General features: G+C 70.5%; 57 protein-coding genes (2 of these 57 only partly in view). 17 read left to right on the forward strand and 40 right to left on the reverse strand.

All coding sequences use genetic code 11. From position 1 onward, the window contains the following. Positions 1-231, reverse strand: partial view of an aldo/keto reductase gene (locus tag ACFRMN_RS21450; protein WP_383021866.1) — the beginning only. The gene continues 762 nt to the left of window position 1, outside the view; 231 of the gene's 993 nt are visible here — the first part of the coding sequence; it begins with the start codon at positions 229-231; its stop codon lies off the left edge, out of view. 55 nt (positions 232-286) lie between these two features. Between ACFRMN_RS21450 and ACFRMN_RS21455 the strand changes: the two genes are divergently transcribed. Together ACFRMN_RS21455 and ACFRMN_RS21460 are read left to right on the forward strand one after the other, a co-directional pair. Continuing rightward, positions 287-985, forward strand: coding sequence for a TetR/AcrR family transcriptional regulator (locus tag ACFRMN_RS21455; protein WP_383022109.1), 699 nt, complete (start codon positions 287-289; stop codon positions 983-985). Between the two features lie 132 nt (positions 986-1,117). Continuing rightward, complete coding sequence (locus ACFRMN_RS21460) at positions 1,118-2,683, forward strand: MDR family MFS transporter (protein WP_383022111.1); 1,566 nt, start codon at positions 1,118-1,120, stop codon at positions 2,681-2,683. 80 nt (positions 2,684-2,763) lie between these two features. Here ACFRMN_RS21460 and ACFRMN_RS21465 read toward each other — a convergent pair whose 3' ends face one another. Then, on the reverse strand, positions 2,764-3,066 hold the full coding sequence (locus tag ACFRMN_RS21465; RefSeq protein ID WP_383021869.1) for a hypothetical protein: 303 nt from the start codon (positions 3,064-3,066) through the stop codon (positions 2,764-2,766). 209 nt (positions 3,067-3,275) lie between these two features. On the opposite strand from ACFRMN_RS21465, the gene rpmF reads away from it, so the two are divergent. From rpmF to ACFRMN_RS21480, 3 genes are all read left to right on the forward strand, one after another. Next, entirely contained in the window at positions 3,276-3,446 is a 171-nt protein-coding gene (gene rpmF, locus ACFRMN_RS21470) for a 50S ribosomal protein L32 (RefSeq protein ID WP_383021872.1), read from the forward strand. 3 nt (positions 3,447-3,449) lie between these two features. Beyond that, on the forward strand, positions 3,450-4,403 hold the full coding sequence (locus tag ACFRMN_RS21475) for an ATP-binding protein (protein WP_383021875.1): 954 nt from the start codon (positions 3,450-3,452) through the stop codon (positions 4,401-4,403). 74 nt (positions 4,404-4,477) lie between these two features. Further along, a complete protein-coding gene (locus tag ACFRMN_RS21480) occupies positions 4,478-4,870 on the forward strand; it encodes an SCO5389 family protein (RefSeq protein ID WP_383021878.1) in 393 nt (130 codons plus the stop codon). A gap of 80 nt (positions 4,871-4,950) precedes the next feature. Here the strand turns inward: ACFRMN_RS21480 and ACFRMN_RS21485 are convergent, their stop codons facing one another. From ACFRMN_RS21485 to ACFRMN_RS21550, 14 genes are all read right to left on the reverse strand, one after another. Beyond that, positions 4,951-5,562: a DUF1772 domain-containing protein gene (locus ACFRMN_RS21485; protein ID WP_383021880.1), complete on the reverse strand. Its 612-nt coding sequence runs from the start codon at positions 5,560-5,562 to the stop codon at positions 4,951-4,953. 221 nt (positions 5,563-5,783) lie between these two features. Next, positions 5,784-6,728: a methylenetetrahydrofolate reductase [NAD(P)H] gene (metF, locus tag ACFRMN_RS21490; protein ID WP_383021883.1), complete on the reverse strand. Its 945-nt coding sequence runs from the start codon at positions 6,726-6,728 to the stop codon at positions 5,784-5,786. A 158-nt stretch (positions 6,729-6,886) separates the two neighbouring features. After that, the gene (locus ACFRMN_RS21495) at positions 6,887-7,804 is read right to left on the reverse strand and encodes an alpha/beta hydrolase (RefSeq protein ID WP_383021885.1); all 918 of its coding nucleotides are present in this window, start codon (positions 7,802-7,804) and stop codon (positions 6,887-6,889) included. Positions 7,805-7,850: 46 nt separating this feature from the next. Further along, positions 7,851-8,561, reverse strand: a complete 711-nt coding sequence (locus tag ACFRMN_RS21500; protein ID WP_383021888.1) for an indole-3-glycerol-phosphate synthase — start codon at positions 8,559-8,561, stop codon at positions 7,851-7,853. Then, entirely contained in the window at positions 8,558-9,304 is a 747-nt protein-coding gene (locus ACFRMN_RS21505) for an N-(5'-phosphoribosyl)anthranilate isomerase (protein WP_383021890.1), read from the reverse strand. Before ACFRMN_RS21505 ends, ACFRMN_RS21500 begins: the two co-directional genes overlap by 4 nt. Further along, on the reverse strand, positions 9,301-10,446 hold the full coding sequence (locus ACFRMN_RS21510; protein WP_383021893.1) for an acyl-CoA dehydrogenase family protein: 1,146 nt from the start codon (positions 10,444-10,446) through the stop codon (positions 9,301-9,303). Before ACFRMN_RS21510 ends, ACFRMN_RS21505 begins: the two co-directional genes overlap by 4 nt. A 57-nt stretch (positions 10,447-10,503) precedes the next feature. After that, positions 10,504-10,878 (reverse strand): ectoine synthase, encoded by a 375-nt coding sequence (locus ACFRMN_RS21515; protein ID WP_383021896.1) that lies wholly within the window; start codon positions 10,876-10,878, stop codon positions 10,504-10,506. Between the two features lie 2 nt (positions 10,879-10,880). Continuing rightward, positions 10,881-11,720 carry a tryptophan synthase subunit alpha gene (trpA, locus tag ACFRMN_RS21520; RefSeq protein ID WP_383021899.1) on the reverse strand — a complete coding sequence of 280 codons (840 nt, stop codon included), beginning with the start codon at positions 11,718-11,720 and terminating at the stop codon, positions 10,881-10,883. After that, positions 11,713-12,768 (reverse strand): anthranilate phosphoribosyltransferase, encoded by a 1,056-nt coding sequence (locus tag ACFRMN_RS21525; RefSeq protein WP_383021902.1) that lies wholly within the window; start codon positions 12,766-12,768, stop codon positions 11,713-11,715. The genes trpA and ACFRMN_RS21525 overlap by 8 nt, the downstream gene beginning before the upstream one ends. A 2-nt stretch (positions 12,769-12,770) precedes the next feature. Continuing rightward, on the reverse strand, positions 12,771-13,034 hold the full coding sequence (locus tag ACFRMN_RS21530; RefSeq protein ID WP_383021905.1) for an acyl carrier protein: 264 nt from the start codon (positions 13,032-13,034) through the stop codon (positions 12,771-12,773). Beyond that, positions 13,031-14,563, reverse strand: a complete 1,533-nt coding sequence (locus ACFRMN_RS21535; RefSeq protein WP_383021907.1) for an AMP-binding protein — start codon at positions 14,561-14,563, stop codon at positions 13,031-13,033. Before ACFRMN_RS21535 ends, ACFRMN_RS21530 begins: the two co-directional genes overlap by 4 nt. After that, positions 14,553-15,464, reverse strand: a complete 912-nt coding sequence (locus ACFRMN_RS21540) for a MaoC/PaaZ C-terminal domain-containing protein (RefSeq protein WP_383021909.1) — start codon at positions 15,462-15,464, stop codon at positions 14,553-14,555. The genes ACFRMN_RS21535 and ACFRMN_RS21540 overlap by 11 nt, the downstream gene beginning before the upstream one ends. Continuing rightward, positions 15,461-16,711 carry a beta-ketoacyl-[acyl-carrier-protein] synthase family protein gene (locus ACFRMN_RS21545; protein WP_383021912.1) on the reverse strand — a complete coding sequence of 417 codons (1,251 nt, stop codon included), beginning with the start codon at positions 16,709-16,711 and terminating at the stop codon, positions 15,461-15,463. The genes ACFRMN_RS21540 and ACFRMN_RS21545 overlap by 4 nt, the downstream gene beginning before the upstream one ends. 62 nt (positions 16,712-16,773) lie before the next feature. Next, positions 16,774-17,991 carry an aminotransferase class I/II-fold pyridoxal phosphate-dependent enzyme gene (locus ACFRMN_RS21550; RefSeq protein ID WP_383021914.1) on the reverse strand — a complete coding sequence of 406 codons (1,218 nt, stop codon included), beginning with the start codon at positions 17,989-17,991 and terminating at the stop codon, positions 16,774-16,776. Positions 17,992-18,383: 392 nt separating this feature from the next. On the opposite strand from ACFRMN_RS21550, the gene ACFRMN_RS21555 reads away from it, so the two are divergent. Continuing rightward, positions 18,384-19,310, forward strand: a complete 927-nt coding sequence (locus tag ACFRMN_RS21555; protein WP_383021917.1) for a BTAD domain-containing putative transcriptional regulator — start codon at positions 18,384-18,386, stop codon at positions 19,308-19,310. Between the two features lie 193 nt (positions 19,311-19,503). On the opposite strand, the gene ACFRMN_RS21560 is transcribed toward ACFRMN_RS21555, so the two are convergent. Genes ACFRMN_RS21560 through ACFRMN_RS21570 form a run of 3 tightly spaced genes read right to left on the reverse strand, consistent with a single transcriptional unit; the run spans position 19,504 to position 21,514 of the window. After that, positions 19,504-20,259, reverse strand: a complete 756-nt coding sequence (locus ACFRMN_RS21560) for an SDR family NAD(P)-dependent oxidoreductase (protein ID WP_383021920.1) — start codon at positions 20,257-20,259, stop codon at positions 19,504-19,506. Further along, positions 20,256-21,242 carry a 3-oxoacyl-ACP synthase III family protein gene (locus ACFRMN_RS21565; RefSeq protein ID WP_129766292.1) on the reverse strand — a complete coding sequence of 329 codons (987 nt, stop codon included), beginning with the start codon at positions 21,240-21,242 and terminating at the stop codon, positions 20,256-20,258. Before ACFRMN_RS21565 ends, ACFRMN_RS21560 begins: the two co-directional genes overlap by 4 nt. Positions 21,243-21,253: 11 nt before the next feature. After that, complete coding sequence (locus ACFRMN_RS21570) at positions 21,254-21,514, reverse strand: hypothetical protein (protein ID WP_129766293.1); 261 nt, start codon at positions 21,512-21,514, stop codon at positions 21,254-21,256. A 189-nt stretch (positions 21,515-21,703) separates the two neighbouring features. Between ACFRMN_RS21570 and ACFRMN_RS21575 the strand changes: the two genes are divergently transcribed. The 6 genes from ACFRMN_RS21575 (at position 21,704) to ACFRMN_RS21600 (ending at position 27,783) form a co-directional block, all read left to right on the forward strand. After that, positions 21,704-22,588, forward strand: a complete 885-nt coding sequence (locus tag ACFRMN_RS21575; protein WP_383021924.1) for a class I SAM-dependent methyltransferase — start codon at positions 21,704-21,706, stop codon at positions 22,586-22,588. Positions 22,589-22,598: 10 nt separating this feature from the next. After that, positions 22,599-24,167 (forward strand): flavin-containing monooxygenase, encoded by a 1,569-nt coding sequence (locus tag ACFRMN_RS21580; protein ID WP_383021927.1) that lies wholly within the window; start codon positions 22,599-22,601, stop codon positions 24,165-24,167. A gap of 20 nt (positions 24,168-24,187) precedes the next feature. Further along, entirely contained in the window at positions 24,188-25,693 is a 1,506-nt protein-coding gene (locus ACFRMN_RS21585; protein WP_383021930.1) for an FAD-binding protein, read from the forward strand. Between the two features lie 85 nt (positions 25,694-25,778). Then, positions 25,779-26,267: an SRPBCC domain-containing protein gene (locus tag ACFRMN_RS21590; protein WP_383021932.1), complete on the forward strand. Its 489-nt coding sequence runs from the start codon at positions 25,779-25,781 to the stop codon at positions 26,265-26,267. Beyond that, entirely contained in the window at positions 26,264-27,115 is an 852-nt protein-coding gene (locus tag ACFRMN_RS21595; protein WP_383021935.1) for an alpha/beta fold hydrolase, read from the forward strand. The genes ACFRMN_RS21590 and ACFRMN_RS21595 overlap by 4 nt, the downstream gene beginning before the upstream one ends. Continuing rightward, complete coding sequence (locus ACFRMN_RS21600; RefSeq protein WP_383021937.1) at positions 27,112-27,783, forward strand: 4'-phosphopantetheinyl transferase; 672 nt, start codon at positions 27,112-27,114, stop codon at positions 27,781-27,783. The genes ACFRMN_RS21595 and ACFRMN_RS21600 overlap by 4 nt, the downstream gene beginning before the upstream one ends. A 119-nt stretch (positions 27,784-27,902) precedes the next feature. Here ACFRMN_RS21600 and ACFRMN_RS21605 read toward each other — a convergent pair whose 3' ends face one another. From ACFRMN_RS21605 to ACFRMN_RS21650, 10 genes are all read right to left on the reverse strand, one after another. Then, positions 27,903-28,895 carry an AraC family transcriptional regulator gene (locus ACFRMN_RS21605; protein ID WP_383021939.1) on the reverse strand — a complete coding sequence of 331 codons (993 nt, stop codon included), beginning with the start codon at positions 28,893-28,895 and terminating at the stop codon, positions 27,903-27,905. Positions 28,896-29,036: 141 nt separating this feature from the next. After that, positions 29,037-29,558, reverse strand: coding sequence for a DUF1772 domain-containing protein (locus tag ACFRMN_RS21610; protein ID WP_383021941.1), 522 nt, complete (start codon positions 29,556-29,558; stop codon positions 29,037-29,039). Between the two features lie 72 nt (positions 29,559-29,630). Then, complete coding sequence (locus ACFRMN_RS21615) at positions 29,631-30,284, reverse strand: hemerythrin domain-containing protein (protein WP_383021944.1); 654 nt, start codon at positions 30,282-30,284, stop codon at positions 29,631-29,633. Positions 30,285-30,325: 41 nt separating this feature from the next. After that, positions 30,326-31,165, reverse strand: coding sequence for an NAD(P)H-binding protein (locus ACFRMN_RS21620; protein WP_383021946.1), 840 nt, complete (start codon positions 31,163-31,165; stop codon positions 30,326-30,328). A 91-nt stretch (positions 31,166-31,256) separates the two neighbouring features. Further along, a complete protein-coding gene (locus ACFRMN_RS21625) occupies positions 31,257-32,042 on the reverse strand; it encodes an SDR family NAD(P)-dependent oxidoreductase (RefSeq protein WP_383021949.1) in 786 nt (261 codons plus the stop codon). A gap of 425 nt (positions 32,043-32,467) precedes the next feature. Next, positions 32,468-33,121, reverse strand: a complete 654-nt coding sequence (locus tag ACFRMN_RS21630) for a ScbR family autoregulator-binding transcription factor (protein WP_383021952.1) — start codon at positions 33,119-33,121, stop codon at positions 32,468-32,470. A 44-nt stretch (positions 33,122-33,165) separates the two neighbouring features. After that, on the reverse strand, positions 33,166-34,248 hold the full coding sequence (locus tag ACFRMN_RS21635) for a PrsW family intramembrane metalloprotease (RefSeq protein ID WP_383021954.1): 1,083 nt from the start codon (positions 34,246-34,248) through the stop codon (positions 33,166-33,168). Beyond that, a complete protein-coding gene (locus ACFRMN_RS21640; RefSeq protein WP_383021956.1) occupies positions 34,245-34,847 on the reverse strand; it encodes a hypothetical protein in 603 nt (200 codons plus the stop codon). The genes ACFRMN_RS21635 and ACFRMN_RS21640 overlap by 4 nt, the downstream gene beginning before the upstream one ends. Before the next feature lie 37 nt (positions 34,848-34,884). Then, entirely contained in the window at positions 34,885-35,472 is a 588-nt protein-coding gene (locus ACFRMN_RS21645; RefSeq protein WP_383021959.1) for a cupin domain-containing protein, read from the reverse strand. Positions 35,473-35,587: 115 nt separating this feature from the next. Further along, positions 35,588-36,730, reverse strand: a complete 1,143-nt coding sequence (locus ACFRMN_RS21650; RefSeq protein ID WP_383021961.1) for a type III polyketide synthase — start codon at positions 36,728-36,730, stop codon at positions 35,588-35,590. An 809-nt stretch (positions 36,731-37,539) separates the two neighbouring features. On the opposite strand from ACFRMN_RS21650, the gene ACFRMN_RS21655 reads away from it, so the two are divergent. After that, positions 37,540-38,811: a cytochrome P450 gene (locus tag ACFRMN_RS21655; protein WP_383021963.1), complete on the forward strand. Its 1,272-nt coding sequence runs from the start codon at positions 37,540-37,542 to the stop codon at positions 38,809-38,811. Positions 38,812-38,982: 171 nt separating this feature from the next. Beyond that, positions 38,983-39,360, forward strand: coding sequence for a nuclear transport factor 2 family protein (locus ACFRMN_RS21660; RefSeq protein WP_383021965.1), 378 nt, complete (start codon positions 38,983-38,985; stop codon positions 39,358-39,360). A gap of 245 nt (positions 39,361-39,605) precedes the next feature. On the opposite strand, the gene ACFRMN_RS21665 is transcribed toward ACFRMN_RS21660, so the two are convergent. The 5 genes from ACFRMN_RS21665 to ACFRMN_RS21685 all read right to left on the reverse strand — a co-directional run bounded on the left by ACFRMN_RS21665 (position 39,606) and on the right by ACFRMN_RS21685 (position 46,971). After that, a complete protein-coding gene (locus ACFRMN_RS21665; RefSeq protein ID WP_383021968.1) occupies positions 39,606-40,574 on the reverse strand; it encodes an aldo/keto reductase in 969 nt (322 codons plus the stop codon). Beyond that, positions 40,571-40,984: a MerR family transcriptional regulator gene (locus ACFRMN_RS21670; RefSeq protein ID WP_051746248.1), complete on the reverse strand. Its 414-nt coding sequence runs from the start codon at positions 40,982-40,984 to the stop codon at positions 40,571-40,573. The genes ACFRMN_RS21665 and ACFRMN_RS21670 overlap by 4 nt, the downstream gene beginning before the upstream one ends. Positions 40,985-41,075: 91 nt before the next feature. Continuing rightward, entirely contained in the window at positions 41,076-41,243 is a 168-nt protein-coding gene (locus ACFRMN_RS21675; RefSeq protein ID WP_383021971.1) for a hypothetical protein, read from the reverse strand. A 209-nt stretch (positions 41,244-41,452) separates the two neighbouring features. Further along, positions 41,453-44,980: a phosphodiester glycosidase family protein gene (locus ACFRMN_RS21680; RefSeq protein WP_383021973.1), complete on the reverse strand. Its 3,528-nt coding sequence runs from the start codon at positions 44,978-44,980 to the stop codon at positions 41,453-41,455. 314 nt (positions 44,981-45,294) lie between these two features. After that, positions 45,295-46,971, reverse strand: coding sequence for a SpoIIE family protein phosphatase (locus ACFRMN_RS21685; protein WP_383021975.1), 1,677 nt, complete (start codon positions 46,969-46,971; stop codon positions 45,295-45,297). A gap of 163 nt (positions 46,972-47,134) precedes the next feature. Here ACFRMN_RS21685 and ACFRMN_RS21690 point away from each other — a divergent pair, with 163 nt between their 5' ends. Further along, positions 47,135-48,922: an ABC transporter ATP-binding protein gene (locus tag ACFRMN_RS21690; RefSeq protein WP_383021977.1), complete on the forward strand. Its 1,788-nt coding sequence runs from the start codon at positions 47,135-47,137 to the stop codon at positions 48,920-48,922. A 9-nt stretch (positions 48,923-48,931) separates the two neighbouring features. Here the strand turns inward: ACFRMN_RS21690 and ACFRMN_RS21695 are convergent, their stop codons facing one another. Then, positions 48,932-49,426 carry an Lrp/AsnC family transcriptional regulator gene (locus tag ACFRMN_RS21695; RefSeq protein WP_383021979.1) on the reverse strand — a complete coding sequence of 165 codons (495 nt, stop codon included), beginning with the start codon at positions 49,424-49,426 and terminating at the stop codon, positions 48,932-48,934. A 95-nt stretch (positions 49,427-49,521) separates the two neighbouring features. Here ACFRMN_RS21695 and ACFRMN_RS21700 point away from each other — a divergent pair, with 95 nt between their 5' ends. Together ACFRMN_RS21700 and ACFRMN_RS21705 are read left to right on the forward strand one after the other, a co-directional pair. Beyond that, on the forward strand, positions 49,522-50,022 hold the full coding sequence (locus tag ACFRMN_RS21700) for a DUF2000 domain-containing protein (RefSeq protein WP_383021981.1): 501 nt from the start codon (positions 49,522-49,524) through the stop codon (positions 50,020-50,022). A 129-nt stretch (positions 50,023-50,151) separates the two neighbouring features. Then, positions 50,152-50,445, forward strand: a complete 294-nt coding sequence (locus tag ACFRMN_RS21705; RefSeq protein ID WP_383021983.1) for a chaplin — start codon at positions 50,152-50,154, stop codon at positions 50,443-50,445. Between the two features lie 96 nt (positions 50,446-50,541). Here the strand turns inward: ACFRMN_RS21705 and ACFRMN_RS21710 are convergent, their stop codons facing one another. From ACFRMN_RS21710 to ACFRMN_RS21730, 5 genes are all read right to left on the reverse strand, one after another. Beyond that, complete coding sequence (locus ACFRMN_RS21710; protein WP_383021985.1) at positions 50,542-51,405, reverse strand: tyrosinase family protein; 864 nt, start codon at positions 51,403-51,405, stop codon at positions 50,542-50,544. Positions 51,406-51,456: 51 nt separating this feature from the next. Then, the gene (locus tag ACFRMN_RS21715; protein WP_383021987.1) at positions 51,457-52,083 is read right to left on the reverse strand and encodes a tyrosinase family oxidase copper chaperone; all 627 of its coding nucleotides are present in this window, start codon (positions 52,081-52,083) and stop codon (positions 51,457-51,459) included. Positions 52,084-52,299: 216 nt separating this feature from the next. Further along, on the reverse strand, positions 52,300-53,358 hold the full coding sequence (locus ACFRMN_RS21720; protein WP_383021990.1) for a glycoside hydrolase family 19 protein: 1,059 nt from the start codon (positions 53,356-53,358) through the stop codon (positions 52,300-52,302). 147 nt (positions 53,359-53,505) lie between these two features. Beyond that, positions 53,506-54,531, reverse strand: coding sequence for a LacI family DNA-binding transcriptional regulator (locus ACFRMN_RS21725; protein ID WP_383021992.1), 1,026 nt, complete (start codon positions 54,529-54,531; stop codon positions 53,506-53,508). Further along, on the reverse strand, positions 54,531-55,272 hold the 3' portion of the coding sequence (locus ACFRMN_RS21730; protein WP_383021995.1) for an arabinose isomerase. 683 nt of this gene lie beyond the right edge of the window; only the last 742 of its 1,425 coding nucleotides appear in the window; its start codon lies off the right edge, out of view; its stop codon occupies positions 54,531-54,533. The genes ACFRMN_RS21725 and ACFRMN_RS21730 overlap by 1 nt, the downstream gene beginning before the upstream one ends.

Consider the following 55,272-nt stretch of genomic DNA (forward strand, 5'->3'; position numbering starts at 1 on the left):
GTCCGGACGGCCTTTCAGATACCGGCCGATGAGCTGCTCGCTGCGCCCGTCGCCGTACACATCCGCCGTGTCGAAGAAGGTGACGCCCGATTCCACGGCCGCGTCCAGGACGGCGAAGGCGTCCGATTCGGCCACTTCGCCCCAGTCGGCGCCCAGCTGCCAGGTCCCCAGCCCTACAACAGATACGTTCTGTCCAGTTTTGCCCAGTACACGTTGCTCCATGCGGATCATGCTACGACGCCGACGGCGAAGAATTAATTTTGCGGATCGTGCACTTTTGCATACCCTGCAAGATGTGAGAAGTGAGGGTGCGGCGCTCGGGCTCCGCGAGCGCAAGAAGCAGGCCACGCGCGCGGCGCTGGCGGAGGCGGCGGTGCGGCTTGCCGTCGAGCACGGCGCCGAGAATGTCACCGTCGAGGCGATCAGTGAGGCCGCGGGGGTCTCTCCGCGTACGTTCTTCAACTACTTCGAGAGCCACGACGACGCGTTCGTCATGATCGACCGGGGCATCGGCGAGCGGGTACGGCGCGCGGTGCGCGAGGCACCGGCCTCGGTGCCCGCGCTCGACGCGGTCCGCGAGGCGCTCGCCACCGAACTGGCCGATGTGGAGGAGCGGCAGGAGATCTGGGAGCTGCGGGCCACGGTGCTGCAACGCTCCCCGCATCTGCTCGTCCGCGGCATGGGCGCGCATATGGTCGAAGAACTCGAACTGGCCGAAGCCATCGCGGAACGGCTCGGCGCGCCGGCGTTCCGTACGGCCGAGGGTGAGCGGGGATCCCGTCGGCCGGGACCCTGCGCGCATGTCCCGGACACCTCGGCGCTCGGGCTCTATCCGCGGCTGCTCGCCGCCGTCAGCACGACGGCCGTACGGGTCGCCGTCGAGCACTGGTGCGCCCAGGGCCCGGAGGCCACCTTCCCGGAGATCTTCCGGCGCGCCTTCGCCCATCTGGCCGCCGGTCTGCCCGAACCGCCGGCCGACGGCTGACGGCTCACGGCTCACGGCTCACGGCCGGGCCGCCCTTTCACCGCTTCCACCGCTTCCACCCAGGCATCAACCATGGACTTGAAGAAGGACACCTTGAGTGCAATAGAGGCGCCCGAGCAGGCGCCGACCTCCATGACCAACCGCCAGATACTCCAGGCCATGTCGGGGCTGATGGCGGGCATGTTCGTCGCCATCCTGGCCGGCACGGTAGTGGCCAACGCCCTGCCCCGGATCATCGCCGACCTCGGCGGCAGTCAGTCGTCGTACACCTGGGTCGTCACCTCCGAACTGCTCGCCATGACGGCGACCGTGCCCCTCTGGGGCAAGCTGTCGGACCTCTACAACAAGAAGCTGCTGCTGCAGCTGTCCCTCGCCATGTTCGTGGTCGGGTCCCTGCTGGCCGGCTTCTCGCAGGGTGTCGGTCTGCTCATCTTCAGCCGTGTCGTCCAGGGCATCGGCGCCGGCGGTCTGACCGCGCTCGCGCAGATCGTCATGGCCGCGGTCATCCCGCCCCGGCGGCTGGGGAAGTACTCCGGGATCTTCGGCGCCGTCTTCGCCGTCGGTACGGTCGCGGGACCGCTGATCGGCGGCGTGCTGGTGGACACCTCGTGGCTGGGCTGGCGCTGGTGCTTCTTCATCGGTGTGCCGTTCGCGCTGGCCGCGATCCTGATGCTCCAGCGCACGCTGCGGCTGCCCACGGTCCGGCGCGAGGTGAGGATCGACTACCTGGGCGCGTTCCTGATCGTGGCGGGCGTCTCCGCGCTGCTCATCTGGACCTCCCTGGCGGGCAACCAGTTCGACTGGGCGTCCTGGCAGACCTTCGCGCTGACCGCCACGGGTGTGGTGCTGCTGGTGGCCGCGGTCTTCGTGGAGGCCAAGGTCCCCGAGCCCGTCATCCCGCTGGACATCTTCCGCAACCGCACCGTCACCCTGACCACGATCGCGAGCCTGCTGGTCGGTGTGGCCATGTTCGGCGGCACCGTCTTCCTCTCGCAGTACTTCCAGATCGCGCTCGGCAAGTCCCCGACGATCGCGGGGCTGATGAGCCTGCCGATGATCCTCGGTCTGCTGGTGTCCTCCACCGTCGCCGGCCAGATCATCAGCGCCACCGGCAAGTGGAAGGTCTATCTGATCGCGGGCGGCGTGATCATGACGGCCGGTCTGGGCATGCTGGCGACCATCAACGCCGACACCGGCTTCGGTCTGCTCAGCCTCTACATGGCGGTGCTCGGCATCGGCGTCGGGCTGCTGATGCAGAACCTGGTGCTGGTGGCGCAGAACGACGTACCCGCCGCCGAACTGGGCGCGGCCACGTCCGTCCTGTCGTTCTTCCGCAGCATGGGCGGAACGATCGGTACGAGCGTCCTCGGCGCGGTGCTCGCCAACCGGGTGGCGGCCGAGATGACCAAGAGCCTGGGCGAGTCCGGCCAGGGGGCGTCCGGCGGTGCGGGCCACGGCGCCGTACCCGACGTGTCGAAGCTGCCCGACGCCATGCGGGAGATCGTGCAGCACGCCTACGGTGTGGCCACGGCGGAACTCTTCCTGGTCGCCGCGCCGTTCGCCGCGCTGGCGCTCGTCGCGGTGCTCTTCATCAAGGAGAAGCCGCTCAAGACCACGAGCGGGATGGAGCGGCTCGCGGAGGAGAGCAAGCAGGCGGAGGGGATCTCCAAGTCGACTCCCCCCTCCCCGGTGGGCTGAGCCAGCCCCGCCTGTCGCCGCATAACGTCACGGCCCCGGCCGCGCCCCCTCGGGTGCGACCGGGGCCGTACGCGTAGGGGTCAGTGGTCGTCCCAGTGACCGTCGTGCTCGGCGTGGCGGTGTCCGTCGTGCACATAGTCCACATGGCCGTCATGAGGCACTGCCACATGGCCGCACCCCTCGCCGTGCTGGTGCGCATGGCCACTGTGCGGAGTGTGGGCTCCGGCTCCGGGGTCGCATTCATCCACATGATCGCCGTGGACCGCGTGCACATGGCCGTCGTGCGCGTAGTCCACATGCCCTTCGTGCGGGAAGGCCACATGGCCGCAGCCCGCGCCGTGCTGGTGCGTGTGGTTCGGGTGGGGGGCGTGCGCAGTGGTCATGGCTCTCTCCAGATCGTTCGTGGAAGGCCGGCCGCGCGCCCGGTCCCGTGAGCGGTGACGCCGGTCCGACGCCGCCTCCCCGACGAACCGGCGCCGGGCTCGTCACTGTCGGCGCGGCAGGTGAGCGCGAGGCGGTTTTGGTAATGGTGTTCATTTGCATGTAGCTTCGACGGCATCACGATCCGTGCTCCGCACCCAGGAGGTTCGCCATGGCCGTACCCAAACGGAAGATGTCCCGCAGCAACACCCGTCACCGCCGGGCCCAGTGGAAAGGCGTCACGCCGACCCTGGTGCCTGTCACCATCGACGGTACGTCCCATCTCGTACCGCAGCGACTCGTCCCGGCGTACGAGCGCGGCCTGCTGACCCCGGAGGGCTGAGCCGTGCGCGTAGCGTTCGTCGGCAAGGGCGGCAGCGGCAAGACCACACTGTCGGCACTCTTCGCCCGGCAGTTAGCCGCCGAGGGGGCGCCCGTGGTCGCCATCGACGCGGACATCAACCAGCATCTGGCCGAGGCTCTCTCCCCCGGGGAGGGAGAGAGTCACACCGCGCCACCGCTCAGCGCGCGCACCGGCGAGATCAAGGACTGGCTGCGCGGGGACAATCCGCTGATCGCCTCACGCGAGGAGATGATCAAGACCACTCCGCCGGGGCGCGGTTCACGGCTGCTGCGGGTGCTCGGCGAGGACCCGGTGCACACCCACCACGCGCGTCCGGTGGGCGGGGTGCCGCTCATGGTGACCGGGGTGTTCGACGACAGCGATCTCGGGGTGGCCTGTTACCACTCCAAGCTCGGGGCCGTCGAGCTGTATCTGAACCATCTGGTCGACGGGCCCGGCGAGTATGTCGTCGTGGATATGACCGCCGGGGCGGACGCGTTCGCCTCCGGCCTGTTCACCCGGTTCGATCTGACGTTCCTGGTCGCCGAGCCCACACGTAAGGGCGTCTCGGTCTACCGCCAATACCGCGATCACGCACGGGAGTTCGGGGTCGCACTCGCCGTCGTCGGCAACAAGGTCACGGGCGAGGACGATCTCCTCTTCCTCAAGGAGCATGTCGGGGACGATCTGATCGCCTACTGCGAGCAGTCCCCCTGGGTACGGGCGCAGGAGCAGGGCCGTACGGGAGGCGGGCTCGAACCGCACAACGCGCACACCCTGCGCCAGCTGCGCGCCGCGGTCGACGCGCGGCCCAAGGACTGGGACGCGTTCCAGCGCCACGCCGTCGAGTTCCATCTGCGCAACGCGCGCGCGTGGGCCGACCGGGCCACCGGGAGCCAACTCGCACTCCAGGTCGACCCCGGTTTCCGGCACGGCCCAAACGCTCCGGCGCACTGAGTCCGGCCGCGACCTCGCACCGTCTCCTCCCCCACCGGGCCACTGTGACCCCCAACCCGACAGGACACATACTCATGTCACTCGATGTCTCCCCCAGGCTGCTCGCCGACGCCGAGAACGGCCAGATCCGCGAAGAGGACTTCGTGGACACCGTCCGGACCTCGCTGCCGTACGCGTACACCCTCATCGCCGGTCTGGTCGGTGAACTGAACAGCAAAAAGGCCGAGTTCGCCGACAACCGGACACCGCCGCCCTCCGAGCACGAGCGCGGTCAGCTGCTGCGCGCTCTCGCCAGCGACGCCATCCGCTCCAGTCTGGAGCGGCACTTCGGGGTCACCCTGGCATTCATGAACTGCCACCGGGTGGCCGTGTTCCGCCCGGAGGACCAGGGCGGTGCGACCCACACCCGATTCACCTCGCAGCGCTCGCAGATCCTCAACCAGTCGCCCGAGTTCCGGGACTGCTGAGCGCGCTCCGTACGTCCGCTGAGCGGTGAGGAAGCGGGGCGGTGGGGCCGGAGCCCCGCCGCCCCGCTCGCCGCCGTGGCTCAGACGCCGTGCGGGCGCATCGCGGCACCACCGGCGACACCGGAGCCACGGCCGTGCAGCACCAGGGCGCGGGCGAGGAAGCCGAGCGCCGCCGTGCAGACGAGGGTCCGCACGATATTGCTGGTCTCCCAGGTGGTCTTGAACTTCTCGACGACCGAGAAGTCCGTGATCCTGGCCGGGTCACCGGCGGCGGCCAGCTCGTTGTTGAGCGGGATATTGACGCTGAACGTGATCATCAGGGCCACCAGATAGAGCACGGCCGCCGCACCGATCCAGAGCGCGGCGCCCCGCCCGCCCTGGCGGTGCTCCAGGAACGCCGCGACCGCCGCGGCCAGCAGCGCCCCGATGAAGATCATGCCGAAGAGACCGTTGCCGTCGATCAGGGCGTTGAAGTTCTGCATCGCGTCGACATAGGTACGGTCGTCGGTCTTGGCCAGTCCCGGCATCACCGAGATGTCGTACGCGAAGAAGAGACCGGCCATCAGCCCCATGGTGATGGTGGCGATCATCAGCAGCGGCCCCACCGCCTTGCTCCGGCGCACGGGCGCCACCGCGGGGGCGGGCGGATAGGCGGCGTAGGGGTTCGGGGTTCCGGTCGGGTTGAAGCTCATGGGTCTTCCTTGTCTGGTGGTCGAAGCCGTCCGATACGAGGTGATCCGGCGACCGCCACGGTGTCGTCGCCAACGCCGCCGCCGACATGTGACACGGCTTTCTCACGTACTGCGTCAGGGGACCAGTCAAGTACAGCGCGATGAGACGGAACATAGCCATGAAGCTCAGGTCCATGTTCCAGCGTCCAAGCGGGCGGACAGCTCACCGGCCGGCCGTCCGATCAGGGACGAGTGGCGGCCAGCGGCCGGTCGCGCCGTACTCCCACGCCCAGGTTCTGGTGGATCTCCATCGTGGCCGTGGAACGGTTGAGGGTGATGTAGTGCAGTCCCGGTGCGCCTTCGGCCAGCAGCCGTTCGGCCATGGCCGTGGCGTACTCGACACCGATGCGATGTCCGTCCCCCGGCCGGTCGCGGGCCTCTTCGAGCCGTTCGGCCAGCGCGTCGGGGAAGCGGGCGTCGCTGAGTTCGGCGAAGCGGCGGATCTGCCGTACATCGGTGGCCGGCATGATCTCGGGGACGATCGGGGTCGTACAGCCCGCGGCCTCGATCCGGTCGCGGAGCCGCAGATAGTCCTCGACGTCGAAGAACATCTGCGTGATCGCGTAGTCGGCGCCCGCACGGCACTTGGCGACGAAGTGGCGGATGTCGCTGTCCCAGTCGGGCGAGCGCGGATGGCGCTCGGGGAAGGCGGCCACCCCGACGGTGAAATCGCCCAGTTCCCTGATGAGGGTGACGAGTTCACTGGCCTGGGCGAAGCCCTCCGGATGGCGGACCCACTCGCCGCGCGGGTCGCCCGGCGGGTCGCCGCGCAGCGCGAGCACGTCCCGGATACCGGCGTCCGCGTACTGTCCGATGATGTGACGCAGTTCGGCGACCGAGTGGCCGACCGCGGTGAGATGGGCGACCGGGCGCAGGGTGGTCTCGGCGGCGATGCGCTTGGTGACCTCGATCGTCCGGTCGCGCGAGGAACCGCCGGCGCCGTAGGTCACGGAGACGAAGGACGGCGCGAGCGCTTCGATCCGGCGGATCGCGTTCCAGAGCGTGCGTTCCCCCGCCGGCGTCTTGGGCGGGAAGAACTCGAAGGAGTACGAGCGCTGCCCGTCGGCCATCGGGGCACGCGGGCCCGGCCTGGGATGCTGCGGGAGGTCCGCGGTCTCTGCCGCCATAAGGAGGGGTCCTTCCTGGATTCGCTCGGTGCGTGGACGAAAACGGTGCGCACACAGTAGCCGCGATGCGCTCCGCTCCCCCGCCATGACCACGGATTGATCACGTACTGATCACCGTAACGATGTTCGCGCGCAACCGCCCCGCTCCCGTGCGGAGTTCAGGATCCGGCGGGGGCGTCACCGGCACGTCGCAGACACTCCTCCAGAAAGGCCAGCGCCCGCAGATGGTAGGCGCGGGCCGCGCGGCCGATGCTGATGTTGTGCCCGGCGTCGGACAGCCGCTCCACCGCGACGAGCGGCGCCGCGGTGAGCAGCCCCGTCATCGCCGCCAGCGCCTCGTCGTCCAGCTCCCACCAGAGTTCATGCTCCGCGAAGGTCAGTCTGACCGGGCTGGTGATCCGGCCGGCCAGCCGGGGGTACTGGACGGGCCAGGTCGCCGTCTGGGCCGCCTCGCGCGCGGGTACGGCCCTCAGCAGGGCGCGGCTCGCCCGGAACGTACCGGGTGAATACAGGTGCAGCGGGCCCCAGTTGAGCCGGGACGCGCCACCGCCGAGGGTGTCGGGGAAGTGCCGCGCCTCGGGCGCGTACCGCCAGCCGCACCCGTTGATGTCCAGACCGATCAGTCCGCTGCCCGCGTCCTGCGCGGCCATGTGCAGCGCCACCTTGCCGCCGTCGGAGTGGGCCACCACGAAGAAGCCCGAGCCGGTCGGATGGCGCCGGGCGAAGCCGGCGAGCGCCCGGTGCAGGGTTGTCGCCTGCTCGCCGAGGGGCTGTCCGTCCGGCAGCGGGCCGGTGGAGGCGCCGTACCCGGGCCGGTCCAGGGCCAGCACCGTATGACCGAGCCGGGCGCCCAGGGTGAGGAGAGAGTCGGCCGGGTCGGTCAGCCCGTTGAAGTAGTCGGCGCACATGCCCCGGCCGTGGATGGCGACGATCACGGAACGGGGTTCCGCGCCGCTCTCCGGCTCGGCGAGCAGGCCCGACAGCGGTACGCCGTCCGCGTCCAGGGTCACGGCACGGACGCCGAGTACCGGAGAGGGGGCTGGGGCGGGGGCGGGAATGGATACGGGTGCGGTCATGGCAGGCGGTTCTCCTGAGCAGCGGGGGCGGGCCGGTCGGGGCCGTTCAGTTCGGCCGGGCCGCGGGGCGGGTCCTGGCGCGGTCCAGGCGGTCGACCCAGCCGGCCGCGCTGTCGGTGCGCAGCAGCGAGGTGCCCACCAGCAGGCCGGCGTATCCCGCGTCGAGCAGTCTCGCCGCGGCGAGCGGGCCGTCGATGGCGCTGGCGCTGACCGGGCAGCGGGTACCCGAGGCCCGGACCGCGGGCAGCAGGGCGAGGCTGCGGTCGAGGTCTCCCCGGTCGCGCTCCTTGGCCTTGATGTCCTTGTTGTTGACGGCGACGACGCACTCGTCGGCGTGCGGCAGACCGTCGAGTTCGGACTCTTCCGTCACTTCGACGAAGGGGGTGAGGCCGAGGGCCAGAGCGGCGGTGATCAGGGTGCGCATACTGGACCGGGGCAGCAGGGCCGCGGTGAGCAGCACGGCGGAGGCGCCGAGTTCCCGGGCGGCCGACAGCTGGTCCTTGCGGGTGATGAAGTCCTTCTGGAGCAGCGGCAGATCGGTGAGCGCGGCGACATCGCGCAGCAGATCGGTGGTGCCGCCGAACCAGCGTCCCGTCACCACCGAGATACAGGGCGCGCCCGCGGCTTCGTACGACTCCACGATCGCGGCAGGGGTCCGGCCGCCGAGCAGGTCGTAGCCGTGCGCGTCGCGCCGTTTGACCTCCATGACCAGCGGGCGGTCGGCGGCCAGCAGGGCTTCCAGGAACCGGGAGGTCATCGGGACTCCTCAGGGGACGTGTCGGTCCGCCAGGCGCGGGCCAGAGCGGTGACGGCGGGCGCCGAGAAACGTCCGTGGGCATCACGGGCGGCGGTGTCGACATCGACGCCGCGGAAGCCGGGGTGGGCGATGACGGACCCGTAGTCGGGGCGGTTGTACGGGGAGATGCCCCCGGCGAGCAGGAACGGGCGGGTCAGCCGGGGCAGCAGGCCGAGCACGTCCCGCTCGGACAGCTGGTGTCCCGTGCTGCCGATCCGGCCGTCCTCGGTGGCCGTGTCGAGCAGGAACAGGTCGGTGCCGGCCCGTTCGTACGCGCCGATCAGCGGACGTTCCAGACAGCTGCCGCCGCGCAGATGAAGGACCTTGACGAGGACCGCGTCGGGAAGGGCGGCGCGTAGCGCCCGTACCACCGCGGGTGGCTGGTAGGCATGCAGTTGCAGCCAGCGCAGGCCGGCGCGGCGGGCCAGCTCGGTGAGGGTTTCGGGGTCGCCGAGGAAGGTGACGAGGACCGGTTCGAGCCGGCCGGTGGCGCGGGCGGTCGCGGCGAGCTCGATCAGGCGCCGTGCGGGAAGTTCGGCGTGGCCGCCGGGTATGCCGTGCCACAGGCCGACGCAGTCCGCTCCCGCGGCGGCGAGTGTGGTGATGTCGTCGGGGGAGGTGGCCCCGCAGACTTTCAGAACCCGGCGGGTCTCGGGTGCGGCCGAGTGTCCCGCCGGGAGCCCGGAGGCGGGCTCCGGGCTCATGTGCCCAGACCCAGCATCGAGGCGATGCGGTTGTACTGGATTTCCGTGGTGCCGGAGTAGATCGTGCCCGCCACGGCGTTGCGCACGTCCTTCTCCAGACCGTACTCGGTCATATAGCCGTGCCCGCCGAAGAGTTGCACGGCCATCAGACTGGTCGCCACATTGCTCTCGCTCGTCACCAGTTTGGCGATGGCCAGATCCACCGTGACGTTCTCGCCGGCCGCGAGGCGTTCACCGGTGTCGTACAGCCACTTGCCCGCCGTCTCCAGCCGGATCCTCATGTCGACGATCTTGTTGGCGACGGACTGGTACGAGCCGATCGGCCTGCCGAAGGAACGGCGGGTCTTCGCGTAGTCGAGGCAGCGGTCGAGCCGGTGCCGCATCTCCCCCACGTTCACGATGAAGGAGAAAAGGATCTCCCGCTTCATCACATGGTCGAGCACGATGAATCCGCCGCCGACCCGGCCGAGGACCTGGGTCCTCGGGACACGGCACTCGTCGAAGAACAACTCGCTGAGCGGCGAGGTGCGCAGTCCCATCTTCTTGGTCGGTGTGCCGATCGTGAGCCCCGGGGTGTCCCGGTCCACGAGGAACGCGGTGACCCCGAGCGGGCCGCCGTCCGGATGCGTACGCGCGTAGACGACGAACACATCGGCGACGGGGCCGTTGCTGACGAAGATCTTCGAGCCGTTCAGGACGAACCGGTCGCCGTCCCGAACCGCTCTGGTGGTCATCGCCATGGCGTCCGAGCCGCCCTCGGCCTCGGTGATGGCATGGGCGCCGATCACCTCGCCCGAGCAGATTCCGGTCAGATACCGCTCCTTCTGCGCGTCCGTGCCGAATCGCTCCAGTGGCACACCGGTACTGGCCATGGTGGTGGTGGCCGAGAAGCTCAGCCCGGAGTCACGGCAGTGCTCGCCCAGCCCTTCGAGCAGATACATGGTGGTGAGCAGGGACTGGCCGAGGCCGCCCCAGCGCTCTTCGAAGGGCAGTCCGAGGATGCCGGTGTCCCGGATCAGTTTCCACTTGTCCCAGGAGAACGTGGCCTGTTCGTCCTGTTCTATGTGGCCGGCGCTGAGCGCCTCACCCCACCGGGCCAGACCTTCGCGCAGTTCGGTCTGGTCGGCGTTCCAGCGGATCACGGCGAGCCTTTCCCTGACGGTTCGTTGACGGGCGGTTGGAGAGGTACGGCGCGGGGATCAGTACGCCGAGGAGACCTGCTCGTCGAGCTGGTGCACCTCGTCGCCCTGGAGCGCCGGGGAGAAGACACACACCAGACGCAGGTCCTCGTGCGGGCCGGCCACGAGGTAGTGGGCGTCGTGCTCGTTGAGCGAGTAGAGACGGCCGGGCACGATCGGGTGCGAGGTGCCGTCCAGCTCGATCACTTCTCCGGAACCCTCGATGCAGTAGCAGGATTCGATGTGATTGCGGTACTCCAGACGGGACTTGGTGCCCGCGCGCACGGTAGTGTCGGTGATGCTGTAGTCGAGGCCGTCGGCGGCCACGATGAAGCGACGGCTCAGGCCGTTGCCCCACTCGACCGTCTTCACGCTCTCCAGGTCACGGACGAACATGTTCAACTCCCGGTTCTCTCAGGTGTGATGGAACGGTTGGGCGATACGGACCTGACGAAGGCGCGGAAGCCGTCGACGACGTCACTCCCCTGAGCGAGCGACTGCTCGATCCGGGCGACGCCCGCGGAGCCGATGATGACGGCATCGGCTCCGCAGGCGCCCACGGTCTCCACGTCCTGTCTGGTCCTGACCCCGAAGCCGATGGCGATCGGGGATTCCGTGTGCGCCCGGAGCGCGGCGACGGTGGTCGCCAGCGCGGCGTGCCCGGTGGCGGGGGCGGTGCCGCTGCGTCCGTAGTGGGCGACGAGATAGAGATAGGCGGTGGCCCCGGCCGCGGCCTCGGCCATGGTCGACGGCGGGCTCTGCTGGTAGCAGGTGGTGACGACGGGCAGTCCGGCCTCGCGGGCCGCCGTGTGGTGTGCGGTGCGCAGCCGGGGCGGCAGCGCGTGGACGAGGAGTCCGTCCGCGCCCGAACCGGCGATCGTAGCGAGTGTGCGCGCCGGGTCGCCGTGCTCGCGGTCCCGGTGCTTGAGTGAATGGCTCCAGTCGACGAGCAGCGCGATCCGCAGCCGGCGCAGGCGCGGGCGTACGGCGGCGATGAAGGCGAGCACCTGGTCGAGCCCGACGCCCCGGTCGAGGGCGCGGCGGGCGGAGCGGCGGATCACGGGCCCGTCGGTGACCGAGTCGGGGAAGGGCACGGCGAGTTCGAGGCAGTCGACGCCCTCCTCGTCCAGCATGAGAACGAGGTCGGCGAGGACATCGAGCGGTGGGTCCCCGGCGTTGAGGAAGAGAGCCAGGCCCGGTCCTTCGCCGGGACCGGTGCGGGAGAAGAAGTCAGCCATGGGTCACCTCTTCCGTGCGGGAGGGCCGTCGCGGCGCCCCGGCCCGTACGCGCTCGGCGAGTTCGCGGGCGGCTCCGCCGCGTACCGCCTCCAGGGCGGCGGCGACGGCTTTCGCCCAGTCGGTGGTGTGACCGCTCGCGACGGACAGGGCCGCCGCGTTGAGGCAGACCGTACGGGTGGCCACCTCTCCCTCGGTGCCGGCGAGGACGGACAGGAAGTGCCCGGGTGCCGAGGCGGGGTCCGGGGCGGGCTTGAGATCGTCGAACCCTCCGTTGGGCGGGACCAACTCGCCTGCGGAGATGCGGTGTTCGCGGCCGTCGTGGGTGTGGATGGTGTTGTCGGCGAAGCCGAGCAGTTCGTCGGCGCCGCGGTCGTTGGTGGTCAGCCACAGCGTGCGGCCGGGCTGCGTACCGGTCTCGGCGAGCGCGCGGAGTTCGGCCAGCGGCGCGCTGGCCGAGACGCCGGTGACCTGCGCCGTGACGGGCAGGTCGGCGAGGAACGGCCCGAGGGCGTTGAGGAAGCGGCCGAAGGGTTTCATGCTCGTCGGTGCGATGGTCCTGGCCAGCCGGGTCAGCTGCGCCGGGTAGACGAACGGTCCGGCGAAGGCGATGCCGTACCGGTCCAGGGTGTCGGCGGTCTGGTCGTAGGAGGAGGTCAGCCGGACGCCGAGCCGTTCCAGCAGATCGACGGAGCCGAGCGAGCTGGTGTACGCGCGCGAGCCGGTCTTGACGACCCGCACCCCGGTCGCGGCGGCGACGAACGCCGACGCGGTGGAGATGTTGAAGGTCTTCGGTCCGCCTCCGGTGCCCACCACATTGACCGTTCCCGGCCAGCGGTCCGCCGGCCGGGCGGGCCGCCGCTCGGCGAGCGAGTCGAGGAGCGGGCGCAGTGTCTCGTGGGTGGGCAGCGTGGTGGCCAGGGAGGCCAGCAGGGCGAGGGCCTGCGCTCTGTCGAGGCGGCCGTCGCCGAGCTGGTCCCAGAACGACCGCCAGGTCTCGCGCCCGACGGGCGCGCGCCGCTCCAGCAGGCCGGTGAGTGCGTCATGCACCGCTAGCCGCCCGCCACCTCGGGGCGGCGCGCACCGGCGATGAACGCGTCGATGGCCGCCACACTGCGGAAGTTGTCGGGGTCGAGGTCGGTGTCGCCGATCGGCAGCTCGAAGCGGTCCTCGACCCAGGCGATCAGCTTCAGCACACCGAGGCTGTCGATGACACCGTCCGAGAGCAGATCGTGGTCGTCCGCCAGCTGCTGTGCGGTGATGTCCGGCAGGAACTCCTCGATGACGAACTGCTTGATGGTGCCGGCGTGGCTCATGACGTCCTTCCCTGGGCGGTTGTGGCTGACGTGACGGTGGAGACGGTGGACAGCCCGTCGAGGCGGTCGAGCGCCTTGCGGTCGACCTTTCCCGTGGCGGTCTTCGGCAGCGGATCGTCGACGATCCGGAGCTTGGCGGGGACGGCCGCCCTGGGCAGACGTCTCGCGCAGTGCTGACGCAACGTCAGGGAGCTGAGCCCGCTGCCCGGTTCGCTCTGGACTGCGGCGATGAGCCGGCGGCCCTCGATCGGGTCGGGTACGGCGGCCACCCCCGCTTCGCGTACGGCGGGGTGGTCGAGCAGCACCCGTTCGATCTCCGCGGTGTTCACGGCGACACCGCGGACCTTGACCTGGTGGTCGGCGCGGCCGGTGAGATGGAGCCGGCCGCCGGCGTCGCGCCGTACCAGATCGCCGGTGCGGAACCAGCGCCTGTCGTCGAGTCCCAGCGGATGGCCGGTGAACTTGTCGGCGTGCCGGGTCCGGTCGAGATAGCCGGCCGACTGGAAGGGGGTGGAGACATACAGTTCGCCGGAGCCCGGCCCCTCGACGGCCGCGCCGTCCGGGGTGAGGATCAGAGCCTCGACTCCCGGCAGCGGGCGGCCGATCGGTACCGGCGGGAACTCGGTGGCGGTGGTATCGACCTCGTGGACGAAGCTGTCGTTGGTCTCGGTGCAGCCGTAGATGTTGTGGATCCGCGCCCCGGGAAACAGTCCGGGCAGTGCCGCGAAGGTGCGGTCGGGTATGACATCGCCGCTGAACATCACCTGCCCGACTCCGGGGAGCGTCACCCCCTGCCGCTCGGCGGCGTCGAGCAGCAGCCCGTAGAACATCGGCACCGCCTGCACCACCCGTACGTCGTGGCGGACGAGCAGGTCGAGCAGATGCCCGCCCCGGGCGGCCAGAGCGGGGTCGACCAGGACCACCCGGCCGCCGTGCGCGAGGGTCGTCCAGATGTCCAGCAGGCACAGGTCGAAGTTGAGGGGCGCGTAGTTGAGTACGGTGACGCCGGGCCCGATGGAGAAGGCGGGGGCGGCCCAGGCGACGAACCGGTTCACGGCGTCCCGGCCCAGGGGGACGATCTTGGGCAGGCTGGTGGAGCCGGAGGTGGTGAGCATGAACGACACCTCGGCGGCCTCGCGGGGTGCCAGCGGCTGCGCGGTGACCTCGGGGTTCGGCGCCACCGCGGCGTCCGTGCCGTCGGCCGTGATCACCCGGCGGCAGCCCGCCTGCGCGAAGAGATCCGCGAGCAGGGAGTCGGCGAGCGCGGGCGACGGCAGCAGGAAGGGGCGCCGCGCCAGCAGACAGGCCAGCACCAGCGCGATGGCCGCGGGAGATTTGGCGACCAGGACGCCGACGGGTTCGCCGGGGGTGAGCCCGAGCCGGGCCAGCCGGTCGCGCTCATGTCCGGCCCGCTCGTACAACTCGCGGTAGGTGGTCTCCTCGCCGTTCCACACCAGGGCGGTGGCGTCGGGCCGTTCGCGGACCTGGCGGAGGAATCCGCCCACCAGGCCGAGGCTGTCAGTCGTCATGGCCGGCCCCCGCTCCTGCCTCGTGCTCGGCCAGTTCGACCCAGCCGCTCTTGACGGCGGGTCCCGCGGGGGTGCGGCAGCTGAAGCGCACCACCCGGCGGGCCGCGTCCGGCTGGAGGTCGAACCGCAGTGGCTCTCCGGGCGTGACGGGCGCCGAGAAGCGCCCGCCGATCCCCCGTATCCGGGCGGCGTCTCCGTCGGCATACCGGTCGGTGATCTCCTCGACGGCCAGGGCCAGCACGCTCATCCCGTGCGCGATGACCGAGCCGAAGCCGGCGGCGCGGGCCGCGTCGGCGTCGAGATGGATCGGGTTCTCGTCGCCGGAGGCCAGCGCGTAGCGGCGGATCCACTCCACGGTCGGCTCATGGACGACGGTGGCGGGCTCGGCGGCTCCGGCGTGCGCGGGGGCGGCGGCGGCGCCGGAGATCTCCCCGAAGGGTTCGAGGGCGGTCGCGCCCACGAGCAGGGCGCTGGTGACCAGTTCGGCGAACGGCTCGGCGGCGCCCGGGGCCGTGGAGCCCGCGGAGCCGGTGGAGTTCGCGGGGTCCGTGGGGTCCGCGCCGTCGCCGGTCAGCCGGGAGCGCAGCGCGACCCGTGTCCCGCGCGGTTCACGGCGGGCACCGAGCACATCCAGCCGTACGGTGACCTGTTCGCCGGGGCGTACGAGCCGCCGGCAGCGGATGTCCTGGCCGAGGTGGACGACCGACACGGGGCCGGGCTCGTCGGCGGTCAGGGCGGCCACCGTGCGTTCGGCGACGCTATGGGCGAGGACGAACGCGTGCACGGGCGAGGCGAGTTGGTCCCGCGCGGCGGGCAGCGCGGCGCGGACGGCGCCCCGGTAGGCCGCGATCTCTTCGGCGGTGACGGTACGCGTCGCCGCCGGGGCGGGTGCGGTGGTCATATCGGGGCCACCACCAGGCTGGAGTTGTGGCCGCCGAAGCCGAAGGAGTTGGAGAGCGCGGGACCGGACGCGACGGCACGCGGTGCGCCGTGGACCACATCGATTTCCATGCCTGGCTCCAGCTGTTCGTGGTTGGCGGTGGGAGGGACCTCGCACCGGCTCATCGCCTGCACGGTGGCGATCAGTTCGACGGCGCCCGCGGCCCCGATGAGATGGCCGATGACGCTCTTGCTCGCGGTCACCGGCGGGCCGTCCGTGCCGAACACCTTGGCCAGCGCGAGTGCTTCGGCCCGGTCGTTGTGCGGGGTCGAGGTGCCGTGCGCGTTGACATGGACGATGTCGGAGGGGGCCAGACCCGCGTCGGCGATGGCTCCCGTCATGGCGCCGACGGCGGCGCCGCCGTCCGGCAGCGGCATGGCCAGGTGGTACGCGTCGGAGGTGGCGGCGTAGCCGGCGACGGTCGCGTACGTACGGGCGCCGCGCGCCCGCGCGTCATCGAGCCGTTCGAGGACGACGAACCCGGCGCCCTCCCCCATCACGAAGCCGTCGCGGTCGGTGTCGAACGGCCTGGACGCGTGCTCCGGGTCGTCGTTGCGCAGCGAGACGGCGTTGAGGTTGCCGAACCCGGCGAGGGTGACGGGGGTGAGGGTCGATTCGCAGCCGCCGGCCAGGACGACATCGGCCCGATGGGTCCGGAGCAGTGTCAGCGCGTGGCCGATGGCGTCTGCGCCGCTGGCGCAGGTGGTGGCGATGGTCAGGGCGGGGCCCTGCCAGCCGAGCCGCATCGAGATCTGGGCCGCGGCCGCGTTGGACATCGTCATCAGCGGCATCAGCGGGTTGACCCGGTGCGGTCCCGACTCGGTGAAGTGCCGGGACTCCAGGTCGCTGGTGGCCCGGCCGCCGACGGCGTTGCCGACGATGATCGCGGTACGGCCGGGATCCGCGGTCGGCGCGCCCGCGTCCCGGTGCGCGGCGAGTGCGGCCGTCGTCCCGTACAGCGCGAACGGGTCCATCCTGCGGGCGTCCTTGGCGGGCACGAGGCCGACGGAGTCGAGCCCGCGGACCCGGCAGCCGATGCGCACCCGGTGGCGCTCCAGGTCGAGATGGGTCAGCGTGGCGGCGGTGGACTTCCCCGCGCGCAGCGCGGCCCACAGATCGTCCGGTGTGCAGCCGGCCGGGGTGACGACGCCCATGCCGGTGATCGCGACAGGCGCTGGTGGCGGTGCGTGCCTCGGTGAGGTTGGCATCTCGGATCCCGTATCCCGTACGAACGTCGGAGGGCGGAGGTAAGAAGTGAGCTGACTGACCGTCAGGCGGTGATCAGCCCGCACCCGCGGGCGGCCCTGAGGAAGGCCTCCGCGGCGAAGTCGATATCGCTCTTGGTGTGGCGCGCGGTGATGGCGATCCGCAGCCTGGCCAGGTCGTTGGGGACGGCCGGGGTGACCACCGGCAGTCCGATGACCCCCGCCGCGCGGCAGGCGGTGGCGTAGTCGTACGCGGCGTCGTCGGAGCCGGCGATGACGGGGACGACGGCGGTCTCGCTGTCGCCGGTGCGCATCCCGCCGTCGTTCAGCATCCGGCGGAAGCGCGCGGACTCCCGCTGGATATGGCTGACGCGCTCGGGCTCGCGCTCCAGGATCCGCAGCGATTCGAGCGCCGCGCCCGACTGGGCCGGGCCAAGCGCCGCGGAGAAGAGGAACGGCCGTGCCGCGTACTTGAGATGGCCGATCAGCTCGCTCGGTCCCGCCACCCAGCCGCCCATCGAGGGGATGGCCTTCGAGAGCGTGCCCAGCTTGACGTCGACCTTCGCGGTGTAGTCGAAGTGCTCCTCGATGCCCTTGCCGGTGGCGCCGATGACGCCCAGCGCGTGGGCCTCGTCCACCATCAGCAGGGCGTTGTGGGCGTCGCACACCCGGCGCAGCTCCGGCAGCGGCGCGATGTCGCCGTCCATGGAGTAGACGCTGTCGACGATGACGAGACGGATCCCGTCCGGGCTCGCGGCGGCGAGCCTGCGGTCGAGGTGGTCGACATCGTTGTGCCGGAAGCGGGTGACGGTGGCGCCGCTCAGCCGGCAGCCGTCCACGATGCTGGCGTGGTCGTACTTGTCGATCAGTACGGTGTCACCGGCGCCGACCAGCGCGCCGACCGTGCCGACGTTGGCCGCGTACCCGGAGCCGAACACCAGCGCCTCCTGTCGGCCGGCGAACCGGGCGACCTCCGCCTCCAGTTCCTCGTGCAGCGGGATCGAACCCGCCAGCGCCCGCACCCCGTGGTTGCCGGTGCCGTACAGATCGACGGCGGACTTGGCGGCGGCGACCACACGCTCGTCGCCGGCCAGGCCGAGATAGCTGTAGCCCGACATCATCAGCAGGCGCTCGCCGTCGAGGTCGGCGTAGGCGGAGTCGCGCTCGACCGTGTACGTCACAAAGCTGTTGCGGCGCGCGGGCTCCCACTCCAGGGCCCGCACGCGGCGGTGTGTCGCGGCCAGTTTCGGCGCGAGACGTTCCCAGCCCCCGGAAGTGTTCACGTACGTCTCCTCACCACGTTTCGGACAATTACCGGAGTCCGCTCAACCTGGACTCAGAGTGCCGACGCAATTCAACGACAGCCGCGCAAGGCGCGCGCAACACGACGCTGAAATGGGAAAAGAGGTGAACGCAAGAACAACGCGTCAGCTTTACGCAAGCGGAATGAGGGTCTCCAGAGAAATCCCGGTAATGTTCCCCGGCCACTATTGACACACCGAGATGGCCGATTGATATCGTCCAATTTCTGTGCAGGGGGCATGCACAGAGCGTCCCGAACTCCTTCACAAGGACCCACTGTGGCGGGGCCCCCTGGCGTGATGTCGACACCCTCGCCGGCGGCAGCCGCCGTCGGTGCAACCGGCCCACGGCCGACCGCACCGGGGAGTACAGCTTGCTCATCAGACTCGCTGGCCTTGTAACGATCGAACCCGAAGGGGTTCCGCCGCAGCATCTGTCCAGCGCTCAGGCTCAAGTCGCGTTCGCCAGGCTCATCCTCGAACGGTCCGCCGGCACCAGTCGCGATCAACTGGCCGACACCGTCTGGCCCGACGGACTGCCGGACACCTGGGCCTCGGCCCTGCGCAGTGTTGTCAGCCGGGTCCGTACGTTCGTCACGTTCCCCCAGCAGCGGCCCGGGGTCACACCACTGGTCGCCCAGGGCGGTCGCTATCTGCTGCGGCTGCCGGACGACGCGGCCGTCGACGTCGAGTGCGCGGAGGCGGCGGCGAGGGAGGCGACCGAGGCGTACGCCACCGGCTCGTTCGCCGTCGCCCAGCAGCTCGCCGCCGCCGCCGTGTCGAATCTACGCGGGTCATTCCTGCCCGCTCACGAGGGCGAGTGGGTCAACGGCGTGCGGGAATGGCTCGATGAGCTGCGGCTGTCCGCGCTGGAGACCGCGAGTCTGGCCTCGGCGGCCCTGGGCGACGAGCATCACGCGCTGCGGTACGCCGAGGAGGCGGTACGGCGGGCGCCGTTCAGGGAGAGCGCCTACCGGTGCCGGATGGCCGCGCACCGTACGGCCGGCAACCGGGCCGAGGCGCTGCGCACGTATCAGCAGCTGAGGGAGGTGCTGGCCGAGGAGCTGGGGATCGACCCGGCGCCGGAGAGCCAGGCCGCCTATCTGGAGCTGCTGCGCGGCTCCGACGCCCCCCGAAGACCGGAGCCCGACAGTGGCGCCGCGCCCCGTCTTGACCCGCTGCTGATGGGCATGTTCGAGGCCCCGTACCCGCGGCCGGCCCCGCCGCGGCCCTGCTTATTGACCCCGGACGGCTGCCTCACCCACCCCGCGCCCTCGGCGCCCGAGTGGCGTGTGGCCTAGACGAGTAAGTCCGAAGTGCCGTCTGCCCGGGAACATCTTCCGGGCGAACGACGCCACTTCGGACTTACTCGTCTAGGGGCTACGGGACAGTACCCGGGGCCATGGGACAGGAGCTAGTGGCGCCGACGGGGGAACGTACGCGGGCGGCCCGGCAGGATACGCCGGGCCGCCCCTCTGTGCGTACGAGCGGTTCTCAGGTGATCGAGACGCCGCTGTCGATGCTGATGACCTGGCCCGTCATACAGTCCTGGTCCAGGAACAGGGCGGCGCTGCGGGCCACCTCCTCGACCGTGACGAAGCGGGGAATGGGGGCCTTGCCCTCCATCCCCTCGATGACGTGTCCCGGCAGGTTCTCCGTCATTCCCGTGATCATGAACCCCGGGGAGAGCGCGTTCACGGTCACACCGCGTCTGCCGCACTCAGCGGCCAGGGTGCGGGTGAAGCCGATGAGGCCCGCCTTCGAGGCGGAGTAGGCGGTCTGACCCGCCGTCGCGATCAGCCCGGAGGGGGACACCACATTGATGATCCGGCCCCACCGCTGCCGGAGCATGTACGGAACGGACACCCGCGCGGTGTGGAACGAACCGATCAGATTGGTCTGGATGACCTGCTGCCAGTCCGCCGGCGACTGCATCGCCATCAGCGCGTCCTTGCGGATGGCGCCATTGTTGACGAGCACGTCGACCGGACCGAGCCGCTCACCGATCTCGGCGTACATCGCGGTGACGGCGTCCCAGGAGCCGACATCCCCGGTCACGACGGCCGAGTCGTTGCTCAGCTTCTCCCGTACGGCGTGGGCCTGCGCCTGCGAGCTGTTGTAGTGGACGGCGACCCGGCAGCCGAGCGCGTCGAGTTCGAGCGCCAGGGCCTGCCCGAGCCCGCCGGACGCCCCCGTGACCAGGGCGACCGGCCGCTCCGGACGGGTGCCCGGCTCGCTGTTACGGCTCATTTCCTCTCCCCTCCCCACTCAAGGAGCATCGATCCCCAGGTCATTCCCGCGCCGAAGCCGGCGAGCAGCACCTGGTCGCCTGGCTGGATCCGGCCGTCCTCCAGCGCCTCGGTGAGCGCGATCGGGATGGACGCGGACGCGGTGTTGCCGTACCGCTCCAGATTGGTGACCAGCGCCTCCGGCCGCAGACCGGTGTGGCTGAGGATCGAGTTGATGATCCGGATATTGGCCTGGTGCGGAATGACGTGGTCGATGTCGGCCGCGTCGACCTTGGCGCTCTCCAGCGTCTCCCGGACCGTACGGACCGTGTAGCGCACGGCGTTGAGATAGATCTCGTTGCCGTTGATCTTGGCGAAGTGCAGCCCCTCGCGGACCGTCTCCTCGGTGGTCGGCATCCTGCTGCCGCCCGCCAGCACCTTCAGACTGCCGGTGCACGAGCCGTCCGCGCCGAGGTTCCACGCCTTGACCCGGTTCTCCGGCCCCGGCTGGAGCACGACCGCGCCGGCCCCGTCGCCGACGAGGATCGACAGATCCCGGTCGGCGGGGTTGGCCGTCAGGGTGTGGGTGTCGGAGCCGATCAGCAGGATCGGCCGGGGATCGATGGCGATCAGCGCCATCGCCGACACCAGACCGTAGACGAAGCCCGCGCACTCCGAGTTGACGTCGTGCGCGCTGCCCGCGATGCCGAGATCGTGGTGGACGAACGCGGATGTGGCCGGTGAGGGCTGCTCGGGCGTGGCGGTGGCGACGATCAGATGGGCGATGTCGCCACCGGTCAGGCCCGCCTTCTCCAGGGCGCGCCGGCCGGCCTCGACAGCCAGCGAGGCGGTCGTCTGTCCCGGCCCCACGGCGCGGCGCTCCCGGATGCCGCAGCGGCTGACGATCCAGTTCTCGTCGACACCGAACCGCTCCGCGAGCTCCACGCTGGTGACCTTGCGCTCGGGTACGGCCATGCCCCACCCGGTGATGTCGAAGCCGTTCACGGGCGCTCTCGCTACGCCTGCGCCGGCTGCGGGACGAGCGCGACGATCCGCTCGTACACATGCCGCAGCGTGGTCGTGTCGTCGAGGTCCGCGAAGAGCGACTCGTCGGCGGGGATGTGCGGGTACTGGTTCTGGAACCCGTACAGCCACTCCATCAGGTCCAGCGAGTCGACGTCCGCGATGTGCTGGAGCGGTGCGTCGGGGCCGACCTCCTCGGCGCCCGACACGGCCTCCAGCTGGCTCGCCAGTTCTTCGATGGTGGGCAGCGTCATGAGCTTCGGTCCTCTCTCGCGGTGCATCCGGTGTCGAGTGGCATGGAAGCGCGTCGCGCGCAACCGGGACGCAACACCGGTGACGCACGGCCGTCTTGCACATCTGTTGCGAGCCACGCGGTTATCTCGTGACCGCATCACACGGTCGGTACGAGCGGCGCAGCGACAGGATCAGGAAAGAGGTCGAGGATGACAACGGTCGCACCCAGGTCGGTGGACCCCGAGGTCGACGCGGTCAGACACCACTACGAGGTCAGCAACGATTTCTACCGGCTCCTGCTGGGCCCGACCATGATGTACTCCGGCGGCTACTGGGAGCAGGGCGAGGATCTCGTCGCGACACTGGACGAGGCCCAGGAGCGCAAGCTCGATGTGTTCGCGGCGCTGGCCGGGGCCCAGGGCGCCCGCCGGGTGCTGGACATCGGCTGCGGCTGGGGCACCATGCTCAACCGGCTCACCACCGTGCACGGGGTGGAGGAGGCGGTCGGTCTCACGCTGAGCCGCACCCAGGAGGCGTTCATCGCCGGCCTGGACAACCCGCGGATCACCACGCGGGTGGAGAGCTGGGCGGACCACGAGACGGACGAGAAGTACGACGCGGCGTTCTGCATCAACGCGCTGGAGCACTTCGTCTCGTCCAACCTGCCGCCGCGTGAGCGCACCAAGCGCTACCGCTTCTTCTTCAGCCAGGTGTACAAGGCGCTCAACCCGGGCGGGAAGTTCGTCCTGCACACGATGACGGCCGAGGCGCAGCCCATGAACCGGGAGCTGCTCGCCGATCTGAAGTTCCTCCAGCGCTCCGAGTTCGAGGGGATGCACATCCCGCATCTCCACGAGCTGACCGCCGCCGCCGAGGGCCAGTTCGAGGTCGTGGAGATCGTCAACGAGCGGGAGTCCTTCGCGATGGCGTGCCGCGCCTGGCTGGAGCGGCTGGCCGCGGACCGTGCGACGGCCGTCTCCCTGGAGGGCGAGGAGGTCGTGGCCCGCTTCGAGCGCTACCTCGACATCTTCGCGTACACGCTCGAAGACAAGTTCTTCAACAACTTCCGCGTCACCATCGCGCGCAGGGGCTGAGGAGGCCGCCGTGACGAGCATTCTCGAACCCGCCCGCGGAGACGGGGTGAACAGCGGTACGGAGCCGGAGCAGCCGGCCGGCCGGGGACCCACCCGTCATCTGCGGGTCGCGATCATCGGTACCGGTTTCTCGGGCCTGGGAACGGCCATCAGGCTGCTCCAGCAGGGCATCGACGACTTCCTGGTCTTCGAACGGGCCGATGAGGTGGGCGGTACCTGGCGCGACAACGACTACCCCGGGTGCGCCTGTGACGTCCAGGCCCATCTCTACTCCTTCTCCTTCGCCCGCAACCCGGAGTGGAAGAGCACCTTCGCCAAGCGCGACGAGGTGTACGCGTATCTGCGGGACTGCGCCGACCGCTTCGGGGTGCGCCCGCACATCCGCTTCAACCACGAGCTGATCGCGGCCCGCTGGGACGAGAACACCCGGTGCTGGCACATCGAGACCTCGGGCGGCGAGTACACCGCCCAGGTCCTGGTCACGGGCGCCGGCTATCTCAGTGAGCCGGCCGTCCCCGATCTGCCGGGGCTCGCGGACTTCGAGGGCAAGGTCTTCCACTCGGCGCGCTGGGACCACGACCACGATCTGACCGGCAGGCGCGTCGCCGTGATCGGTACGGGAGCCTCGGCCATCCAGTTCGTGCCGAAGATCCAGCCCGAGGTCGGGCACCTCGACCTGTACCAGCGGACGCCTCCGTGGGTGGGCCCCAAGAACGACAAGGTCAACAGCGCGTTCCACACGAAGATGCTGCGCGGCTTCCCCGGCTACCAGGGGTTCCGGCGCAACTTCAACATGTGGGGCCGGGAGGTCCTGGCCTTCGCCTTCGCCCGGCCCAAGGTCGCCGAGAAGGTGCAGAAGATGGCCTCGGACCATCTCAAGAAGAGCGTCGAGGACCCGGCGCTGCGGAAGCGGCTCACCCCCGACTATGTCGTGGCCTGCAAGCGGCTGCTGTTCTCGAACACCTGGTACCCGGCGATCCAGCAGCCGAACGTGGACATCGTCAGCGACTCCATCGACCACGTCCGGGCCAAGTCCATCGTCACCAAGGACGGCCAGGAGCGCGAGGTGGACACCATCATCATGGGCACCGGCTTCCTCGCCACGGACCGTCCGGTCGCGCGGCGGATCTGGGGCCGGGGCGGGGTCCAGCTCCGGGAGGCCTGGAGTGAGGGGATGTCCGCGCACCGCGGCACCACCATCGCCGGATTCCCCAATCTCTTCATGCTGCTCGGCCCGAACACGACACTGGGTCACTCCTCACAGACCGTGATGATCGAGTCCCAGATCGCCTACATCGTGGACGCGCTCAAGCAGATGGACAAGCGCGGGCTGTCCAGCGTCGAAGTACGGCCGGAGGCGCAGCGGGCGTACAACGCCACGCTCGACAAGCGCCAGGCGCGCGCGGTCTGGAGCGCCGGCGGCTGCAAGAGCTGGTACCTGGACAGCGCCGGGCGCAACCCGTCGATCTGGCCCACGTACACCTGGCGGTTCCGCAACGGCACCAAGCACTTCGACCTGGGCGAGTACCAGCTCGCCACCACCGTGGGCGCCGGGCGACCGGCCGTCAACCACGCATGACGAACGGGAGAACGGACCAGATGAGCACCAACACCCCTTCCCGGCGCAGAGTCCTGGGCGGCATGGCCGCCACCGCCGCGACCGTCGTGGGATGGAACGTCGCCACGCAGACGTGGGCCACCGCCGCCGAGGCGGGCCGCGGCCACGGCGGCGGCAGCGTGTCGCCCGTACCGGCGCTGGACGGCACGCTCAAGACGTCGGCGGCCGACCTTGTGCAGTTCAGCAAGGACTTCGGCAACCTGGTGCCGAACATCACTCCCTGGGCCGTGCTGGTGCCCGGCTCGGTCAATGACATCGTCAAGATGGTCGACTTCGCCCGGTCCAACGATCTGAAGATCGCCGCGAACGGACGCAGCGGCACCGGTGACGATCTTGAGTCGCACTCCAACTACGGCCAGGCGGCGGTCCCGGGCGGTATCTCGATCGACTCGCGCGGTCTGTCGAAGATCGTCAGCATCGGTTCGAACACCGCGGTGGTCGAGGCGGGTGTCACCTGGCACCAGCTCACCGAAGCGGCCCTGGCCAAGGGCAAGATGCCGCCGGCCATGCCCGACTACATGCATCTGTCCATCGGCGGCACGATCAGCGTCGGCGGCATCGGCGGCACGGTCGGCAAGTACGGCCTGGCGGTCGACACCATCGAGTCGATCGACATCGTCACGGGTGCCGGGCAGCTGCTCACCGCCTCCCCCTCCGTGCGCCCCGACCTGTTCAACGCCGCGCTGGCCGGCGGCGGCCAGGTGGGCATCATCGTCCGCGCCACGGTGAGGATCGTCCCGCCCATGGAGCGGGTGGTCGTCTTCAACCTCGTCTACAACGACGTGGCGACCTATCTCGCCGACGCGGAGAAGGTCCTGGCGGAGGGCCGGTTCGAGGTCCAGGCCGGTGAACTCCAGCGCAGGCCGGACGACTCGGGCTGGCGTTACAAGATGGAGCTGGGCGCGACCTACACCGGCACCGCTCCGGCGCGCGAGCCGCTGATCGCGATGCTCCGGGACGTCCGCTCCGAGGCCGTCATCGACGACATGGCGTTCCTTGACTACGTCTACCGGTTCGACGCGTATGTCGAGTACTACAAGGAGGCGGACTACTGGGACCAGCCCAAGCCCTGGCTGAGCCTGTTCCTGCCGGCCTCCAAGGTGAAGCAGTTCCTCCAGATCGCCGAGGCCGACCTCACCGCGAACGACCTGGGCATCGGCTTCGTACTGACGTACCCGTACCGCACGTCGAAGCTCAAGCGTCCGATGGCGGTGCAGCCGAACGACTCGGTGGGCTACCTCTTCGACCTGCTGCGCTTCCCGCACCCCGGTGAGCCGGACATCGCGGGGATGCTGGAGCAGAACCGGCGGCTGTACGACAAGGCCGTGGCGCTGGGCGCCAAGCGCTATCTGGTCGGTGCCATCCCGCGGATGACCCCCGCGGACTGGAAGAGGCACTTCGGCAACCGTTACTCCGACCTCTGCAACGCGAAGCGGCGTTACGACCCGGCCGGCATCCTCACGCCCGGTCAGGGCTTCTTCGCCTGATCCGGCCCGGCCGGACCGGAGCGGGGCCCTTCCCGGGCCCCGCTTCCCGACCTTCCCATCCGCCGCCCCACCCAGGGAGACTGGCATGAACGGCTACGACATCATCGACGAGGCGGTGGTCGACGCCCCCGCGGACGTCGTCTGGGACGCGCTCATCGCCGAGTTCCGCGGTGCCGCCCGCTGGTGGGTGCCCGCCAACACCTTCGCGACCGTCTCCGGCGCGCCCGACGTGGTGGGCGGCGAGGTCGGCGTGACGGTCCACACCAAGGGCGTCGACAAGGGCGGACCCAAACTCCGCTTCACCGCCCGTACGACATCCGTCGTGCAGGGCCGCCGGCTGACCGTCGAATATGTCGACGGAGTCTTCCGCGGCCCTGCCGACTTCCGCCTGGAGCCGCTGGACGACGGCCACCGCACCCGCGTCACCATGCACTTCCAGGGGCGCCCGCACGGCAAGCTGAAGCTGCTGGCCAAGGTCGCCGACATCGGCGCCGAGCACTCGAAGGCGACGCTGGCGGCCTTCGTCGCCCTCAACGCGCTGCTGACCCGACCGCTGGCCGGGAGGACCCGGTGAGCCCCACACCCGCGGTGACCGTCTCCCGCACCGAGGAGACGACGGTACGTACGGATGACGGCGCCGCGCTCGCCGTCACCGTCCTCGCTCCGCTGCGGACACCGACCGGCACCACCGTCGTCCTCTCGCACGGCTGGGCCGCGGGCCGCCGGGTCTGGGGTACGGTCGCCGACCGGCTGATCCGCTCCGGCCACCGGGTGGTGCTGTACGACCAGCGCGGGCACGGCGCGTCGGGCCTGGGCAAGGAGCCGATCGCCATCCGCCGGTTCGGCGCGGACCTGGCGGCGGTGCTCGGTGAGACCGGTTCCCGTGACGCGCTCCTGGTCGGGCACTCCGGCGGCGGCTTCGCGGCCCTGTCGTATGTCACCGCCGACCCGGCCGCCGGGCGCGGGCTGCGCGGGCTCGTCCTGCTGGGCACCGCGGCGCACGACCAGGACACCCCCGACAGCGAGGTGCGCATGATGGGCAGCGCGCTGTTCTCCCGGGCCCTGCGACAACCGGCGCTCGGCCGGCGGCTGCTGGCCCAGACGATGGGCAAGGGGGTCGACCCGTACGCCCTCGAAGTCAACCGGCAGATGTTCGCGGCGGCTTCCCCGCGGGTACGCGCCGACTGCTTCGCCTCGTCCCGCGGCATGGATCTGCGCGCGGAGCTGGCCACCGTCGAGGTGCCCGCCGTGGTGCTCGCGGGCGAACACGACCGGGTCGTCAAGCCGGAGCTGGGCGACGCGCTGGCCAAGGCGCTGCCCGACGCGCGGTTCGAACGCCTCCCCGGCGCCGGTCATATGCTGCCGCTGGAGCGGCCGGCGGAGATCATACGCGCGGTGTCTGGCCTGATCGCCCGACCGTGATCGAGGAGATCCTGCCCCCGGGCGTCAGATCGGCCGAAGCCTTCGACGATCTGGCGCCCGCGCCGCTGTTCCCGGAGGAGGCGGCGCTGATGGCGGGCCGACGACAGCGCCGGCGTGCGCAGTTCGCCACGGCCCGCGCCTGCGCGCGCCGCTCCCTGGCCGAACTGGGCCTGCCGCCCGCGCCATTACTGCCGGGCGCGGGCGGCGCGCCCCAGTGGCCGGACGGGGTGGTCGGCAGTATCACCCACTGCGACGGCTACCGGGCGGCGGTGACGGCCAGAGCGACCGAGGTGGCCGCGCTGGGCATCGACGCGGAGCCGGCGGGGCCGCTGCCGCGCGGGGTACTCGGCCTGATCTCCTCCGCCACCGAACGCGCCTCGCTGGAACGGCTGGGCGCGGAGAAGCCGGGTGTGTGCTGGGACCGGCTGCTGTTCTCCGCGAAGGAGTCGGTCTACAAGGCGTGGTTCCCGGCCACGGGACGGTGGCTCGGCTTCACGGACGCGGAGGTCCGCCTCGCCCCGGCAGGCACGTTCACGGCGTCGCTACGCCCCGCGACGGCCCCGCCGGGGACGGCTTCGCGGTTCGAGGGGCGGTGGCTGTCGCGGCAGGATCTTGTCCTGACGTCGGTGGTCGCCGTGCGCGGTGCGCCTTCCGGCGGGGGACCGTAGTCCCGGTTGTGTTTCGGCGGGGGCCGGTGGCCGTGTGCGCGCAGTCCGGACACGGACCCCGGAGGCCCGGCAGCCGCCAGCCGGCGCACGCACCCGCCGGCCCCGCCGGACAGCCCGCCTCAACGGTCCAGGACCACCGTCTGCCGCACCGCGCCCTGACGGTCCGCCGACTCCCCCCGCTCGCCCTTCCTGAACTCCTGCGGACTCAGGCCCCGTACCCGCTTGAACGCCGCGCTCAGCGCGAACGCCCCGCTGTACCCCACCCGCCGCGCCACCGTCGCCACCGTCGCGTCCGGCTCGCGCAGCAGGTCCGCCGCGAGGGTGAGCCGCCACCCCGTGAGATACGCCATCGGCGGCTCGCCCACGAGCGTCGTGAAGTGCCGGGCCAGACCCGCGCGGGAGACGCCGACGTTGTCCGCGAGCGAGGCCACCGTCCATGCCTTGCCCGGCTGTTCGTGCAGCAGTCGCAGCGCCGGGCCGACCACCGGGTCGCTCTGGGCGCGGTACCACGCGGGCGCGCCGGACTCGGGGATCGCGAGCCAGGTGCGCAGGACGCTGACGAGGAGCAGGTCGAGCAGTCGGTCGAGGACCAGTTCCTGGCCGATCTCGTCCTTGCCTATCTCGTCCGAGAGGATGCGTACCAGCGGGTTGTCGCCCGCTTCCGCGGGGCGGACGAGCAGTACGGGGAGCGCCGCCAGCAGCCGTCGACCGATCTCGCTGGGGGCCTGGTACGTACCGCTGAGCATGACCGAGGAGCCGGCCCGGCTGTCGTCGCCCCAGGTCCGTACGCCCAGGGCCATCGTTTCGGTGACGTCCTCGCCCTCGGTGGTGTTGCAGCGTTGTTCGGGGCCGACGACGATCTTGACGGGGGTGTCGGGCCGGTCCGCGATGGTGTACGCGTCGGGCCCGCGCATCACGGCGACATCACCGGGGCACAGCCGCACCGGACGGCCGTTGTCGGGGAGTACCCAGGCGTCGCCGCGGACCATCGTGACGACGGAGATGGGCGCCCGGTCCTCGACCCGCAGGGACCACGGTGGGCTGAAGACCGACTTGAGCAGGAACGCGCCGCGGGCCTTCGGACCTTCGAGCAGACCGGTCAGTGTGTCCATGTCATCACCTTAGACGATGCCGCATGCGGGGTCACCGTTTCTTGTGGATCCGTCTCAGGGTGGAACGCGCCCGCCCTCCCCCGCGGGGGAACGAGTTGAGAGGACGGGCGCGGTTCTGGTGGGCCGGACGGGCCGGGGGCATCAGAGCGGCTGGGCCGCTCCCCTGCCGTGCAGGACCAGGGCGCGGCCGAGGGCGCCGAGGGCCGCCGTGCAGGCCAGGGTCCTGACGACGTTGGCCGAGGTCCACGGCCGCTCGAATCTGCCGCGTACCACGCCGAAGTCCGGGGTGCTGCCCACTGGTACGGCGCGGGCCAGCATCCTGTTCAGCGGAACGTTGACGCAGACGGTGATCGCGACGGACAGGGCGTAGAGGGCGAAGGCGGTCCGGGTCCAGCGCGCGGCGTCCGGCCGGCCGAGGCGCCGTTGGAGTACGGCGGCGACGCCCGTGGCGAGGAACACCCCGACGAACAGCAGGCCGAACAGGGCGCTGTTGTCGATGACCTGGTTGATGTCACGCATCACGGTGACGAACGTAGCGTCGTCGGCGCCGGCGAGTCCCGGCATGACCGAGACGTCGAAGGCGAAGTAGAGCCCCGCCATCAGCCCGGTGCCGATGGTGGCGGCGGCGAGCACGGGGCCAGCGACTGCTTGAGCGGGCTGCATCGGGGCTTCCTCATCCGGTCGGGCGTTCACGGGGCGGGCGGGTCGGCGGGGCGGGGCGGGTCGGCGGGGCGGTCAGCGGGGGCGGGTCACGCCGGCGAGGGTCCGTTCGTACCGTCGGCGCAGCACCGTATCGCCGATCAACCGCACGGGCGGCGGGATGGTGGCGGCGACATGCGCCACCGACCGCTTGTCGGCGCCGTCGAACATCCAGGGCTGGAGACGCGTCATGACGGTGAACGGGGCGCTGGCGATCACCTTCCGCTCGACGGCGAGGTATTCGTCCGGGGAGAGCCGGGCGAAGACGGGGAAGGAGACGGTCTCCTCGTCCCGCAGATGATCGCGGAGTACGGACTCGAAGCGGGTGGCCGCGGAGGCGACGGCGGCGAGGTTCCCGCCGGGCCGCAGTGCGGCCGTCACCGCTTCCATGGCACGGTCGAGCACGGCGTGGTCGTCACCGAGCCGCAGGGCCTCGGCGGTGAACTGCGGGGCCCTGCTGAGCAGTCCGGGCCATAGCACCTCGTCCTCGCTGTGGTGGTGCCAGTCGATGATGTCGCGCAACTGCCGCCACCACGCGGCGGCGGCGCCGAGCCCGGCCGGAGTCAGGGCGGGCGCGGCGGCGAGCAGCCGGCGGGCGTCCCGGCGCATCGCGATGTGCATCAGCGCGAATCCGTGGAAGTGACCTGGCAGGGACGCGAGTCCGTACTCGCTGGACATGGGGGTACTCATGGCCGCCTCCTCGCGGATGGTGCGTCGGGCGCCGGGCGGGATCAGACGTTCCAGACGCCGCTGGCGGCGGCGTCGCGGGCGAAGTCGGAGAAGTCACGGGGCTTGCGGCCGAGGGCTTCCTCCACTCCGTGCACCAGGAAGGCGTTGCGGCCGTCGAGGATCAGACCGAACAGGTCGGCGAACTCCACCGGCTGACCGTGCTCCGCCAGCGCGGCGCGGTAGTCGTCGATGGAGACCGGGATGTAGCTGATCTCCCGGCCGGTGGCCTTGGACAGTTCGGCGGCGACGTCCTGGAAGCTGAGCAGCCGGGGGCCGGAGAGTTCATAGGTCTTGCCGATGTGCTGGTCTCCGGTCAGCGCGGCGACGGCCACATCGGCGATGTCGTCGGTGTCCACGAAGGGCTCGACGGCGTCACCGGTCGGCAGCGCCAGTTCCCCGGCGAGTACGGGGTCGAGGAAGAAGCTCTCGTTGAAGTTCTGGTTGAACCAGCTGGCCCGGACCACGGTCCAGTCGGCGCCGGACTCCTTCATCTTCTCCTCGGCGACCTGCGCGCCCTCCTCGCCGCGGCCGGAGAGCAGCACCAGACGGCGGGCGCCGTGGGCGACGGCGAACGCGGAGAACTCGCCGACGACCTCGGCGGCCCCGGGGAAGCCGAGGTCGGGGTAGTAGGTGATGTAAACGGCTTCGACGCCGTCCAGCGCGCCCGCCCACGTGGCCGAGTCCTCCCATACGAAGGGCCGGTCGGCGTTACGCGAACCGATGCGCACCGGAAGGCCCTTGCCGGCGAGCCGCTCGGCGACCTTCCGTCCGGTCTTGCCGGTACCACCGATGACGAGGGTCGCCTTTGTCGCTGAGCGGGCGTTCTGCGTGGTCTGTGTCATGAGTACAGTCAAGTCCACTCCGGTGAGACGGGACATAGCCACGAAGCTCAGTTCCATACGCGTGCGTCTACGGCCCCGTCGGGGAGACGGCTCAGGAGTAGCCCATGCCGCCACAGACGTTGATCGCCTGCGCGGTGATCGAGGCGGCGCTGACCGTCGTGAGATAGCCGACCAGGCCCGCCACCTCCTCCGGGGTGGAGTAGCGGCCGAGCGGGATGTTCGCCTCGAACTGCGCCTGGACGAAGTCCTCGGTGGTGTCCCAGGCCGCGGCGTACCCCTGGCGGACCCGTTCGGCGGTCGGGGTCTCCACGTACCCCGGGCAGACCGCGTTCACGGTGATGCCGAGGGGCGCCAGCTCCTTGCCGAGGGACCTGGTGAAGCCGACGACGCCGTGCTTGGAGGCGGAGTAGGGGGCGCCCATCAGGACTCCCTGTTTCCCGGCGGTCGAGGCGATGTTGATGATGCGTCCGTAACCCGACTCCAGCAGGCCGCCGTTCACCAGGACCTCGCGGGTCAGCAGGAACACTCCGTTGAGGTTGGTGTCCATCACGTCGTACCAGAGCTCGTCGGCTATCTCCGCGGTGGGCCCACCACCGCCCCGGCCCGCGTTGTTGACCAGGATGTTGACCGGGCCGAACTGCCCGACGACGGCCGCCACCAGCGCGGACACCGACGCGCGGTCCCGGACGTCGGCGACCGTGCCCTCGGCCTCCATCCCTTCCGCGCGCAGATCCTCGACCGTCTGCTTGACCTCTTGCGCCGTCCGCGCGCAGATGAAGACCCGATGGCCCCGGCCGCCGAGCTCCCGTGCCACCCCGAGCCCGATCCCCCGTGTCGCGCCCGTGATCAGGGCCACCGGATTCCTCGGGGCCCGCATCGGTCTTTCCTGGTTCGCAGCGACCCCGGAACCTGAAATCTCCACGGTTCTCCTCCGCACCTCGTCAAATCCCCGCCGAATCACTCTTCGACGCCAGGCATGTTAGTCCCGCGCGGGCTCCGCTTCTTGAATTCTTGAGTAACCGTCCAGCACATCTCTCACGTCTTCATTTACCGGGCATGGCAGGGAGATTGGGCTACTCGACAACAACCGAAAAGCGCAAGAGGACAACGCCGCACAAACAATGGGGAAATTCCACGACCCGATCGCCGGGTACGCGTGGCACGTTCCTGTTCGAACGTCCTCATCTCCCGGTGCGGGGCACGAAGCGGTGTGCGGCGGGCCGGGGCGGAAACAATCCGCCGTCACGGTTTGTATCGTCCATCGGTCTCGCCGATCACACCGCCGCCCGCTCCCGATACGGCTCAAGACCCGTTGGCTGCCGACCGGAGAGAGCGGACGGCCTCGACGCGCGCGCCACGGTCGGGCGCCACGTCCAGTTCGAGCAGCAGGCGCGGCATCACCACGCTGGGCAGCAGATGCGCCCACATCACCGACATCCGGCGCTCCACGTCAGTGCGGCCGGCCACCGCGCGGGCGTAGACCTGGATCCCGGCCCAGGCGCTGACCACGAGTTCGGCCGTCTCCCGAGGCACGACGTACGGCAGCAGTTCGCCCCGCTCCGCCGCCCGCAGCAGCAGGTCCTCGCTCAGCCCCGCCCACGCCGGGAAGGGGCTGACCTCGGAGAAGTCCACCGCCCTCTCCTCCAGGGCCAGCCGGAGACCGGCCCTGACGATCGGGTCGCGCAGGGAGCGGTACGCGACGGCCATCGTCAGGTCGATCAGTTCCTGGACATGGGAATCCGCCGGTTCCACGGCGAGATTCCCGGTCAGTTCGCGCAGCACGCCCCGCGCCAGCTCCTCCTTGGAGGAGAAGTGGAAGTAGAGGGCGCCCTTGGTCATCCCGGAGCGCGCCGTGATCTCCGCGATCGTCGCGGCGTCGTAGCCGCACCGGTCGAAGACGGAGGCCGCCGCTCCCAGAATCGCGGCGCGTGTTCTGACCGCACGCTGCTGTGCCATCGGGATACTCCCGTCGCACCGTTCAGGGGTTCACCGAGCGGGTGTCACTGGTTTCCCCGTCGTTCACTGTCAAGGGTACCTTCCGAACCGGTCGGTCCGTATGTTCCGGCGGCGTACTCCTCGACCACCGCGAGATGACGGGCGGCCCGCAGGTCCGCGACGGGGCGGCGCGCCGGTGGCAGCCGGCGCAGGGCGCGCCGACGGGAGCGGCGTGTGAGCAGTTCGATGGAGAACGGGGATCGCGGCGAGAGCAGGAAGGCGCGGGCCCGGCGCCGCGCGTGGCGCCGCAGGACGACATAGAACCCCACGGCGACAAGGAAGTTGATGGCCACCTTGCCGGCGAGGCCCGCGGCGGAGCCGAGCAGGGGTGAGTCGAAGAGCCAGTGCATCGCCATGGCGGTCAGCAGGCAGAGGGCCGCCGGTACGATCCGCCGGCGCACCGGCCGGTCGGCGTGGGCGAGCAGGATGCCGATGCCCGTCCCCGAGACGGCGGTCATCGCCCAGTGCGAGCCGAGACCCGTCAGCCCGACCCGGGTGACGAAGGACTGGAAGACGTCGTTGTCCGCGTTCACTCCCCCACCGCTGAGGACGGAGTTCATGGCGTAGGTCCAGTTCTCCATGACCTGGAAGCCGAGTCCGGTGAAGGCGCCGAGGAAGAAGCCGTCGAGCGGGCCGCGCACCAACTGCCGTGCGCCGAGGGCGATCAGCGCGACGCCGGACACCTTGAGAAGTTCCTCGTTGAGCGGGGCGGTGAGCGCGGCGCCCCATCGCGAGCCGAAGTCGATACCGGCGGCCTTGAACCAGATGCCCTGGAGCCCGCCGTTGGCCACGATCGCGCAGCCGGTCGCCGCGGTGGCGCCCCAGGCGACCCCGCTCCAGGCCCAGCCGCGCGGCGGCGCCCGGAACGGACGTACGCGCCCCAGGACGGCCACCCCGATCCCCAGCGTGACCAGCAGCAACAGGAAGGCCAGCAGCGCCGGGCCGGGGAACACCCTGATCGCCGGGGCGAATTCGAGGGCGAGCAGCGCGAGACCGAGGACGCACAGGACGCCGCACAGCCAGCCCACCGGACTCCGTCGGAAGGAGCCGCGCAGTCCGGTGTACGCCGCCGCCGTTGCCGTCGTCATGGCGCCTCCCGGGGGAAGGCGACGGAACGGACCATGGCCGCGGCGTCCGCCGAGGCGCGCGGATCCGCGCCCGGCCCGGCCAGTACGGTGATCTCGACCGCGTAGGACAGGTCGGGCGGCAGCCATACGGTGGCCGTGCCGGTACGCCCGCCACGGGTCAGTGTGCCCGCCACGCCCTGGGCACCCCCGGCGCTGGTGACGGTGTGCGGAGCGCCGAGCCGGGTGTTCTCGTCCGCGACCGACTGGATCTTGCGCAGCCCCGCCCACAGCTCGTCGGCCTCACCGGGCATGGTGAGGGCGACATACCCGGCGACCAGGTCGACGCCGTCGCGGGTCAGTACGTACATCGAGTCCGGATCGCTCTCCGACTTGCTGAGCGCCCAGCCCGCGCCGGTCACCCGCAGCACCGCGATGTTGTCATCGGGCCCCAGCTCCAGCAGCGTGCCGTCCGGCACCCGCTCGTGATCGTTCAGCGCCCGGCCGATCAGTGGCCAGCCCGCGGTCAGAGCGGCCATGACGACCAGCACGACGATGACCGACGACCGGGCCCGCCGGGAGGTTCGCCGCGGTGGGCGCCTGATGTCCGATGCGGAGTCCATCTCCCTACGGTCAGTCAGGGACCGCGTTCACGCAGCGTCAGTGACTCATACGAGTGGCCGCGGAACCGGCGCCGAGGTCACCGCCGGGACGGCCCTGGGCGTCGTGGCGCAGCGGGGTGAGCTGCTCGATGTCGTAGCGCAGCCGGAGATCGGCGATGGCGGCGGGATCGGGCGTTCCACCGTCCTTGAGGATGTCGAGCAGTTCCTCGAAGTACCGCTCGTGGTCGGAGGGCGGGGACGACTGGAAGAACATCTTGGCCGGGCCGTCACCCCGGTTGGCGAACGCGTGCGGGCAGCCGGGGGGTACGACGATGACCGTGCCCGGTGTGGCCCGTACCGACTTCAGCCCCGACGCGGACTCCCAGTGCCGCCAGTCCTCGCTGAGCACCCGCGGCTCGAAGGCCAGCACGTCCAGCTCGCCGTCGAGGATGTAGAACAGCTCCTCGCTGTGGGTGTGCCTGTGGGCGCCGACGTCGAAGCCGGGCGGCACGACGACCTCGAAGCTGGAGGAGACCCGGGAGTGCTCTCCGGTGACCTTGAAGGTCACCTGCTGGGCCTCGGTGAGGATGGTGGTGCCCCCGCCCGGAGGGACGATGAGCCCCTCGGCCCGGGTCAGCTGGGTCATGCGGTACTCCGTGACGGTGGGGGTGGTGGTCCTACGGCGGTGCGGTGGCGCGGGGCCGTTCGGGTGACGGGGCCCGCGCGCCGCGGGCCCGGCGCTCGCCGCGTCACCGTCATCGTCATCTCACCGGTTCGCTCACGGGCGACGGCCCGCTTTCGCGTTCCAGCCTTCCCACGAGCCGGCTTCCGGTCATCGCGGTGTCGACGGAGGCGCCGGTGGCCGTCCAGCGCCCCAGCGCCATCTCGGCGGTGATGCCGGGCCCGAAGCCGGCGACGATGCCGCGCGCGCCGTCGGCCACCCCGCCCTCGTCGAAAAGCCTGCGCACCGCGTCGAGGACGACGGCGCTGGCGATGTTGCCGTACTCGGTGAGTGTGCCCCGGCTGAACCGGAATGCCTCCGGGGGCACTTCGAGGAAGTGGCTGAGGTCGTCCAGGATGCGCGGGCCACCCGCGTGGATGATGTAGAAATCGAGCCCGGTGGCGTCCCAGCCGTGTTGGTCGGCGATCGTCCGCAGTGCGGGCGCCAGCGGTTCCATGGTGGTGGGTACCCGCTTGTCCAGCAGGAAGTGGAAGCCGGTGGCCCGGACGCTGTAGGCGATCCAGTCGATGGTGTCGGGTACGAGGTGGGAGCCGTTGCGCTCCAGCGCGATCCCGGTGCCGCCCTCACCGCGTACGACGGCGGCGGCGACGGCGTCGCCGAACAGCCCGTTGGACAGCAGGGATCCGACCCCGAGGTCGGTCGGCTGGTAGCAGAGCGAGCAGAACTCGCAGGCGACGATGAGTACGTTGGCGCCGGGGTACGAGCGGCAGAAGTCGTGCGCCCTGTTGATGGCCGCGCCGCCCGCCGCGCAGCCGAGTTGGGCGATCGGGAGCTGCCTGGTGTGGCCGGGGAAACCCATGGTGTTGATCAGCCAGGCGGTCAGTGACGGCATCATGAAGCCGGTGCAGGAGACGTAGACGATCATGTCGATGTCCGCGGGGCGCAGCTCGGCGTGGCCGAGGGCGCGCTCGATCACCTCGGGGACGCGTGCCTTCGCCTCCGCCTCGTACAGCATGTTCCGGTCTTCGAATCCGGGATGCCGAAGCGTGTCCTCGATCGGCTGGACGATATGCCGTTTGGTCACCCCCGTGTTCTGGATCAGCCGCAGAGCCAGGGGCAGTTGAGGATGGTCCGCGTGCAGCGAGCGCGCGAGAGCGAGTGTGTCCTCCATGGTGATCACATACTGGGGAACCGAGACCGCGGGTTTACACAGAGTCGCCACGACGCGCTCTCTCCTTCATCCGTGTTCACTGTGAACTGCGGCCCACACTCACCGGTGGGCCCCCACCCCGCAACCCGGGACCAGGAGGTGCCGGGAGGTGGAAGGATACGGCGACGGCCGCCCCGTAGAGGTTCGGCGCGGGATCCGGAGAACCGTCTGGGCGCGCGCGGTGACTACGGAGCGTAACCCGGGGGGCCGGACCGCCTCGTCCGTTCGGGTGACGCCTGCCCGACATCGGATGGGCCCCGACGGCCCCTCTGATCGGTGACCCGCTGTCTTCCCGGGCCGACCCGCGACATGCCCGAGAAGTCACCGATTGTCAACCTTGTCGCGTGGCCATCAGTCGCCATGAGCGAGAGCCGAACGGCGCCCTCGCCTACGGACGAGCCTCGTTCAGGAAGCCTCCGAACGTACGCCCGTTCGGGTCGTGCGATGGGCGGAGCCCGCCCCTCTGCCGTGGCGGCGCGTGAACACGTACCGCGGGGGCGAGCGCGCCGCCGCCGTTCGTCCAGCGCGGATCCGCAAGTTCCGTCACGGGCCGGGGAATCCTGCCGCCGCGTGTCGCGAACACCGCCCACGCCAGTGGCTTCCTCCGAGTGACACCCGGCTCGGCGCCGCGGGAGGACGTCGCACGCCCGCCCGCCGCCCGATGCCCGTGTCCTCCTTGGTGAGTGGGTCGTTTGCCCGGTGGAGGAAACGACTTTGGTGATGCCTCACATGCGTGAACGTGCCCCGTCGGTGGATGCCCTGACCAGCCTTGTCGAATGCGCGCCGCACGCCGGCGCGGTGCGTGCCAAGGAGACCGCCTCATGAACCATCCCTCCCCGCTCTCCGCGCCGCCGGAGTGTCCGGCCCACTCTCCCGGCGCCGAGTTGCTTCCCCTGTCGGCCGCGACCGGCGCGTCCGAACCCCGCGAGGTCTACCGAAGACTGCGCGAGCAGTGGGGCAACGTCGCCCGTGTCGAGCTGGAGCCTGGCGTACCGGCCTGGCTCGTCATGGGCTACCGGGAGTTGCTCACGATCACCCGGCAGGAACAGGTCTTCTCCCGCGACGCGCGCAACTGGCGCGATCTCAACGAGGGTGTGGTCCCGCCGCATTCGGGGCTGCTGCCGATGATGGCCTGGCGTGCCAATGTCGTCGGCGCGGACGGACCCGAGCACCGGCGGCTGCGCCAGCCGCTGGACGACGGTGTGGCACGGATCGACCAGCGCAGGGCGCGCCGCCAGGTCCAGTCGGTGTGCACGGAGTTGATCGCGTGCTTCTCCCAGCGGGGCCGGGCGGATCTGGTGAACGATTACGCCACGATCGTGCCGATGCTCTCCATCGCCTCCCTGTTCGGTCTGGACAGCGCGGAGGGCCAGGAGCTGCTGCGGGCGCTCATCGCGCTGTTCGGCAGCGCCGACGACTCGCAGGACGGCAACCGCCACTTCGAGGAGATCCTGGTCGACGCGCTGCGCCGCCGGCAGGAGTGCCCGACCGACGATCTGACCACGGCGTTCATCAACCACCCCAATCTGCGCAACGAGTCGGAGCGTATCCAGTCGATGGCGGTGATGATCTCTTCGGGCACCGAGGGCGTCAACGCCTGGACATCACTGACGCTGCGGCTGATGCTCACCGATCCGCGCTTCGCCGCCCGGATGCACGGCGGCCGGCTCGGGGTGGACGACGCCCTCGACGAAGCCCTCTGGCGCGACCCGCCCATGAACAACATGCCCGCCCGCTACGCACTGCGCGACACCGAACTCGGCGGCCGCCACATCCGCCGCGGCGACGTCCTCATCCTCGGCATCGCCGCCGCAAACGACGACCCCGCCATCCGCCCCGACGACACCGCCGGAGAACCGGGCAACCGCGCCCACCTCGCCTTCTCCGCCGGCCCCCACGTCTGCCCCGCGCAAGTACCCGCCCGACTGATCACCCGCACCGCCGTCAACACCGTGCTGCATCTGCTGCCCGACATGAGACTCGCCATCCCCGCCGAGGAGGTCGCCTGGCATCCCTCGCCCTGGACGCGTATCCCGGTCTCTCTTCCGGTGGAGTTCTCGGCGGCCCGGATTCCGGCACTCGGCAGCCGGTAGCGAGCCGCGCGTCACCCGCCGCCATTACCCCGGACGTAATCGACCCCCGGCGCTCCGCGCGGCATCGTCGCGGTCAGCGGGCCTCGGCCGGCGCACTCCGGCCGAGTCCCGCGTCCGCCCCTTGCCGGTCCCCTTCCGGCGAAGGCCGATCCTCGATGGAGGCTGATCATCATGTCCGCGAACCGCTACGAGACCGCCGTCACCCGTTACTTCGAGGCCTGGAACGCGACGTCCGCCGACGAGCGGGCCAGGGCGGTGGCCCTCGCCTGGAGCGAGGACGGCAGCTATACCGACCCGCTGGCGGACGTCGCGGGGCATGAGGCGCTGGCGGCCGTGATCACCGGGGTCCAGGAGCAGTTTCCCGGTTATCTGTTCACCCCGGCCGGGCCGGTCGACGGGCATCATGACATCGCCCGGTTCAGCTGGGAGCTGGTCTCGGCGGCCGATGGATCGGCGCCCGTCGCGGGCTCCGATGTCATCACGCTCGGCGAGGACGGCCGGATCGTCAGCGTACGGGGCTTCCTCGACCGCGTACCCGCCTCGGCGTGACCGAACGGACGGGTCCGTACGGGGGGTTCGCCGCCCGTGGGCCCGTCCCGTCCGGTCCCACGCGGACTTGGCCGTGGCCCGCACGCCGAAGTGCACGTACCTGGAGCCGTCCGCCAGGGCGTAGAAGACCACCGGTATCCAGGCGTCCTTCTCGTTGCGGCGCCCGGCGAGTGGGTGCGCCTGCCCCACGAATGACCGGCGCCCACGCATGAGATGCCATCACCTGTCACGTGCGGTCGGGCATATCAGCCGCGGGGAGCGGCCTCCCGGTCGCCCGCCGCGACGCCGTGCGGCGCCACCGCGTCGATCGCCGCCAGATCGCCGGCGGTCAGTTCGATATCGGCTGCCTCGGCGTTGTGTTCCAGATAGGTGCGCCGCTTGGTGCCGGGGATCGGTACGACGCGCTGCGCCAGCAGCCAGGCCAGTGTCAGCTGCGTCGGCGTGACGCCCTTGGCCTCCGCCAGCTCGGTGACCTTGTGGACGACCGCCAGATTCGCGGCGATGTTCTCCTCGGTGAACCTGGGCAGACCGCGGCGCGCGTCGTCGGGCGCGAGATCGTCGCGGCGCCTGATCTTCCCGGACAGGAAGCCCCGTCCCAGCGGTGAGAACGCGACGAACCCGATGCCCAGCTCCCGTACGGTCTCCAGCACGCCGTTGTGCTCCACATCCCGGGTGAACAGGGAGTACTCGGACTGGAGCGCGGTCAGCGGATGCACCGCGTGGGCCCGGCGGATCAGATCGGGGCTCGCCTCAGAGACGCCGATGTAGCGCACCTTGCCCGCCCGCACCATCTCGCTCATCGCCCCGACGCTCTCCTCGATGGGGACGTCCGGGTCGACGCGGTGCAGGTAGTACAGATCGATCACGTCCATGCCGAGGTGCCGCAGCGAGCGGTCCACCGCTCGCTGCGCGTACTCGGCGCTGCCGTTGTGACCGTGCGGCGTGCCGTCGTCGTCGAACTCGATGGCGAACTTGGTCGCGATCGTGATCTCGTCACGCCGGTTGCCCAGGGCGCGTCCGATCAGCTTCTCGTTCTCGAACGGGCCGTACGCCTCGGCCGTGTCGATATGGGTGACTCCGATGTCGACGGCGCGGTTGAGCGTGGCGATGGCTTCCCGCTCGTCCCTGGGGCCGTACCAGACGCTCATGCCCATCGCGCCCAGGCCCTCGGCGGAGACGGTGAGGCCCTGCGAACCGAGTTTCACGGTTTTCATGACGAGGAGACGCCCTTCCGATAGAAGTCGATCTTCCGTTCAATGGCGGCGAGATGATTCCGGGTCTCGTTGAGCTGTTCGAGTACGCGCTCACGGTGCTGTTCCAGCACGGCCAGCCGCTCGGCCTCGTTGCCCTCGTACCGGCAGATCTCGGTGAAGGCTCGGATGTCGCGGATCGGCATGCCGGTGCCGCGCAGCATGACGATCCCGGCGAGCCAGCGGAGATCCTGGGCGAAGTAGCGCCGCTGGCCCGAGGGCGCGCGATCGGCGGGGAGCGCCGTCAGCCCCTCGCGTTCGTAGTAGCGGAGGGTGTCGACGCTGAGGCCGCAGACCGCGGCGGCTTCGCCGATCGTCAGTCCGCCGTGCGGAATCTCCACATCCGGCTCCAGCCGGGGAACCACTGAACTCATGCCTCCAGCGTCCACCCTGGAGCGCGCTCCAGGGCAAGCGGAACGGTCGCCCAAAGGCCCCGAGGAGTTGTCGGACTCAAAGGTCTGTCCGTTAGAGACCGCGCTTCTTCGCGCTCTCCGCGGCCGCGCCCATGGCGAGGCCCGCCACGATCAGCACGACGGACACATAAATCTCATAGCCGTCGAAGTAGCTCAGTCTGGCCACCAACGACCAGAGCGCGAACCACCCGTCCGTCCATTCGTGCAGCAGTCCTCCCACGCCTTGGGACAACAGGAGAAAACACAGGATTCCGCATACCGTCTTCACCCCTCAAAGCTAGAAAGGGCAGGCCCAGCGCGGCTATTGGCCTTCAGGAGCGGCCTCCGCGACCAAAGTCGCGAGCGCGCTCCGGCTCCCCGTCCCAAAGTCGCCGCGTACGGTGGCCCGGCGCCCTGCCGGCCGGACGCCGGGCCACCGTACTCACCCGGTCACGCGGCGGGCGCGACCGCCCCGTACGCCCCGGACGCCCCGGAGGCCGTCGCCGCGATCCTGATCTCCGCCCGCCGCGTGACGCCGTTGACCGTCACCGCGAGGATGACCGTCCCGGGCCGCAACGCGGTGAGGGTGCCCGTCGCCGGGTCGAAGACCGCCGCGTGGCGGGCGCGGGCGCCGTTCCGGTCGCCGATACGGAGATTCGGGGAGCCCGTCCAGTCGGCGCTGAGCGGGAAGCCGACCGGGACCGCCCTCGTCCCCTGGGTGATGATCGCCGTGGCGCGAGCGCTGTGCCCGGGGGCCAGTGCGGCCGGCGCGTCCAGCGTGAGCGCGTCGGTGTGCGCGCGGGTCTGTACGGAGACCCAGTCGGGGCCGCCCTTCCACGGAGCCAGCCGGGCGGCCGACCGCGCGCCCGGCGAGACCTGGTCGACCCCGATGAGCGACCAGCCGGTGAACCCGCCCTCGCCCGCCGGGGACGCGGGTGCCTTGCCCGAGTTCCCGTTGATCAGATACGGCACGCCGTTGACCCGCGAGGCGTCGAAGACGCCGACATGGCTACCGATGAGCCCCGCGCCCTTGCCGGTCGTCCGGCGGAAGTCCGCGAGCCACTGTTCGAGGAGGGCCGCCTCCTTGCGGTCGCTCAGCTCACTGGCCTTCTGGACGGTCGGATCGCGCGGCGGTACGTGCTCGATCACCATCACCGAGCGGACCCGGTCGTCCTTCGCCGCCGCGTCCAGCTGCTCCCGTACCGCCTTGATCTGCGCCAGGCCCCCGCCGCGCAGCGTCAGACTCGATGTGTCGAGGGTGAGGAAGCGGGTCCCCCGGTGGTCGAAGATCCGCTGGGCGGGACCGAACCGGTCCACGAAGTTCTTGATCGTGCCGCCCATCACCTCGTGGTTGCCCGGTACGTAGTACCAGGGCAGGGCGTCGCCCAGTTCCTCGGTGAGAACTGTCTCGGCGAAGGCGAGATCGGCCGGAGATCCCTCGTCCACCAGGTCGCCGTTGATGACGACGAAGTCGGGCTTCGCCGCCTTGATCTCGCGCAGGGTACGGCGTGCCTGCGCCACGATCGCGCTGTCGGGGTCGCGAGCGACGAACTGGGCGTCGGACATCACCGCGAACCGCCAGTCCCTGGCACCGGTTTCGGCCGCCGAGTCGATCAGCGGATCGGCCGGGCGCGGCTGCGCGGGCAGCTCCACCGTGGGCGGCACCTGCGCCGTCAGCCCGTCGATCACGATCTCGCCGGTGTACTGCTTGGTGGCAGCGGTCTCCGCGAGATAGAAGCGGTACACGGCGAGCGGCGTCGCGGCCCCGGCCGGCACGGCGAAGGTCACCTGCCGCCAGCCGGTCCAGGTGACATACGGGCCGCGCAGCAACTGGTCGGAGCCCGCCGCGTCCTTGAGATGCAGGGTGGGCCAGGCGCCCTTGCCGTCGCCCTTGATCCAGAGTGTGAAGGACTGCGGCTGACCGGGCACCGGGATCCGCTGGGGCGGATTCGCGTACGCGGCGCGGGTGGCGGTGGAGCGGGCGAAGTCGTACGCGAGGGTGAGTCCGGTGCCGGTGTGGCCGTCCGGTGTGGCCGAGACCGAGCCGTCCGCGCGTGCCTGGCCGAAGGTCCAGGACGCGGCGTCGTCGAAGGCGGAGACCGGCTGCTCGTCGAGTCCGACGCTGACGGCGAGGACTGTCGTGCGGCCGCCCGCCTCGGCCGTGACACGCCCGGCGCCGCTGCCCTTCAGGGACTTCACGGCGAAGGAGCCCCGGCCGTCGTCGGTGACCGAGAAGAGGGAGTGGTCGTAGTCGAGCCGTACGTCGCGGGGTTCGATGGGTGCGCCGGTGCCGTGGGCGTCGAGACCGACGATGCCGAAGGTGCCGGTCGCCGTGGTGTCCGCGAGTCCGACGCGCCGGGTGGTCGGCTGGATCCGGTCGAGCCTGTCGAGGACCGTCAACTCCGTGCCGCCCCCGGCCCGTCCGCGTTCGGCGCGTACTTCGGTGGTGCCGCTGCCGCGCGCGGTGAACACGCCGTCGGCGTCGACGCGGCCGACCGAGGACCGTACGGCCCGCCAGCGCGGTTCGCCCGACGCGGGCCCGTAGGTCTCGTCGTATCCGGCCGCGGTGAGCGCCCGGGTCAGTCCGGGGAAGACCCGCTCGGGGTGGCCGCCCTTGACGGGGTCGACGCTCGGGGCGCCGCTCGCGGGGGTCCGGGTCTCGACCCAGAAGCCGCCCAGCCGTCCACTGCCGTCGGGCGCGGTGAGGGCGAGGCCGTTGGGGACCGTGCGCTCGCTGCCGTCGGAGGGACTGTTCTCCACGCGCAGCGCGTCGCTGCCCGGTGCGCGGGCGACCAGCGTGGACGAGCCGCCGCCGTCGAGGTTGAGCGCGCTGTGGGCACCGGCGTCCCGCATCATCAGGCCCAGCTCGGTGAGGGTGACGCCCCCGCTGTCGGCCTGCCGGCCGTCGACGGTGATCACCTGCATGGTGCTGCCGTCGCGCGAGAATCCGACGGCGGTGCGCGGCGCCGCGGTGTTGTTGCCCTCACCGTCGTGGTTCTGCGCCATGCCGTCCACCACGAGGAGTTCACGGCCGCCGACAGCGGTCCGCGGGACGGATCCGCTGTCGGTGCGCGGCCGGTATTCGAGGGTGACCTGATCCCCGGGGCGCAGGGCGCGAAGCGCCTCGGCGCCCGCTTCCCGGCCGACCAGGACGGTCGTGCCCGCGGCGATCGCTCCGGTACCGGGACGGTCCGTCACGGAGACGACCCTGCCGTCCCGTACGGCGGCCTCGGCGACGGGGGTCGCCCGGTCCACGGTGAGCGCGCGGTCCGCCACGCCCCAGCCCGCGTTGTAGGCGCCGATACCGCCGGTCGGCACATTGGCCGCGTTGTAGGCGTTCAGCGCCCGCGGCCCCGAGGGGAGCGTCACGGTGCCGTCGAAGTACAGCTTCAGCAGGCGTCCGGCGTTCCCGGGGCCGATGCCGATGGCCTGGTTGGCCCCGGGGGCGGGCGAGTGCGTGACCTCGCCGTCCGCGATCCCGGGGCCCTGGGGCGCGCCCGTCTCGTTGATGTCGAAGAAGTCGGCGTTGATCGCGGCGACGGTACGGCGTCCGGGCCCGGCGTCATGGCCGGCCGCCAGTTCCGAGATCGTACGGCGGTCGGAGACCTTGCCCGAGGAGAGGTAGTCGGCCTGGGCGCCGGTGCCGTCGAGGTCGACGGAGAGCGCGTCCACGCGCAGCCACTTGTCGGATTCCAGCCGGTCGTACGACGTGAGCCGGACACCGGGGGCGATCGGGCGCGAGGCCCGCGCGGTCTCGATGCCGTCGGCGTCGGCGACGGATGCCGGGGTTCCGGTGGATCTCGGGTCCGCGGTGGCCGCGCTCGCGGGTGGTGGCGCGACCGGCCGCAGCATCTCCGCGGCGGTACCGGGTCGGGGGTCGGGGGTGGAGTCGGCGGAGGACGGTGATACCGCCCCCACCGTCAGAGCGGTCACGGCCGCGAAGAGCACGGCGGTCCGCCCGGCGATGCCTGGGCCCACAACTTCTCCTGGAAGACGGTGGATACGCATGGCTTGTGCGATGTCGGCCGCCAGCATTGCCGTGCGCGGACCAATGAACCAGGGGTTCGCGGGGACGTCGGGGAGAACACGCGGTGACAGTGGGGAACGGGACGCCGAAACCGGCCAGGATCAGGCGCCGCCACGGCGTCGGAAGCTGTCCCGCCGTCAGACGCCGGCCCGGCTCACACGACCGGCCGAGGCGTGAGCGGCTGTCCCGCCGTCAGATGCTGTTTCCCGCCATCAGAAGCTGTCCCGGCGTCAGACGCTGTCCCGCGTCAGTCACTGCCCCGGCGTCAGACGCTGTCCCGCCGCAGGAGCAGCAGGGCCATGTCGTCCCCGCCGCTCCGCTCCCCCTCCGCCGCGAACAGCAGGTCCGCCAGCTCCTCCAGATCCGCCGGGCCCGTACGTACGGTCTCCCTGAGCCCTTCCAGGCTCTCGCCGAGGTCGATGCCCGGCTGCTCCACCAGCCCGTCGGTACAGAGCAGCAGCGTCTCACCGGGCCCCAGCACTCCGGTGGTCACCGGATAGCTGATCCCGCCGAGCTCCGCGAACTCCGCGGAGAGCCCGAGGGGCAGCCCGCCCGACGTCTCGATCCAGTGGCAGCCGCCGTCGGCACGCCGCACCAGCGGGTCGAGATGGCCCGCCCGTACGATCCGCAGCCCCCCGGTCGACAGATCCACCTCCACGTAGGTGCAGGTCGCGAAGCGGTCGGTGCCCAGCTCGCGCAGCAGGGCGGAGGCGCGGGCCATCGCGGCGTCGGGCGGATGCCCTTCAGCGGCGTACGCCCAGAGCGCCATGCGCAACTGGCCCATGACCACGGCCGCGTCCGTGTCATGGCCCTGGACATCGCCGATCGTCAGCCCCACCCGGTCGCCGGGCAGCGGAAGCAGGTCGTACCAGTCACCGCCGACGCTCCGGCCGATTCGCGCGGAGCGGTAGCGGAAGGCGCTGCGCGCGCCGGGGACCTCCGGGACGCGGCGGGGCAGCATCGCCCGCTGGAGCTCCCCGGAAAGATCGTGCTCCTGCTCGTAGAGGATGGCCCGTTGCAGACTCTGCGCGATACCGCTGGAGAGCGCGACCAGCATATTGCGTTCCTCGGCGCTGAAGCCGCCGTGCCGGGGGTAGAGCAGCCCCATGACGCCGATCATCCGGCCCTGGGCGATCAGCGGCAGATAGGCGCCGGAGGCCACGGACAGCGGCTCCACATGCGGCCAGAGCAGCGGGTAGGAGGACCGGAAATCCTCGCGCGAGGTGATGAAGCGGGGCCGCTGGGTACGTACCACCTCGCTCATCGGGAACCGCGCGTCGATCCGCGTGTACCGCAGCTCCGGTACGTACGACCCCGACCGGCCCTCGGCGACCGCCCGGATCCGCCCGCCCTCCACCACGCCCAGCATGACGCTCACGGCCTTGAGATGGCCGAGCGCCTCCTCGTCGCGGAGGACGTCGAGGACGTCCTCGACCGTCTCGGCGCGCGCCAGCAGGACGGTGGTGCGCTCCACCACGCCGGTCAGCCTGCGCCGTGCCTCGTCCAGATCGCTTCTGGTGGCCACCTCGGTCAGCTCGTGTTCCGCGCTCCGTACGAGGCCGATGATCCGCCGGGGCCGTCCCGTCCCGTCGTAGGCGATATGGGCCTGGGCGCGGGTCCACTGCCGTGATCCGTCGTGCCGGACGATCCGGAAGTACGCCGCGACCTCGGCCGAGCCCTCCTTGAGCGCCCGCGCCACCAGGCTCTTCAGCCGGGCGGCCTCGAACAGCGACAAGCGGCGGACGAGGCTGCGCGGATTGCCCGCGTATTCCCCCGGGCGCAGGCTCAGGATCTGGAGGGCGGGCGCGTTCAGATGCAGCAGCCCGCTGTCGAGATCCCAGTCGAAGCTTCCCATCCGGTTGAGAGCGAGGCTCAGGTCCGGATGGGCGGGCCAGTCGTCCGGCAGCGACACGGCAGCCGGAGGTGCGCCCCGATCAGCCATGGAGCCACCATCTCACCGATCGGCCCGTCCCACTCCTTGAGCCGGTGCCCGGTCCGGCGCCGTGTGCGCCCAGAAAGCGCTTCCCCATACGAGCGGGCCGGAGGAAACTGGGTGTCTGCAATCGAGCGCGCACCATGGCTGCCGAAAGAGGACTCCGCTCTCCATGCAGAAACCCGACTCCGCCCCCCGTCCCAGTCCACTGGACCATCACTATTCCGGGGAGCATCCGCTCCGCACTCTCGCCTATCTCTTCCGGCCCGACCGCCACCGGCTGTCCCTCGCGGTCGTGGTGTTCGCCGTCAAACACATTCCGGTCTGGCTGCTCCCGCTGATCACGGCCAACATCATCGATGTGGTGGTGGATCACGGCCCGGTCTCCGAACTCTGGTACAACACCGGGGTCCTGGTGTTCGTCCTGGTGCTGAACTTTCCGCTGGCGCTGCTGTACGCGCGCCTGATGAGCTCCAGCATCCGCCGGATGGGCCGCGAGCTGCGCTCGGCGCTCTGCCGCCGGATGCAGTACCTGTCCATCGGCTACCACGCCCGGGTCAGCGCGGGCGTCCTGCAGACCAAGGTCGTACGGGACGTCGAGAGCGTGGAGCAGATGACCCAGCAGAGCGCCGACATGGGGCTCGGCGCCATCATGACGCTGATCGGCGGACTGGCGGTGATCGGGTACCGCGCCCCCGTCGTACTGCCGGTGTTCCTGATCGTCGTACCCCTCGCGGCCCTGCTGGTACGCCGGCTGCGCTCGCGGATCCGCAGCAACAACGAGGAGTTCCGGCTGGAGATCGAGCAGCTCTCCTCACGTGTCGGCGAGATGACCACGCTCATCCCGATCACCCGTGCCCACGGTCTGGAGCGGACCGCGCTGCACCGCGTCGACCACACCCTGGAGCGGGTGCTCTCCGCCGGGTTCCGGCTCGATCTGCTCAACGGCCGCTTCGGATCGCTCTCCTGGATCCTGCTCAACACGATGGCGGTCGGCTGTCTCTCGGGCTCGGCGGTCGTCGCGTACTACGGCTGGCTGGGGCTCTCGGCCGGCGATGTCGTGATGATCAGCGCCTTCTTCACGGCGCTGACCGCCTCGCTGACGACCCTGATGAATCTGACCCCGATCATCTCCAAGGGTCTGGAGTCGGTGCGTTCGATCGGTGAGGTCCTTCAGGCGCCCGACCTGGAGAGCAACGAGGGCAAGGCGTCCGTCGACCGTATCGGCGGGCGTATCGACTTCCAGGGGATGGGTTTCCGCTACCCCGAGGCGACGGAGCACTCGGTGCGCGGGTTCGAGCTGTCCGTACGGCCGGGCGAGACCATAGCCCTGGTCGGCGCGTCGGGCGCGGGCAAGTCCACGATCCTGAACCTGCTGATCGGCTTCATCAGGCCCACCGAGGGCCGGATACTGCTCGACGGCGCCGACATGGCCTCGCTGGATCTGCGCACGTACCGCCGTTTCCTGTCCGTCGTACCGCAGGAGTCGATCCTCTTCGAGGGAACCATCCGGGAGAACGTCACCTACGGTCTGGAGGGCGGCGCCGACGAGGACGCGCTGCGCGGGGCGCTGCTCGCCGCGAACGCGATGGAGTTCATCGAGCGGCTGCCGGACGGTCTCGACACGGTGGTGGGGCAGCGCGGCGCCCGGCTGTCGGGCGGGCAGAAGCAGCGGCTGGCGATCGCCAGGGCGCTGATCAGGGATCCCCGCATCCTGGTCCTCGACGAGGCGACCTCGGCCCTCGACAACACGTCGGAGGGGCTGATCCAGGACGCGCTGTCCCGTCTCGTCCGGGGCAGGACGGTGTTCGTCGTGGCACACCGGCTGTCCACCATCCAGAACGCGGACCGCATCATCGTGATGGAGCGGGGCCGCATCGTCGAGGCGGGCAGCCACCAGGAGCTGCTGGCGCGGGGCGGGGCGTACGCGACCACGCTCCAGCCGAGGCGCTTGGGCTGAGGGCGCCGCTCAGCGGGGGCGGCGCGACCGCTCGGGCCGCTCGTCGGCGACGGGGTCGATCCTGCGCGGTCTGACGTGTTCGTACGCCATCGTCGTCTGCACATCGGCGACTTCGCGGCGTTCCGTGAGGCGGTCGATGACAAAGGCGTAGACGCCGTTCACGTCGGGAACGGCGATATGCAGCAGGAAGTCATGGGCGCCGGAGGTGACGAACAGGCCGATCACCTCCGGCAGCCGTGCCGCCCACTCACGGAACCCCTCGATCACCGGGCGGGCCGGCGGCCGGATGCGGACCGAGATCAGGGCCTGTACGGGGCGTCCCACCGCGTCGAGATCGACGGCCGCGTGGTAGCCGGTGATGACGCCGCTCTCACGCAGCAGCCTCACCCGCTCCAGCGAGGTGGAGGGCGAGACACCGGTCTTGGCCGCCAGCTCACGGTTGGTCTGCCGTGCATCGTTCTGCAACTCCCGCAGCAGAGCTTGATCGATCGCATCAAATTTCATGGAACACCTCGATTGCCGAATGACATGCGGATGCTGGCGACAGCATCGGAACTTCTGCCTAGCGTAGCGGGGTATTCCGCACACGAAGGAGTTCCATGTCCCTCCCTCACCCTCACCCGTCACGCCCACAGCTGTCCCTCCCACGGCTGACCAGCGAGGACATCACCACCGACCGCTCCACCCGGCAGGCCGGGCTGAAGTGGGTGATCGTCGTGGACGAGAGCCTTCCGGCGGGCCGGATCACGAACGCCGCCGCGTGCATGGCCGCCGCCGTGGGAAAGGCTCTGCCCGGTCTGCTCGGGCCCGACGGTGCGGACGCCTCCGGCGTCACCCATCCCGGACTGCCCTGGGCCGGCTGTACGGTCCTCGCCGCCGATGGCGGGAGTCTGCGCGCGCTGCGCGCCAAGGCGGCCACGAAGGACGAGGTGCTGATCGTGGACATGCCCGAGCCGGCCCAGACCTCACGGGTATACGACGACTATCTCCGCTTGCTCGCCGGTACCGGCCAGGACGATCTGGGGTACTGCGCCGTCAGTCTGGTGGGCCCCCGCAACAGGATCGACCGGCTCGTCGGCGGGCTGAGCCTGCTCCGCTGACCAGGTGATGATGACGGTGATCGGAATCGGATCGCCGGATATCCGTTACCGGGCGTGAATCGGGGCGTTGAAGGGGCGTGAGGCCGCACATCGTGCGGCTGTGCTCCAAACGGTTCAAGGAGATTCTTGATGTCGCGTATCGCGAAGGCAACAGCTGTTCTCGTCGGCACGGGCGCCGTGCTGGCCGGTGGCGCCGGTATGGCCGCTGCCGACGCCGACGCCGGGGCCGCCGCCATCGGCTCGCCCGGTGTCGTGTCGGGCAATGTCGTCCAGGTGCCCCTGCACGTCCCGATCAACCTCTGCGGCAACACCATTGACGTGGTCGGTCTGCTCAACCCGGCGTTCGGCAACCATTGCGCCAACCTGTCGGGCGAGAAGCACCACAAGGGTGGCCACCACGAGGGTGACGGCTACGGCGGCTGATCACCGATGAGGGCGCGCGGTCCCGGGGCCGCGCGCGGTCGGTGAGGGACGGCCCCCCGCGTGGACACGCGGGGGGCCGTCCCGTCTGCCGGAGACTCACGCTTCGTAGCGGTACAGGCCCTGGTGGTCGAGGAGTTCGGACGGCTTGACGTTCCAGGGCGGCATCGGTTCCTCCAGACTGATCGCCCGGCCGCGCTGCGGGTCCCCGGCGCCCAGCTTCGACTTCGGCAGATAGGTCGCCTCCGGGTGCTTGCTCTGCCAGCGGTCCCAGAGCAGATCGACAAAGGCGTGGTGCAGCCAGAAGACGGGGTCGTTGGGGGAGGAGCCGCCGAGCATATGGCCACCGATCCAGCGGTGAACGCGGTTGTGGTTGCACCAGGGCTCGTCGCCTCCTGACATCCAGCCCTCCAGCCTGTTCCGGAAGCCCGAGGCCGCCGTCGAATCCCAGGGGGCCGCGTCGTACACCTTCTCGTTCATCGCCCAGGCCAGTTCGTCCTTGGTGGGCAGCGTGACCGGCTCGGCGGGACGGCCGAGATCGCGAGTGAGGAACTTCCCCTCCGTCACCCCGTCCCTGATCGTCCAGTTGCCCGCCTTGTAGGCGAACGGACCGGTGACGACCTGCTGGTCGCGCGACCGGCCGGTGCCACCGAGGAAGTCCTCGGACCAGGGCATGGCGGCGGGTGTGTTGTCGGTGGTCCAGTCCCAGTACGGCACGGTCACCTTCGGGTCCACCCGCTGGAGCGCGCGCTCGAAGTCGAGCAGGAAGCGGCGGTGCCAGGGGAAGAACGAGGGGGCCATGTGCCCGGCGCGCGGTCCGCCCTCCGCGTCGGAGACGTGGTACTGGACGTGCAGCCGGACGAACTCGTCGTACTCACCCCGGCGTTTGAGCTCAAGGACGGCGCTGACGAAGCTCTTCTTCTCGGCGCCGGTGAGATTCCGCTGGTTCTTTCTGATGTACACCGGTGAGGCCCTCCAGCCGTCGGATGCGGTGAGACGGAGTGGAAGGACGGGTCAGATGTGGTGGACCGGCCCGTCGAGGGCCAGTTGCGCGCCCCTGAGATCCCTGACCGCCGCACGGGCCGCCGCGAGCGGGGTCGGGAACGACTCGTAGTGGTTGACCACGCTCAGATAGCCGCCGCCGGCCCTCCGCGTCAACTGGAGCTTCCGGCCGTCGATCCGGATGTCGGGGAGGGAGGGGGGAGACAGAGTGGAGGCGTCCGAACCGTCCGAGACCGTGGTGACGGCGCCGGGATGCGCGGTGCCGAAGCGGCCGATCTGGATACGTCGTCCGCGGTACACCTCGTCGAAGACTCCGTCGATTTCGGTCTCCGCGTGCCGTGCCGGGCCCCCGGTCGCCGCTCCGGCGGCCCCGGGGCGCGCCCTGAGAATGGGCGCCGGCGCCGCGGAGGCGCCCGCGACCACGCCCAGGGTGAAGAGCGCGCGCAGCAGATCGCGCCGCGTCCTGAGGCGCCCGGACCAATCTGTCGCGCCGGCTCCCATCGCGCCGGCCCTCGTCACGTCGGCCCCCAACTGTCCGGACACCTTCTCGTCGGCCCCGGTCCCGTCGGTCCGTGGGGTGTCCGCGACCTCGTCAGGCGTCCTCGTACGGTCCGACTCCGCCTGGATTCCCGCCGGCATGAAGGCCTCCGCTCGTCGCGCGCTGCTCGGTCGGGGCGACGGCCACGTCACGCGGCGAGCCCGCGGGAACGGGCCGTGACCCCGACCGGCTCAACGACACGACGGCCGATCAGTTCTCCGGCGGTGAACCGGCACCGGCCGAGAACGTCCGTACGAATGCGAAAGCCGGTCCGACGGCGGCGAACGACGTCGGACCGGCCTCTGCCCGGATGACGCTCAGCAGCTCAGATTGGACCCGGGAGTGGTCCCGAGGATCTGCACGAAGCTCTGGTAGCTGTTGATCCGGCTCTGCACCTGTCCGGGGTTGCCCCCGTTGCACTCGATGCTGCCGTTGATGCTGCGGATGGTCTCGCCGAAGCCGCGGCTGTTGACCATGGCGTTGTGCGGGGTCATCGTGCCGGGTCCGGTCTGGGTGTTCCAGTACCAGAGGGCCGTCTTCCAGGCCACGGCCGAGTCGTTCTGCACGAGCCAGGGGTTGTTGAGGAGGTCGATACCGAGAGCGTCGCCCGCGGCCTTGTAGTTGAAGTTCCAGCTCAGCTGGATCGGTCCGCGCCCGTAGTAGGCGGCCTGTCCGGCGGGGCAGCCGTAGGGCTGCGAAGCGTCGCAGTAGTGCGGGTAGTTGGCGGTGTTCTGCTCCACGATATGGACGAGCCCACCGGTCTCATGGCTGACATTCGCCAGGAACGCGGCGGCCTCCTGGCGCTTGATCGTGTCGCTGCCGGTGTTCGCGAAGCCGGGGTAGGCGCCGAGGGCGGCGGTCAGGCCGCTGTAGGAGTAGAAGGAGTTCCGGCTCGGGAACATCTGGTTGAACTGGCTCTCGCTGACCACGAATCCGCCTTGCGGCGGCGGGGTGGTGCCACAGGTGTACGGCTCCCAGTACCAGGTGCTGATGACCGGGTCGTAGCCCGGGTTGTCGTGCTCCGCCCGGTAGAACTTGCCGTCGGTGTACTTGACGATGTCGCCGGCGACATACGCGCGGCCCGCGACCCAGGCCGGGTAGTCACAGCTGCCACCGGATCCGCCGCCGGGGCTGGAGCCGTCACAACTGCCCTGGTCGGCCCAGACATCGGTGGTGCCGGGGGTCTCCCCCTGGGTCCACCACTTCGCCGACCAGTTGTGACCGTTGTACGAGGCGACGTTTCCGCCGGTATAGACGGCGGAGGCGGTCCAGCCGGGGCCGCAGGTCGCGGCGGAGGCGGATGAGGCGGGCAGGAATACCGCGAGGGCGAGGGCCGAAACCAACGCCGTGAGCAGGGCAAGAACTCGCTGTCTCAAACGACTCACTCCTTCGCGCGAGCAGCCGCGGCCGGCGCTCGCCATGGGGGGTGAGGGAACCAAACCGGAATTGTGCGGACCCTGTCAAGGTCTAGACCAAGTCACCGGATGAAGCAGCCGGCTGTCGGGCGCTCGACTCCCCGCCGTTCAGGGGTGCGGCCGGGCGAGCGTGGAGGCCCGCACCACGAGTTCGGGCTGCAGCACGATGCGCCGGTGCTCGTGGCGCGCGGCGTCGTCGCCGGTCTCCTCGATGAGCAGATCCGCCGCGGCCCCGCCCAGTTGGACGGCCGGCTGACGTACCGACGTCAACGGCACGGCCGCGGCGGACGCGAACTCTATGTCGTCGTAACCGACGAGGGCGACATCCTCGGGCACCCGTATTCCGGCGTGGTACAGCGTCTGGAGCACGCCCAGTGCGAGCAGGTCGTTGGCACAGAACACCGCGCTCGGCCGGGACTCCATACCGAGCAGCCGCGCCCCGGCGTCCCGGCCCGCGGCGACATCGAGCCGCGCGGCCTCGACATGCCGGAGCGCATCGGGCGCCAGCCCCGCTTCCGCGAGGGCGATCAGGGCGCCCTCGCGGCGGTTCCGGCACTGCGCCAGATGCATCGGACCGCTGACGTACACGATCTCGCGGCAGCCGCGCCGCAGCAGATGGCGTACGGCCAGGGCTCCGCCCGCCACATCGTCGACGGAGACCGAACAGCCGTCCGCGCTGGGCACGATGCGGTCGACGAGGACGAACGGGATGCCGTGGCGCCGGAAGGTGTCGAGGTTGCGTCCGCTCATATCGGCGGGGGTGACCAGCACGCCCCGTACCTGCTGTTCGGAGAAGAGGTTGAGGTAGGTGGCCTCCTCCGCGGGGCTCTCCGCGCTGTTGCACAGCATCACACCGAGCCCGGCGGCGCGGGCGGAGCGTTCCGCGCCCGAGGCGACCGCCACGAAGAACGGGTTGGCCATGTCGAGCACGAGCATGGCCAGAATACGACTGCGGCCCGCGCGCAACTGCCGCGCGGATTCACTGCGTACGTAGCCGAGCCGTTCGATGGTGGACAGGACACGCCGGCGGGTCTCCTCGGTCACGGACTCGGGGCGGTTGATCACATTCGAGACGGTGCCCACCGAGACACCGGCCGCGCCGGCCACGTCCTTGATCCCCACCGGACGACGCATCAGACGGAGACTTCCACGAGCTCCAGGCCGGTCAGCCCGGACAGCGCGCGCAGTTCGGGCAGCAGCGCGCCGGTGGCCAGCGCCCAGTGATGGCCGACCCCGCTCGCGCTCCAGGCATCGGTCCACTCCCCCGGGTCGCAGCCGAAGTCCACGCGCGAGGTGGTGTTGCCGATCTCCAGATGCGGGCCGGGGACGACCTCGCCCTCGGCGGCGACCAGCCGGTAGCGGCCGTCGCGGCTCTGGCCGAGCCCGACCAGGGTGACGGGTCCGTGCCGTACGTCGAACTCGACGGAGACTCCCCAGCCACGCTTGCCGTGGTAGACACCCAGTCCGCGCAGCAGGGGTTTGCGCGCGCTGATGGCGAGGTGCCCGGGACCGTCGTGGCCCATCTCGACCACACCGGCCGTGAAGTCCAGGGCCTGGAGTTCGGTGAACGAGCCGCCGGCGCCGAGCCGGTCGGCGACGAGCATGGCCAGGGAGGTACGGAGTTCGTACTCACCGCAGGCCGGGACACCGCGGGCGGTGAGCAGCGAGGAGCCGAGGATCATGCCCGCGCCGAGCCGTTCATGGACCTCGGCGTCGAGTCCGCGGTGGTAGTACGCGAGTGAGTCCAGGTCGAAGTCCTCGACCAGCCGGTCGAGGCCGACGGCGACGCGGGCGGCCCAGCGGAGATCGTCCTCGACCACGGAGTCGGCGAGTTCGAAGACTTCGCGGGTCTCGTCCAGTTTGGCCGTGAGGTCG

Source organism: Streptomyces sp. NPDC056835, assembly GCF_042789485.1.
In the GTDB taxonomy this organism is placed as follows: domain Bacteria; phylum Actinomycetota; class Actinomycetes; order Streptomycetales; family Streptomycetaceae; genus Streptomyces.

Bases quoted from the DNA above. Each gene is read 5' to 3' on its own strand.
- ACFRMN_RS21460 (WP_383022111.1), top strand. From the start codon at position 1,118: ATGACCAACCGCCAGATACTCCAGGCCATGTCGGGGCTGATGGCGGGC.
- ACFRMN_RS21465 (WP_383021869.1), bottom strand. From the start codon at position 3,066: ATGACCACTGCGCACGCCCCCCACCCGAACCACACGCACCAGCACGGC.
- rpmF (WP_383021872.1), top strand. From the start codon at position 3,276: ATGGCCGTACCCAAACGGAAGATGTCCCGCAGCAACACCCGTCACCGC.
- ACFRMN_RS21480 (WP_383021878.1), top strand. From the start codon at position 4,478: ATGTCACTCGATGTCTCCCCCAGGCTGCTCGCCGACGCCGAGAACGGC.
- ACFRMN_RS21485 (WP_383021880.1), bottom strand. From the start codon at position 5,562: ATGAGCTTCAACCCGACCGGAACCCCGAACCCCTACGCCGCCTATCCG.
- metF (WP_383021883.1), bottom strand. From the start codon at position 6,728: ATGGCGGCAGAGACCGCGGACCTCCCGCAGCATCCCAGGCCGGGCCCG.
- ACFRMN_RS21495 (WP_383021885.1), bottom strand. From the start codon at position 7,804: ATGACCGCACCCGTATCCATTCCCGCCCCCGCCCCAGCCCCCTCTCCG.
- ACFRMN_RS21500 (WP_383021888.1), bottom strand. From the start codon at position 8,561: ATGACCTCCCGGTTCCTGGAAGCCCTGCTGGCCGCCGACCGCCCGCTG.
- ACFRMN_RS21505 (WP_383021890.1), bottom strand. From the start codon at position 9,304: ATGAGCCCGGAGCCCGCCTCCGGGCTCCCGGCGGGACACTCGGCCGCA.
- ACFRMN_RS21515 (WP_383021896.1), bottom strand. From the start codon at position 10,878: ATGTTCGTCCGTGACCTGGAGAGCGTGAAGACGGTCGAGTGGGGCAAC.
- trpA (WP_383021899.1), bottom strand. From the start codon at position 11,720: ATGGCTGACTTCTTCTCCCGCACCGGTCCCGGCGAAGGACCGGGCCTG.
- ACFRMN_RS21530 (WP_383021905.1), bottom strand. From the start codon at position 13,034: ATGAGCCACGCCGGCACCATCAAGCAGTTCGTCATCGAGGAGTTCCTG.
- ACFRMN_RS21535 (WP_383021907.1), bottom strand. From the start codon at position 14,563: ATGACGACTGACAGCCTCGGCCTGGTGGGCGGATTCCTCCGCCAGGTC.
- ACFRMN_RS21540 (WP_383021909.1), bottom strand. From the start codon at position 15,464: ATGACCACCGCACCCGCCCCGGCGGCGACGCGTACCGTCACCGCCGAA.
- ACFRMN_RS21545 (WP_383021912.1), bottom strand. From the start codon at position 16,711: ATGCCAACCTCACCGAGGCACGCACCGCCACCAGCGCCTGTCGCGATC.
- ACFRMN_RS21560 (WP_383021920.1), bottom strand. From the start codon at position 20,259: ATGAGCCGTAACAGCGAGCCGGGCACCCGTCCGGAGCGGCCGGTCGCC.
- ACFRMN_RS21570 (WP_129766293.1), bottom strand. From the start codon at position 21,514: ATGACGCTGCCCACCATCGAAGAACTGGCGAGCCAGCTGGAGGCCGTG.
- ACFRMN_RS21575 (WP_383021924.1), top strand. From the start codon at position 21,704: ATGACAACGGTCGCACCCAGGTCGGTGGACCCCGAGGTCGACGCGGTC.
- ACFRMN_RS21585 (WP_383021930.1), top strand. From the start codon at position 24,188: ATGAGCACCAACACCCCTTCCCGGCGCAGAGTCCTGGGCGGCATGGCC.
- ACFRMN_RS21590 (WP_383021932.1), top strand. From the start codon at position 25,779: ATGAACGGCTACGACATCATCGACGAGGCGGTGGTCGACGCCCCCGCG.
- ACFRMN_RS21605 (WP_383021939.1), bottom strand. From the start codon at position 28,895: ATGGACACACTGACCGGTCTGCTCGAAGGTCCGAAGGCCCGCGGCGCG.
- ACFRMN_RS21610 (WP_383021941.1), bottom strand. From the start codon at position 29,558: ATGCAGCCCGCTCAAGCAGTCGCTGGCCCCGTGCTCGCCGCCGCCACC.
- ACFRMN_RS21615 (WP_383021944.1), bottom strand. From the start codon at position 30,284: ATGAGTACCCCCATGTCCAGCGAGTACGGACTCGCGTCCCTGCCAGGT.
- ACFRMN_RS21620 (WP_383021946.1), bottom strand. From the start codon at position 31,165: ATGACACAGACCACGCAGAACGCCCGCTCAGCGACAAAGGCGACCCTC.
- ACFRMN_RS21625 (WP_383021949.1), bottom strand. From the start codon at position 32,042: ATGCGGGCCCCGAGGAATCCGGTGGCCCTGATCACGGGCGCGACACGG.
- ACFRMN_RS21630 (WP_383021952.1), bottom strand. From the start codon at position 33,121: ATGGCACAGCAGCGTGCGGTCAGAACACGCGCCGCGATTCTGGGAGCG.
- ACFRMN_RS21635 (WP_383021954.1), bottom strand. From the start codon at position 34,248: ATGACGACGGCAACGGCGGCGGCGTACACCGGACTGCGCGGCTCCTTC.
- ACFRMN_RS21640 (WP_383021956.1), bottom strand. From the start codon at position 34,847: ATGGACTCCGCATCGGACATCAGGCGCCCACCGCGGCGAACCTCCCGG.
- ACFRMN_RS21645 (WP_383021959.1), bottom strand. From the start codon at position 35,472: ATGACCCAGCTGACCCGGGCCGAGGGGCTCATCGTCCCTCCGGGCGGG.
- ACFRMN_RS21655 (WP_383021963.1), top strand. From the start codon at position 37,540: ATGAACCATCCCTCCCCGCTCTCCGCGCCGCCGGAGTGTCCGGCCCAC.
- ACFRMN_RS21660 (WP_383021965.1), top strand. From the start codon at position 38,983: ATGTCCGCGAACCGCTACGAGACCGCCGTCACCCGTTACTTCGAGGCC.
- ACFRMN_RS21665 (WP_383021968.1), bottom strand. From the start codon at position 40,574: ATGAAAACCGTGAAACTCGGTTCGCAGGGCCTCACCGTCTCCGCCGAG.
- ACFRMN_RS21670 (WP_051746248.1), bottom strand. From the start codon at position 40,984: ATGAGTTCAGTGGTTCCCCGGCTGGAGCCGGATGTGGAGATTCCGCAC.
- ACFRMN_RS21685 (WP_383021975.1), bottom strand. From the start codon at position 46,971: ATGGCTGATCGGGGCGCACCTCCGGCTGCCGTGTCGCTGCCGGACGAC.
- ACFRMN_RS21690 (WP_383021977.1), top strand. From the start codon at position 47,135: ATGCAGAAACCCGACTCCGCCCCCCGTCCCAGTCCACTGGACCATCAC.
- ACFRMN_RS21695 (WP_383021979.1), bottom strand. From the start codon at position 49,426: ATGAAATTTGATGCGATCGATCAAGCTCTGCTGCGGGAGTTGCAGAAC.
- ACFRMN_RS21700 (WP_383021981.1), top strand. From the start codon at position 49,522: ATGTCCCTCCCTCACCCTCACCCGTCACGCCCACAGCTGTCCCTCCCA.
- ACFRMN_RS21705 (WP_383021983.1), top strand. From the start codon at position 50,152: ATGTCGCGTATCGCGAAGGCAACAGCTGTTCTCGTCGGCACGGGCGCC.
- ACFRMN_RS21715 (WP_383021987.1), bottom strand. From the start codon at position 52,083: ATGCCGGCGGGAATCCAGGCGGAGTCGGACCGTACGAGGACGCCTGAC.
- ACFRMN_RS21725 (WP_383021992.1), bottom strand. From the start codon at position 54,531: ATGCGTCGTCCGGTGGGGATCAAGGACGTGGCCGGCGCGGCCGGTGTC.